Genomic DNA, 46,976 nt, shown 5'->3' on the forward strand with positions numbered 1-46,976 from the left:
GTCACGCACCCCTTCCCTCGGCTCAGCCGAGGGAAGGGGTCCTTCACGCGGCGTCGTCGTGGCTTGTGGGGTCGTGGGGCCAGAGGTGCGTTGCCGGGGCAGTGAGGGGAACTTTGAGGGACCCCAGGTCCCTCAGGGAGTCCTTCACGGACCTGCTCCACTCGCCACAGGTACTCGACGCACGTCGGGTTTAACGACTTAGATCACGACCGGAGCCCCCTTTCTTGACCGATCAGTCCAGATGTGGTTACCTTCTTCTCGTGTCCAGGGTGAAGGAATTCGACGTCGACGCGGCCTGTGAGGCCGCCATCGAACTGTTCTGGCGGCAGGGGTACGAGGCCACTTCGGTCAGTGACCTCGTCGCCGAGCTCGGCATCGGCAAAGCCAGTCTCTACGCGACCTTCGGTACCAAGCACGAGCTGTACCTGACGGCGCTGAACCGCTACATCGCCCGGGGCGACGAGCGGTTCGTGGAGGATTTCGCCGGGCCGGGCCCCGCGCTGGCGGGCGTGCGGCGGCTCATCGGGCGCTACTTGGCCGAAATCCTCGACGAATCGGGGCGGAAGGGCTGTTTCGTGGTCAACGCGGCGATGGAACTGATGCCACGCGATCCCGAGGTCGCCCGGGTGGTCGAGCGGAGCTGGGACAGGCTTGAGCTCGCCTTGCGGATGGCGTTGAGCAGGGCGAAAGCGCAGGGCGAACTCGTCCCCGGCGCCGACCCGGAGACACTCGCCGGCTTCCTGCTCACCGTCCTGCAGGGAATGCGGGTGCTGAGCAAGAGCCCGGATCCCGCGGCACGGGCGCGGGCGGCGGCGGGGGAGGCCCTCGCCGTTCTCGAAACCTCTCGCAGGCACTAATACTAGAACGATCGGATCAGAAAGTGGGAACTGTGGGGAAGCGATTCAGCGGCAAGGTCGTCCTGGTCACCGGGGGAGGTTCCGGGATCGGGCGCGCCACAGCGGTGGCCTTCGCGCGTGAAGGCGCGCAGGTCGTCGTTTCGGGCCGGGATGACGAGAAGCTGCGTCAGACGGTGAAGGAGATCGAGGCCGACGGCGGTACTGCCGACGCGGTGGTCGCCGACGTCGGTATCGGCGCCGACGTCGAACGTCTCGTCTCCGAAACCGTGCGGCGTCACGGCAAACTCGACATCGCGTTCAACAACGCCGGCGTCCTCGGCAGCCCGGCGCCGACGGCGGACCTCGATGAAGACGGCTTCAACGCCGTCGTGCGGACCAACCTCACCGGCACTTGGCTGTCCATGAAGCACGAGATCACGCAGATGCGGCGTGACGGCGGGGGAGTCATCGTCAACATGGCCTCCAACATCGGCTCGCACAAGCGCCTGCCGGGATTGGCCGCCTACGCCGCTTCGAAGGCCGCGGTGGACGTGCTGACCCGCACCGCCGCCCGCGACCACATCGCCGAAGGCATCCGCATCAACGCCGTCAGCCCGGGATCCACCGACACCGGGATGTCGTTCCGGCCCGGCGAGACCGAGGCCGACCGCGCCGAACGGCTTGGCGCGGTCATCCCGCTCGGCCGGATCGGCAAGGTCGAGGAGATCGCCGCGGCCGTGCTGTGGCTGGCTTCCGACGAGTCCGCGTACGTCGTCGGGCACGACATCGTCCTCGATGGCGGCGCGAGCGCCTGAGCTTCAGCCGCGCGAAGGCAGTAATTCCTGCATCTTCGTTTTGATCCCCTGTGTCACGAGGCGCCACGCGTGGGGATCTCCCTTGAGCACGGCTTCGGTCATCGACTTCAACTGCTCGAAGGTGGCGTGCGGCGGGATCGGCGGGACTTCGGGGTCGCATCGGACGTCGAGCACGGTCGGTACGCCGGCCGACAGCGCGACGTCCCAGGCCTCACCGAGCCGGGCGGGATCGTCGACGGCGATCCCGCCGAGGCCGATCGCGATGGCGAAGTCGGAATAGGAAACTTCCGGCAGGCTCTGCGAGGGTTCGAACTTCGGCGAACCGCCCATCCCGCGCAGTTCCCAGGTGACCTGGTTCAGATCACCGTTGTGGAATACGCAGATGACGCACCGCTGGTCGGCCCACGACTCGCGGTACCGGGCGATGGTCAGCAGTTCGGCCAGCCCGTTCATCTGCATCGCACCGTCGCCGACCAGCGCGATCACCGGCCTGCCGGGGTGGGCGAACTTCGCGCCGATCGCGTAGGGCACGGCGGGTCCCATCGTCGCGAGCGTCCCGGACAGCGAACCCCGCATCCGGCCGCGCATCCGGAGGTTCCTGGCGTACCAGTTGGCCGCCGAACCGGAGTCGGCGGTGACGATGGCGTCTTCGGGAATCCGTTCCGAAAGCTCGTGCACGATCCGCATCGGGTTGACCGGATTCGCTTCCAGCATCGCCTGCCGGGTGACGGTCTCCTGCCAGGCACCGGTGTTCTTCTCGATCTGCTCGCGCCAGCCCCGTTCGGTTTTCCGTTCCAGCAAGGGAATCAGCTGCTGCAGTGTGCTTTTCGCGTCGCCGAGCAGGTTGACCTCGGTCGGGTACCGCAGCCCGATGAACCGCGCGTCGATGTCGATCTGGACGGCGCGGGCCTGCCCGAACTCCGGCAGGAACTGCGCGTACGGCATATTCGAGCCGACGATGAGGAGGGTGTCGCAGTCACGCATCATCTCGTAGGTCGGCCGGGTACCGAGCAGCCCGATCGAGCCGGTGACATACGGCAGGTCGTCGGGTAGGACGTCCTTGCCCAGCAAGGCCTTCGCCACCCCGGCGCCGGTGAGTTCGGCGACCTCGCGCAGTTCGGTGACGGCGTTGCGGGCACCCTGCCCGATCAGCACCGCCACCTTTTCCCCGGCGTTGAGCACTTCCGCGGCGCGGGCGATCTCGTCCGACGGCGGGATCACGCTGGCGCGGGGGTGATCCGGCGGCGACGACGGTACATGCTTGAACTCGTGCCGCGGCGGCTCGTAGGCCTCCTCCTGCAGATCCGCCGGGATGATCAGCGCCGTGGGCGCACGCTGCGCGATGGCGGTGCGCAGAGCGCGGTCGAGCGCGTTCGGCAGTTGTTCGGGGACGTTCACCTCGACGAGGTACTCGCTCGCGACGTCCTTGAACAGTGCCTGCAGATCCACTTCCTGCTGGTAGCTGCCGCCCATCGCGCTGCGCGCGGTCTGCCCGACGATGGCTACCACCGGCACATGGTCGAGTTTCGCGTCGTACAGGCCGTTGAGCAGGTGGATCGCTCCCGGGCCGGACGTCGCCATGCAGACGCCGGGCCGTCCGCTGAACTTCGCGTAGCCGACGGCGGCGAACGCCGCCATCTCCTCGTGCCGCGTCTGGATGAAGCGAGGCCGGTCGTCCGCCTTCCCGAACGCGGCGACCAGACCATTGATCCCGTCACCGGGGTAGGCGAAGACCTGCTCGACCTTCCACTCACGCAGCCTGGTCAGTACATGATCAGCAACGGTTTCGCTCATGGGCGGCGGATACCGCCGCACTTGCGCGGTTAAACGTCACCGTCTCGCCCGCGGCAGTTCCGGCGAGTCGGTGTCCAGCGGGACCGACGCGGAGCGCACGAGTCCCAATTGGACGGTCTGACGCTTGGTCACCGTGTTCAGCGCCCAGTCGGTTGCGGTGCGCAACCGGTTGCCCGGCATGGCGAGCAGGTGGTACGCGCGGGTGACCGCCTTGGCGGCGAGCCCGGAAAGCGGGATGTGCAGGGGATTCGCCGCGGCCTGACGCGCGCCGAGATCGACGACGAAGCCGAGATCGTGGTGCCGGTAGGTGCCGGGCGAGCCGTGGCCAAGGGACGCGGCGACGTTCCGCCCGGCGAGCTTCCCCTGCCGCTCGGCGTGTTGCGCCGTCATCGCGGTGTATTCGCCCGGCCGGGTGAGATCGGGTACGGCGGCCGCGTCGCCGCACGCGTACACGTCCTGCCTGCCGGGGACGTTCAGCTGTTCGGTGACGATGAGCCTGCCCTTCGCGGTCTCCAGGCCCAGCTTTTCGATCAACGGGTCGGGGCGGACCCCGACGCACCAGACGAGGGTGCGCGTCGGCACGGATTCCCCCGAGGTCAGCGTGACGCCCTTCTCGTCGGCGTTGTCGACTGACGTCTTCATACGCACCTCGACGCCGCGCGAACGCAGGACTTCGTCGGCCGTCGAGCCGAGCCGCCGGTCGAGTTCCGGCAGGACACGTTCGGCCAAGTCCAGCAGGAGCCACCGGATCTTCTGGCCATCGAGTTCGGGGTGCCGGGCGGCGAGCGCGGCGGTGAACGACGGCCCCTGCGCGGCGACTTCGGTGCCGGTGTACCCGGCGCCGACGACGACGAACGTGCAGCGCGCGTCACGTTCGGCCGCGTCCCGCGCGGACGCGGCGAGCTCGATCTGCCGCGTGACGTGATCCCGCAGGTAGAGGGCCTCGGGCAGACCGCGGAAGCCGTGGGCGTATTCGGATACGCCGGGGATCGGCAGGAGCTTGTTGACACTGCCCGCGGCGAGTACGACACGGTCGTAGCCGATCCGGTGTTCGCGGTCTTCGGGGTCGGTGTAGCTCACACCGCGGCCCTCGAAGTCGACCGACGTCGCGGTGCCCAGTACCAGCCGGACGCCACGCAGGGTGCCGGGGATGGACACCGAGATCCGCCGCGGTTCGAGGATTCCGGCGGCGACCTCGGGCAGCAGCGGGAGATAGAGGAAATAGTCGGTCGGATTGAGCACGACGATCTCCGTGTCGTCTCCGGCCGTCTTGAGCAGGGTCTTCGCGGCGTTGTAGCCCGCGAAGCCGCCCCCGATGATCACTACACGCATCGTCAGTCCTCCGTGGGCCAATCGCCGGTCGCCTTGCGATAGCCGGCCGCGCCCGCCCGTTCGGTGGCCGCCTTCACCGCGCCGAAGATGGCGCCCTGCGCGGCGGCGGCGACGATCACCTGCGTCCAGGTGAAGTCCCGGTCCGTGGCGTTGGGCGCTTCTTCGTCGCCGCTCACGCGTTTCCAGATTTGTTTGAACGCGATTCCGGCGAGCACCCCGCCCGCGGCGCTCACGACCATGTTGAGCGGTTTGTAGAGAACCTTGTTCACGACGAGGACCTCTTTCGCATGATGAGCCGGATCGCGACGAGCAAGGCGAGGACACCGGCGAAGATCGGCAAGGGGTTGGCCCGGACGACGTCGGTGCCCTGACGGAACTTCTCCGCCGCGGGCTCGGAAACCTTCTCCGAGATCTTGGCGCTGGCCTGATCGACCTTGGCGTCGAGGTTTTCGTGGACGCGGGTCTTCACATCGAGCTTCTGACCCAGCGCGTCGAGGGTCTCGGTGAGCTCCTCGCGGGTCACCTCGCGATCAGCGCGTGCTTCTTCGGCGTTCTTGGGGAAATCACTCATGAGCGCACGCCCCGCTTGACGGTGTCGACGTCCTTACGGACGCCTTCGATGGCTTCTTCCGGCACCGGTGGTGTGGCGCTCGCGACCTCCTTCTTGCCGACGAGGGCCGAAATGCCCGCGATCAGCAGCAAGGCCGCGCCGGTGACCACGGCGGCCAGCCAGGCGGGCATGACCAGGGCGAGGGCCAGCACGACGGCGGCGATCAGCGTCGCCAGACCGAACAGGGCGAAGAGACCGGCCGCGCCGAAGAGTCCGGCGCCGATCCCCATGCGCTTCCCCTTGCCCCGCAGTTCGACGGCGGCGAGCCGCATTTCGTCGCGGACGAGGCGTTTGACCTCGTCACTCAGGTCGGAGACCAATTCGCCGACCGAACGGTCCGCGGGCGGCTTGCGGTGGGCTTCTTCGATCATGGAGCACCTCCTCAGGCTGTGGTGACCGCCGGGTACCCGGGAGTAGCAGCGCTCAATCACGGGGAGTTTCGGGTCCGGTGAGGCCGGGTAGCCGAGGAGCGCCGGCTCGAAAAGCACTCAACCAACGCAGGAGGATGCATGAGCACGATCACCGAAATGGTTGACGTCGACGTACCGGTGAAGACCGCGTACAACCAGTGGACGCAGTTCGAGTCCTTCCCGAAGTTCATGGAAGGCGTCGAAGAGATCCGCCAGATCGACGCGACCCACACCCACTGGGTGACCAAGTTCGGTGGGGTGAGCCGGGAATTCGACGCGACCATCACCGAACAGCATCCCGAGGAGCGCGTCGCGTGGACGTCGGACTCCGGTCCGGACCACGCGGGCGTGATCACCTTCCATCGCCTCGGCGACAACAAGACCCGTGTCACGGCGCAGATGGACATCGACCCGGAAGGGCTCGCCGAGAACGTCGCCGACAAACTCGGCATCCTCGACCGCCGGGTCAAGGGCGACATGAAGCGGTTCAAGGAGTTCATCGAGAGCCGCGGTCATGAGACCGGCGCCTGGCGCGGCGACGTGGACCGCCCCGGCAGCTGACCCGAGCCCGCGTGCGTTCCCCTGGAAAACCGCGTTTTCCAGGGGAACGGCACGGGTACCTCAGTGGTGAGGTCCTCAACGGAAGGGAGCGTCCCGGCATGACTACCAACGCATATGTAGCGTTCCTCGTCATCGGGGTGGCGCTGGTCATGCTCGACGGCCTGATCATCTACCAGAGTGGCAAACGTTATCTCCAGGGTTCCCAAGGTGATCCGGCCGCCGGAGCGTCCATGACCTGGCTCGTCACGGTGCTGTTCCACCTTGCGACACTGGGCGTGCTGGCGCTTCTGTCGACCGTCGACATCGGGGGCAGCGACCTGCCCGGTGTGGTGGGCCGATTGGGTGTTCTGCTGCTGGTGCTGGCCATCGCGCACGCGATCACGCTCAGCGTGCTCGCCCGCATCCGCGGCGAGCAGGAAGCCGAAGCGGTGATCAACCGGCCAAGGCAACGCGTCGAGCCCGAACAACAGGGCACCACGGTGACCCCGGTTCCCGGCCAGGAAGGCCGCTACCCGGCCACGAGCCCGTCGATCGAGCACCAGGCGCCGTACACCACTCCGTAGTAACCCGCCCTGGATGCCATTGAACGGCCCGTTACTTTGCAAGTAACGGGCCGTTCGTGGCATCCAGGGACGCTACTCCGAGAGCTTCCCTCGTAACTGGTCCAGCGTCTGCGAAAGCAGCCGCGAGACGTGCATCTGCGAGATGCCGACGCGTTCCGCGATCTGCGTCTGGGTGTAGCCGCCGAAGAAGCGCATCACGAGGATCGCGCGCTCCCGCTTCGGCAGCTCCCGCAGCAGCGGCTGCAGTGCCTCGTGGTTCTCCACCAGCGCCATCTCGTGGTCCTCTTCGCCGATCGTGTCGGCGAGGGAAAGTGCCTCGGTGGCGTCGTCGTGCACCGGCTTGTCGACGGACAACGTCTGGTACGCCTGGCCTGCCAGCAGCCCTTCACGTACCTCGTCGACCTCGAGCCCGAGGTAGCCGGCGAGTTCGGTGGGGGTCGGCGCGCGGCCGAGGCGCTGGGCGAGGGCGGCCGTGCCCTGGCTCAGCGAGACGTGGAGTTCCTTGAGCCGCCTCGGTACCCGGATCGACCAGCCGGTGTCGCGGAAATGCCGCCGGACCTCACCCATGATCGTGGGCACGGCGAAGGAGAGGAAGTCGTGGCCTCGGCCGGGGTCGAAGCGGTCGACGGCGTTGATCAGCCCGATCCGCGCCACCTGCACCAGATCCTCGCGGGGCTCGCCCCGGCCCGAAAACCGGGTGGCGATGTGCTCGGCGAGCGGCAGCAGCTCGGTGACCAGACGGGCGCGCAGGTCTTGGCGGCGAGGGGAGTCGCCGGGAAGGGCGAACAACTCGTCGAACAGGGGCTGACAATGGGCATAGTCGTCCGCCTGCCGGGTGGTCGATTTGCGCTCGGCGTTCACCCGTCGCTCGTTCCCGGGGCGAGGACGAGGTCGATCGTCGTCGTACTCCCCGTTTCTCCGCGAACCGGCTCGCAGCGAGCCGTCACCGATCGGGTCAGAGTCGTCAGGACGTGCCATCCGAAGGTCGTCTCGCTCGGCAAGAACGGCTTGGCCGTCCGAGTCGAGATCGAAACGGCTATCCCCTCCGGGACTTCGTGAAAGACGCAACAAAGGATCGCTCCCAGGTCAGCGGGCTGGACAAGTTGGGAACAGGCTTCGTCGACGGCCATCTTCGCGTCTGAAATGGCGTCCAAGCCGAAGTCCGCGCGCGCCACCACGCCGTGGGCGAGCGTGCGGACGAGAGGGATCTGCTCCGCTTCGGCGGGCAAGCGGAGTACCACCCGGTCGATGAACCCGTCCTGTCCGGGCCGGGCTTCCGGGGTAAGGCTGCCCCGTGCGTGTGAATCCATTGCGAGACCTATCCGTCCATGGCGGTGGGGCAACCGCGGTGGGGACCCGCCGCGGGACACGCGATCAACGGCCAAGGGCGCGCTGAAGATCCTTTTTGGACATCTTCGACCTGCCCTCGATCTTGCGTTTCTTCGCTTCGTTGTAGAGCTGGTCCTTGGTGGGACCGTTCGGGCCCTGCCGGTTGCCGGACCGTTTGCCGCCTCGCCGCTGCGGGGACATGTCTTGGATGGAGGTCTTGCTCGCCTCCCGCGACTCGCCTGCCTGCGCGCGGTTCTTGTTCACCGTGCGTGCGGCGATCTCCTCCGCCCGGTCCGTGCTCGCACCGCGGTCCTCGGCGGACTCCTTGATGTGCTCGTACTGTCGTTCTCGTTTGTCGCTCCAACTCTGCTGCGGCATGACTGTTCCTTTCTCCCCCGCTGAGGTACCCCATTCGATTCACCGGATAAACGTCTGGTTGAGCCCTGAAACGGGCGGGTACGCGAAGGTCAGACGAAGGGAGGCGCCCCATGCGCGTCGGTTACACACTCATGACCGAACAAGCCGGGCCGAAGGACCTGGTCCGCTACGCGGCGGAGGCGGAGCAGGCCGGATTCGACTTCGAGGTGATGAGCGACCACTACTCGCCTTGGCTGGACGAACAAGGCCATTCGCCGTACGCCTGGAGCGTGCTGGGAGCGGTCACCCAGAGCACCGACCGGGTCGAACTGATGACCTTCGTGACCTGCCCCACCATGCGGTACCACCCGGCGGTGGTGGCGCAGAAGGCGGCGACGGTCCAGGCACTGTCGGACGGCCGGTTCACCCTCGGGCTCGGCGCGGGGGAGAACCTCAACGAGCACGTCGTCGGCCGAGGCTGGCCGCCGGTGAACGTGCGGCACGAGATGCTCGCCGAGGCCGTCCAGATCATCGGCGGGCTGTTCGACGGCGGATACTTCAACTACGCCGGTGACCACTTCCGGGTGGACTCGGCGAAGCTGTGGGACCTGCCGGAGCAGCGGGTCCCGATCGCCGTCGCGGTGTCGGGGTCACAGTCGGTGACGCGGTTCGCGCCGATCGCCGACGCGATGATCGCCGTCGAGCCGAACGAAGCGCTGGGCCGTGAGTGGGACGCCACCAAACCGGGCGGGCCGAGCCGGAAGATCGCTCAGCTGCCGGTTTCGTGGGGTGAAGACCGTGACGCCGCGATCCGGCGGGCACACGAGCAGTTCCGCTGGTTCGCCGGCGGCTGGAAGGTCAACGCCGAACTGCCCGGTCCCGCCGGGTTCGCCGGGGCCACCCAGTTCGTCAAACCCGAGGACGTCGCCGAGGCCATCCCGTGCGGGCCGGACGTCGACCAGATCGTGAAGCAGGTGGGCGAATTCGAAGCGGCCGGGTTCACCGACCTCGCGTTGGTCCAGATCGGCGGGGATCAGCAGGAAGGCTTCTTCCGCTTCGCCAAGGACACGCTGCTCCCGGCGTTGCGTGGCTGATACACACGAACGTAGTAATTCGACGATGTCTCTGACCACCTGATCGCGGACACCTGTGTTCAAGCCGGCGATCGTGGGGTATCAGGGGGTTGTCGGCCTCGAGATAGGGTGAACTGATGGCAAGAGACTTGTCCGGCCTGCATCCGGTGACTGACCTGTGGGTGGAGGGCAACGAGTCACCGGAGCAGGTGGAACGGCGCCAGAAGGCCACGCTCGCCGTCGCCGCACTGGCGAAGAACGCCGAGGACTGCGCGCTGCTGCTGGACATGCTGGGCCTGCACGACAGCGGACGCAGCTCCGAAGTCGCCTGATTCAGCGAGTTCCGCGTGCGACCACGAGATCCGCGACGAAGGCCTGATAGGCCTCGTCGCGGTCCGGCGCGCGCAGTACCGCCGAGGGATGAACCGTTGCCACGGCGACCGCATCGAACTCGGGTAACTCGATCGCGTCACCTCGGCTGCGCGTAATGCGGAAGTCGTCACCGAGCAAGGCCTTCGCCGCTGTCGCGCCGAGGACGACCAGCAGGTGAGGATGGACGGACGTGAGTTCGGCGCGTAGCCACGGCTTGCAGGCGACGACCTCGGTCTTCGACGGCGTTTTGTGGATACGCCGCTTGCCGCGTTCGTCGCGGCTGAACTTGAAATGCTTGACCGCGTTGGTGACGTAGATCTTCCGGCGGTCGAAGCCCGCTTCCTCGAGCGCCCGGTCGAGAAGTCGCCCGGCAGGCCCGACGAACGGCGCACCCGCCTGGTCCTCCTGGTCGCCCGGCTGTTCCCCGACCACCATGACCTCCGCCTTCCGCGGACCTTCGCCGAACACAGTCCGCGTCGCGTCGCGATAGAGGTCGCAACCCCGGCATTCGGAGGCCGCCGACCGGAGCCGGTCCAGATCGGTGGTCTCTGGCGGCTCCGCGCCGCGTGCCTTGTTCGCCATGACGTCCGGTTTCCCGGCGTCCGACCCGGCCAAACCGGCGCCCCGCCGGGCTAAGTGGTTGGTTTCGGACGTCCGTCGAGACCCCGAAGGACTTCCGAAACCGACCACTAAGACATGCTTTTCTTCCCGTCAGGCAACCTGGGCGCGCTCACCTCCGGTTGTAGGAGGTATGAGAGAAAAACAGGGGAGGCCTGGATGAGGCGGTCCGACGAAGCGGCGTACCGGGAGTACGTCACGTCCCGGATGGAGGTGCTGCGGCGGACGGGCTATCTGCTCTGCCACGACTGGCATCTCGCGGACGATCTGGTGTCGATCACGATCGCCAAGCTCTACCGGCATTGGAAGCGGGCGAGCGCCGTCGAGCACCTGGACGCGTATGTGCGCCGGATCCTCGTGCGCACCTGGCTCGACGAGCGCGGCAGGCCGTGGCGGCGGGAAGAACCGGCGGATGACCTGCCGGAACCGGCGATCGAGCTGAACTCGCGGGTACTGGACCGGGCTCAGCTGTTCGAGCTGCTCGAAGCCCTGCCGCCGCGCCGTCGAGCCGCCGTCGTGCTGCGCATCTACTGCGACCTCTCGGTCGAGGAGACGGCCGCGATCCTCGGCTGTTCGGCGGGAACGGTGAAGAGCCAGACCGCGCGCGGCCTCGACACGTTGCGTGCCCAGCTGGCCGAAACCACCCTGAGCTGAAGGAGACCGAGATGACCAAGGAACGGATCGACGAGATCATCGGCGTGACCCCACCGTCCACTGTGGACGTCGAGGCGGTTGTGGCCCGGGAACGGAAGACCGCCTGGCTCCGGCCGAATCCCTGGACGGTGACCGCCGCGGGGGTGGCCGCCGTCGCCGTCGGGGCGGCTTTCATGTTCGCACCGGGCTCATCCGGGACAGTGAGCCCGGCGGCTCCCCCGTCCTCGGCGCCCGAACTGCCGGAACCCTGCAAGATCCCGGTGTTGCAGGGACCGGCGCCGCCGGAGAAACCGGCCGTCGCGGCGGAGCGGCTCACCGGCGTGCTGACCGCGGCGGTGAAGGCACGGATGGTGGCGGGTACGACGTTGGCCCCCCACGGCGCGAGCTACCCGGTGGGAGACCCCGAGCACGGGCCGCTGGAGTTCGTTCACGAGGATTCGCTGCTCAAGAACAGCGGCAGCACGTGCAGCGGCGGGCGGAACATCTTCGCCGCGGGAGCGACCACCGTCCTGGCCGGGAAGACAGGCAACGTCCAGGTCTCACTGGGGCGGCTCGGTGGCCGGACGCTGTTGCCCGCCGAATGCGAGGACCAGACGATAGCGGGCGCGGAAGAGACCTGCACCCGGTCCGTCGGGCCCAAGGGGGAGGTCATCGTCGCGAGCATCATCACCTTCACCGGTGGCGGGCCGGTGATCAACCAGGTCGCGGTCACCCGTGCCGACAAGATCGGGGTGGTACTCCAAGCCGAGAACACCGCCGACGCCAAACGTTCCCGGAAACCGGACAGCCCGGCGCCGCCGCTCACCCTGGAGCAGCTGACCGAGATCGCACTCGATCCCGGGATGACGCTCTACCCGTGAGTGGTCACGAGTTCCGCGACGGCGCCACGATGCCGTACTCGTGGATCTTCCGGTAGATCGTCGCCCGGGAGAAGCCGAGCCGCTGGGCCGGGAGGTCGTGAGTGATTTGGGTCGTTAGAACGACCCAAATCACTCACGATCCGCGGCTATTTCGTTGCCGGAAGGAATTCACCCGGCCGTTGTGCTGTCGTTGTCGCGTCCGGTGGAGTCTGCCAGGATGCTCGTGACCCGACTCGAAGGAGCGTCCAGTGGCTTCCCGTCTCAATCCTTACATCAGCTTCGCCGGCGACGCTCGGCAGGCTTTGGAGTTCTACAAGACGGTGTTCGGCGGAGAGCTCACGCTGAACACGTTCGGCGAATCCGGTATGGCCGGTTCGCCGGTCGAGGACCAGATCATGCATGGGCAGCTCGAATCCCCGGGCGGCTACACCCTCATGGCGTCGGACACCCCGCCGGGAATGGAGCACAATCCGGGCACCAACATCTCCGTCAGCCTCAGCGGTGACGACGGTGAGGAATTGCGCGGATACTGGGAGAAACTGTCCACCGACGGCACCGTTTCGGTCCCGTTCGAAAAGCAGATGTGGGGCGACGAATTCGGTGCCTGCACCGACAAGTTCGGCATCTCGTGGATGGTGAACGTCACCCAGGCCTGACCAGAGGATTCCGGCCCTGCCGGTACCGTGCCGAAGCTCCCGACTTCAAAGGACTTGCGGCCTCGATCGCACGAAACCCGTTATGCCACCGGTGAAATCGCCGTTCTCCCTCGCGGGGGTTCAGCGGTTTCACCGGAAGGCGAGGGTATGAACAGGACGAGCGCGGCACTGCTGATTTCGGCAGGTGCCGCTGTTTCCATTGTGGCATTGGGTGGTTGCGGTACGCCGACAGTCGGGACGCCGATCACGGTGGTGCGAGAGGTCGCGCCTCCGTCGCCTCCGTCGCCTCCGTCGCCTCCGCCGTTGACGACCGCCGTCGTGGCGCCGCCGACCACCTCGGTCGTCGTCGTGGAGCCGCCGGTCACCGTCACCCGGGCACCCGTGGCACCGAGCCTCACCTCGTGCCAGCGGCTGTTCGCCGAGGGATACTCCTTCACCTACGCGTTCAACGCGTGGGTCAACGCGGGGCGGCCGCTGAGCTGGGACGCCGATCGCGACGGATATCCCTGCGAGCAGTCGTACGGGAACCGCAACTAACTCCCTGAGGGGTAAGCCGAACGTGGCGCCTCCGGGCGAGATGGTGCCCAGGGTGGCGCAGCACCGCACTCGCGTGCTTGAAGGCGGATCTCGCGTGCTTGGAGCCGGATCTCGCGTGCTTGAAGGCGAAACTCGCGTGCTTGGAGCCGGGACTTGCGTGCTTGGAGCCGGATCTCGCGTGCTTGGAGGCGGAACTTGCGTGCTTGGAGGCGGAACTCGCGTGCTTGGAGCCGGATCTCGCGTGCGCAGACCCGCACGTCGAGTTCGGCGTCCAGGCACGCGAGGTCCGGCCCTGAGCACGCGAGTCCCGTGTTTGAGCACGTGAGTTCCGGCTCCAAGCACGCAAGGAAGGGGGCCTTCACGTACTTGCCCGCCGAGGCCACGGCCGTAGCACCCGGCACCTCTCTTCGCATCTCGTTGATTGTTCTGCCCGAATCAAGGGTTCCGGTCAACCAATCCCCGGGATGTAGTAGCCCGCGACGAAGCGACGGGCTGGTGGGGAGAGGGAATGAGCTCAGCGGAGGGTGTTGTCCTGGTCATCGGCTGCGGGATGCGGCCGTACCGGGAGTACCTGTTGGCGTCGGCCGGGCACCGGCATCCCTTGTGGCTGTTCAACGGGACCGAACCGACCTGGCAGGACCGCTACATCTCCGGCGCCACGGTGCTGGACCCGCACGACCGCGACGCCGTACTGGCCGCGGCCCGTGCGCTCGCGGCGACGACGCCGGTGCTCGGCGTGGTGTCGTGGGACGAGGCGTTGATCGTGACGGCGGCGCATGTCGCGGACGAACTCGGCGTCCCCGGCGCGGGGATCTCGGCGATCGAGGGCTGCCGCGACAAGTGGCTCAGCCGCCGGACGCTCACCGCGGCCGGGGTCGCGCAGCCGGACTTCGGGTTCGTGCACGACGAGGACCAGGCGGTCCGGGTGGCCGACCGGATCGGGTACCCGGTCGTCGTCAAGCCGCGAGGGGGAGGCGCGAGTATCGGCGTCAGCCTCGCGGAGGACGCCGGGGCGGTGCGGGACGCGTTCCGGACCGCGGAGGACGCCAGTCACGGCGGCTCTCCCGCTTACCGGGGCGGGGCGCTGGTCGAGGAGTACCTGACCGGTCCCGAGATCAGTGTGGACGGCGCGGTCGTGGACGGCGAGTACATGCCGATGTTCGTGGCGCACAAGACGGTCGGCATGCATCCGTACTTCGAGGAACTCGGTCATCTGGTGAGTTCGAAGGACGAACTGCTCGCCGACCCGGTGCTCCGTTCGACGCTGGCCCGCGCGCACAGCGCGATCGACTTCCGCTACGGCATCACCCACACCGAACTCAAGCTCACCGAACGCGGGCCGGTGATCGTGGAGATCAACGGCAGGCTCGGCGGGGACCTGATCCCGTTGCTGGCCCGGTACGCGACCGGGATCGACCCGGGCGCCGCCGCAGTCGACATCGCGCTCGGCATGCGCCCGCACCTCCCGCACGAGGCCGAGCCCCGATGGGTCGGGGTGCGGTTCGGCTACCCGAAACAGGATTGCGTCGTCGAGTCCGTGTCCGTGCCGCGTTCCTCGCCGGGCAGCGGGATCCTCGCGGCCGACGCGCTCGTCGATCCCGGGGCCCGGATGCGGCTGCCACCGGCGGAGTTCATTTCGCGGCACGCGTACGTGATCTGCGCGGGCAGCGACCCCGACGACTGTGACGTCATGCTGGACAAGGCCATGGCCCAGGTCCGGCTGACCGCGCATCCCCTGCTGCCTTCGGTGGCCTCCGGTGGCTGAAAGCGCATCGGAAGCACAGGACACTTTCCCAGCACTCACAACGATGGCGGAGCAAACTATGGCGAACCGTGATGTCGAGCTTCTCGCAATCGGAGCAGGACCGTCCAACCTGGCACTCGCAGTGGCGCTGGAGGAGCTCGCACCCGGCCTCGCCCGCGAATCGGTCCTCATCGAACGCGACGAGGAGGTCTCCTGGCAGCGGGGCATGCTCCTGCCGGAGGCGTTGTCCCAGGTCTCCTTCCTCAAGGATCTGGTGACCCTGCGCAATCCGCGCAGCCGGTTCTCGTTCCTCAACTACCTGCACGACACCAACCGGCTCAACGAGTTCGTGAACATGGGTAGTTTCGTACCGTACCGGGTGGAGCTCGCCGACTATCTCAAGTGGACGGCCGAAGCGCTTTCGCTGGTGGATCTGCAACGTGGCAGGGAATGCCTCGACATCACTCCCGTGTGGACGGACGGCACGCTCACCGGCTGGGAGACGAAGGTCGCCGACGGCGAGACCATCCGCAGCCGGTACCTGGTGGTGGGCGCCGGCCGTGACGCGCGGATCCCGGACCAGCTCCGGACGGTGAACCAGGACCGCGTCATCCACAGCACGCAGTACCTGCCGCGGATCGCGAGGCTCCGCAAGGATTTGCCGTACCGCGTCGCGGTGATCGGCGCCGGGCAGAGCGCGGCGGAACTGTTCTGCTCGGTGCAGAACGATCTGCCCGAATGCAAGCCCACCATGGTGATGCGCTCGATCGGCCTCAACTACTACGAGAGCAGCAAGTTCAACAACGAGTTGTTCTTCCCGTCCCAGGTGGACAAGTTCTTCGACGCGCTGCCGGACGCCCGTGAGCAGATGCTCAAGGAGATGCACCACACCAACTACTCCGGGCTGGCGCCGGGCACGATGGACTCGCTGTACCGCTCGGTGTACCTGGACCGCCTCTCCGGCCGCTCCCGGCTCAAGATGATCACGATGAGCGACATCACCGACGCCCGTGACGAGGGCGACGAGGTCGTGCTGGAACTGACCGACCGCCGCACCGGCGAGGTCCAGGAACTACGCACGGACCTCGTGCTGCTGGGCACCGGCTTCTCGCCGGAGATGCCGCGCATGGTCCAGGAGATCGCGAAGTCGATCGGCCTCTCGGAGATCAAGGTGACCCGCGACTACCGGCTGGAGATCGACCAGCCCGCCACCGCGGCCGTCTACCTGCAGGGCGTCAACGAGGCGACACACGGGATCGCCGACTCACTGCTGAGCGTCCTCGCCCCGCGTGCCAACGACATCCTGCAGGACATCCTCGCCCACCGCGGTGAGAACCCTTCGGTGCCCCCGCAGCCGACGTCGGACACCGCCCCCATCGTCGCCACCCGCTGAGCATCGGAAAGGAAAGAAGTCATGGAGATCCGTCCGCTGGAGCGGGAGAAGATGGTCTTCGAGAACGGTGCCTTCGGGCAGCGGCTCCTGCCGTGGGCGGCGCTGAACGCGCCGTTCGAGGGCGCCTGGGTCACGGTGCCCGCGCACGGCGCGACGGGTGCGCATTCCCACCACGAGTACGAAATCTTCATCGCCGTCAACGGTGAGGCCGTCGTCGAGTCCGGGGGAGAGCGCCGCGCGTTCAAGCCGGGTGACATCGAGTTTCACCAGCCCGGTACCGAGCACCGCATTCTCAACGACGGTGCGCAGGACTTCGAGATGTACGCGATCTGGTGGGACTCGGACATGACGGCGAAGTTCGCCGCCCGGCACGAAGCGCAGGCGTCCGATGACCAAGCGCAGGCGTGAGATGACTTCCGACACGAGGCCGATGGTGATCATCGGCGGCCCCCCGACGTCGAACGGGGACCTCCACATCGGACATATCGCCGGCCCGTACCTCGGCGCCGACGTCCACCGGCGTTACCTGCGCGCGGCCGGGCGCGAGGGCGTGTTCGCCTCCTGTACCGACGACAGCCAGACCTACCTGGTCACCAGCGCGGCCAGGGTCGGGACGACGCCGCCCGCGCTGGTGACGCGGTCGACCGACGCCATCCAGAGCACGTTCAAGGCGATGGGGGTCGAGGTCGACGGTTTCTCGCCGACCGACGACGGTTACAAGGCGCTCGTCTACGACTACGTCAAACGCTTGTACGACAAGGGAAAGCTTCGCCTGCGCAAGGTGCGGCTGCCCTACGACGAACGCAAGGGCGAGTTCCTGGTCGAGGGTTTCGTCGGCGGGGGCTGCCCGACGTGCCTCGCCGACAGCCGCGGTGGGTTCTGCGAGGGCTGCGGGCATCCGATCGACTTCGACGCGCTCATCGAGCCGTACTCGGTGCTCGACCCGGCCGCCGAGGTGACTTACCGCGAGACCGAGATCATGGTCTTCCCGGTCTCGGAGTACCGCGAGCAACTCCTCGCCTACTACGAGGAACGCGGCGCGGCGTGGCGGCCGCATGTGCTCGGCCTGATGCGGGAACTGCTGGCCGGGCCGTTGCCGGACTTCGCGATCACGTACCCGGTGAAATGGGGACTGCCCGCCCCGTTCCTCCAGACGCCGGGGCAGAAGCTCAACGCCTGGGTCGAAGGTATGCCCGCTTCGATGTACTGCACCGAGTACGCCTTGCGGCGCAACGGGAAGCCGAAGCTCGCCGACGACGACGCGTGGCTCGCGGAGAACGACGCCCGGGTCGTGGTGTTCATGGGTTTCGACCCGCTGTTCACCTGGGGCGTCGTCCATGTCGCCGAACTGATCGCGCACGAGGGCCGGTACGTCCTCCCGGACACGTTGCTGGTCAACGAGTTCTACGAACTGGAGAACGAGAAGTTCTCCACCAGCAAGGGACACGTGGTCTGGGCCCGCGAACTGGCGGCCGAGGTGCCGCGCGACATCGCGCGGTTCTACCTCAACCTCACGGCCCCCGAGTTCGCCAGGACGAACTTCAGCCGCGCCGCGCTGGAGAAAGTCGCGGGGGAGCGGCTCGTCGCACCATGGAACGAACTCGCCGAGACACTCGCCAAGCTGACCGCCGAAATCGGCGGTGAGAGCGGCAGCCTTCCGGTGTCGACGGAGGCCACGGAACGCGCCGCGGTGATGGTCTCGCGGTTCGCCCTCAACTACGAACTCGAGGATTTCAGTCTCAGCCGGGCGGCCGATCTGCTGGTGCAGCACGTCGGACGCCTGCGGGCCGCGACCGAACGCACGCTGAAGGGCAACCTCGACCAGGAGGTGCTCCGCGGCAGGCTGGGGGACCTCTTCCTCGAACTGCGTGCGCTGATCGGCTGTGCCTCGCCGATCCTCATCGACCTCGCCAGGCGCGCCGCGCTGGCGGGCGGGTTCGAACCCCGGATCACCCCGGACGCCTTCGACGTCACGCACACCACGGCGTTCGCCGTACCACCGCTGGAATTCCCCCCGACGAGCGAGGTCTGACACCCCATGTCACTCGACACCACCCTCTCCGCCGACGCGGTCCGGAGTTCCCGGCTCGCCGAGCGCCTGCTGGTCCCGGCCGGGTTCGTCACCACCGCGGGCAACGCCTTCCAGATCACCGCCGCGGCGATCCTGGTCTTCCACGCCGAACAAACCACACTGGCGGTCGGCTGGCTGTTCATCGCGGTGTCGATCCCGCAGGTCGCGCTCGCGCTGCTGTTCGGCAAGCTGGTCGACAAGGTCGACCGGCGGATGCTGTGCGTGGCCGCGGACCTGGTCAGCGCGATGACCGCGTTCGCCCTCCCGGTCTGGCTGTGGATCGGTGGCCCGGCGAACCTGGGGTCCTATATAGCGAACTTCATGCTCGCCTGCACCGCGGCGCTGTTCATGCCCGCGAGCAACGGGCTGATCAAGGAACGGATCCGGGACGAGCGGCTCGGGAAGTTCAATTCGCATTTCGAGATGGCGAGCAACGCCGGCATGCTGCTGGCCTCGTCGCTGGCCGGGTTCCTGGTGATCTGGTTTGGCGCGACGCCGCTGTTCATCTTCAACTCGCTGACCTTCGTCGTCTCGGCCGTCCTCGTCTACGCGATCGGCCGCAAACCCGTCAAGGCGCCGGTGGCCGAGGAGACGACGACCGACTCGCCGGCGCCGGTCGAGGCCCCGGTGCACCAGCCCATCAAGCGGCTCGCGTTGTTGTACGCCAACGGGAACATCGGCCTGATGGTCGCCAACGTCATCCTGACGACGCTGATCCTGCAGACGTTCGACCAGGGTGCCTGGATGATCGGCGTGGTCGACGCGCTGGCCGGGGTCGGGTTCATCGTCGGCGCCGCCATGTACGGCAAGGTCAGCAAACGGTTCAAGGGCATCCACCTTGCCGTGCTCGGCACCCTCGGGAACTTGATCTGCCTGGCGATCCAGCCCCTGCATTACATCGCGCTGATGGTGGCCATCCCGTTCGCCGGGTTCTGCTTCGCCCAAGGCCGGATCGCCGCGCGGACCCTGCTGATGCGGGCGAGCCCGGAGGACCGGGTGGGCCGGATCTTCGGTGGTACGCAGGCTGTCGGCCTCGGTCTCGGCGTCGGCGCGACGGTCGTGCTGTCGACGCTGGCGGACGCGACCACCGTGCCCTACGCGTTCTGGGGCCTGGCGATCCTGCAGGGCGCGATCGTGATCGGCACCTACTTCAGTCTGGCGAAACCGTTGTCGGCGCAGGAAAAGAAGCAGCCGGCCGAGGTTCTCGAGGCGACCGCCGCCTGAGTGCGGCCGAACTACGGAGGAAACGAAAGCCATGACGGACAAACCGATCAAGGGCGGCGTCGCGACCTGGGCCTGCCTGCCCGGTTTCCCGCCCGCGGTGATCTTCCCGTTCACCCCTGGTGAGCGCTTCGGCGTGCGAAACCTCTACGAGTTCCAGATGCTGATGTACCGGCCCCTTTACTGGCTCGGCCGGGACGGCGAACCCGCGATCGACTACGACCTCAGCGTCGGCGAAGAGCCGGTGTGGGACGAGACCGGCCGCACCTGCACGGTCCGGATCAAACCGTGGAAGTGGTCCAACGGCGAGACGGTCGCCGCGGACAATGTCATCTTCTGGATGAACATGCTGAAGGTGAAGGGGCCGAAGTTCGGTGCCTACAGCGAGGGCTACTTCCCGGACAACCTGGTGTCGTTCGAGAAGGTCGCCGACGACAAGGTGAGCTTCACCTTCGACAAGGTCTACTCGAAGAACTGGGTGCTGCTGAACCAGCTCACCATGATCACCCCGATGCCGAGGGCGTGGGACCGCACGGCGGACGGCCAGGCCGACGCGACGCACGACATCGATCAGGCCGAGGCGGTCTACGAGTTCCTGATGGCGGAGAACGGCGACCCCGTCGCCGAGGACAACAGCCACCGCACGCGCTGGGCGGACAGTCCTGTGTGGAGTGTCGTCAACGGGCCGTGGCGGCTGAAGAGTTACACGGAGGAAGGCGTCATCACCTTCGTCCCGAACGAGTACTACAGCGGCCCGAACCCGCCGCACCTCGACGAGTTGCGCCAGGTGTCGACGACGTCGGACGAGCAGCAGTACGAACTGCTGCGGTCGGGCGAGGTCCAGGTCGGGTTCCTGCCGCCGGGGATGGGTGTCCAGCCGGACGGCGACCCGACCAAGGGCGGGCCGAACCCGCTGGGCGACGGATTCCAGCTGGAGCCACAGATCTTGTTCAACATCAACTTCATGGCGGTGAACTTCAGCAATCCGACGGTCGCCGGGAAGCTGATCAAGCAGCCGTACGTCCGTCAGGCGTTGCAGAGCTGTTTCGACCAGGAGTACGGCGCCCGCGAGGTCTACCAGGGTTACGGCTGGAGCCAGACCGGGTCGATCCCGGTGCTGCCCAAGAGCGATCTCGTCTCGCCGAAGATCACCGAACGCGGCGGTTTCTGGCCGTTCGACCTGGAGAAGGCGCGGACGCTGCTGGCAGAGAACGGCTGGGACGTCAGCGCGTCTCCGGCGGTCTGTGTGCGGCCCGGCACCGGGCCCGGTGAAGCGGGCGAAGGCATCCCGGTGGGGACCGAACTGAGCTTTTCCCTGCGCTACTGGGAAGGGCGTCCGTCGCTGGCGCGGCTCATGGCGCAGTTCCGGGACGACGCGGACAAGGCGGGCATCGAGATCCGGCTCGAAGAGGTGATGGGCTCGGTCCTGGTCGCGGAAGACGGGCCGGGTGAGAAGCGGATGTGGGAGCTGTCCTGCTGGGGCGGCGGCTGGGTCTACAACTATCCGACCGGCGAGAACCTGTTCCAGAGCGGCGCCGCCTGCAACTTCAGCAACTACCGCGACGCCAGGGCGGACGAGCTGATCGCGAAGACGGTCACCACCGACTCCCTCGAAGCGTTGTACGAGTACCAGGAGTACATCGCCGATCAGGCCCCGGTGATCTTCATGCCGACGTACCCGCGACGGTTGTTCGAGGTCGCCGGGAACCTGCGCGGATTCGCGCCGCTGAACCCGTACGGGCTGATCAATCCCGAGAACTGGTACTACGTCGAAAGCGACGAGTCATGACCCGCCCGGTGGTACTGGTCGGGTTCGTGGCCGCCGCGCTGGGATCGTCCATCAAGGACTTCCAGCCGGACGGCTCGGTGATCTTCGTCGAGGAGCCCGACGTCGTCCGCAAGCGGAACGCGCGGGAGACGGTGGCGGGTTCGGCGCTGGTGCGTGAGCTGATCGAATGGGAGTTTCATCTTCCCGGCACGGCCGACGAGTTCTACCACGTCCATCGCGACCTCGATCCGGCCGCGGTGGTGCCGCTGACCGAGTACGCGACACCCTTCGCGGCCCGGCTCGCCGAACGTTACGGCCTGCCGGGCGCCGGCTTCGGCGCGGCGCAGATCCTGCGGGACAAGGCGGTATTGCGCCAGGTCAGCAGGGCGGCGGGGATCGCGAACCCGGAGTCGGCGCGGGTCGAGGGCCCCGACGACGTCCGCGCGTTCCTGGCGGAGCATCCGGGGAAGATCGTGCTGAAGCCCGCGAACCGGCAGGCGTCGGTGGGCACGCAGGTGATCACCGATGTGGACGACGTCGAGCAGGCGTGGGAGAACTGCGTCGAGCAGGACGAGGGCATTTTCGTCCCGGACCGCGCGATGGACCTGCGCATGCTCGCCGAGCGGTTCGTCGACGGCGACGAGTACAGCGTCGAAATGCTGCTGCGGGACGGGGAACCACTGTTCGCCAACGTCACCGGCAAGCGGCTGTTCCCCGGGCCCCGTCCGGTGGAACTCGCGCATGTCGTCCCGGCCGACATCTCCGGCGAGCTGACCGCGCTGCTGATCGAGGAGACACGGCGGCTCACCGGCGCGGCCGGGTTCCGCACCGGGATCGTCCACTGTGAGTGGATCGTCTCGGACGGCGTCCCGTACCTGGTCGAATGCGCCGGCCGGTTCGCGGGTGACGGCATCATCGAGCTGATCCAGCGTGCCTACCCGGTGGAGCTGAACCGTGCCTACTTCTCGGTGATGAAGGACGAACCGGTCACGGATGTGTTGCCGCGCAAGGCCGAAGGCGGTGCCGCGGTGCGGTTCGTGTCCATCGAGCCGGGCCTCATCGAGGACGTGCGTGGTGTCGAAAAGGCGTCGCAGGCCGAAGGCGTGTTCATGTGCGACGTCGGCGTTTCGGCCGGTGACCGGTTCGAGGGCCTGACGAGTTCGTGGGACCGCGTCGGCGATCTGATGGTGACCGCGGACGGTCCGGCGAAGGCGTTGCGCCTGGCCGAAGAGGCCGTCGCGCTGATCGAGATCGACGTGCGGCCGGACGGTGAGGAGAGGGAGAAAGCCGCGCCATGAGCATCGAAGCCGTCCAGCCCGCCCTCCCGGACGCCGGTCTCGACGTGATCGTCACCGGGCTCTCGTCCGACGCGCACACCTGGAACCTGGTGTACCTGGAGCTGTTGCTGGAGGAACTGGGCTGCCGGGTGACCAACCTCGGCGCCTGCGTCCCGGACGTGACGATCGTGCGCGAATGTGCCGTCCGCCGCCCTGACCTGGTGGTGATCAGCAGCGTCAACGGGCACGGCTGCCAGGACGGGGTCCGGCTGATGTCGGGCTTCCGGGCACAGCCGGACCTGGTCACGACCCCGGTCGTCATCGGCGGGAAGCTCGACGTCGTCGGCGGGAGCAACGCCGCGCGGCTGCTGGAGGCCGGTTTCGACGCGGTGTTCGAGGACTCCGGCGGGCTGAGTCCGTTCCGGACGTTCATCCACACCCTCGCGGTGCGGACCGGTGTCCCGCTGGGTGCCGGATGAGCGTGCTCGCCCCGGGACGGGGACTTTCGTTCGGCGAGGTGGTCGCACGTCACCATGCCAGGGGAGAACTGGTCGTCCAGCCCCGGATGGGGTTCGCCGATCCGGAGCGGATGGGCCGTGGCCTGCTGGCCACCCGCGAGGCGCGGGCCGCGACCGTCGGCACGATCACGATCGACAGCTACACCCGGGTCGGCGACCACGACGCGGCACGCGAGGCGCTGGTCGCGGGTGCGGACCTCAACGGATATCCGCTCGTCGACCACGATCCCGCGACGACGACGGCGTTGCTCGACGCTGTGCGGGCCGGGGACTTCCCGGTGCAGATCCGGCACGGTTCGCCGGATCCCCGGCGGATCGTGCGGAAGCTGCTGGACTTCGGCCTGCACGCGACCGAAGGGGGGCCGGTCTCCTACTGCCTGCCCTACAGCCGGATGCCGCTTTCGGCCGCCGTCGACAACTGGCGTCGCTGCTGCGAAACACTGGCGCTGGCCAGGGGGCCGCACCTGGAACCGCACCTGGAGACCTTCGGCGGATGCATGATGGGCCAGCTTTGCCCGCCCGCGCTGCTGGTCGCGCTGAGCGTGCTGGAGGGGATGTTCTTCTGGCGGCACGGCGTCCGCTGTATCTCCTTCAGCTACGCGCAGCAGACGCATGCCGGCCAGGACGAGGAAGCAGTCGCCGCACTGCACGCTCTCATCAGGGAATACGTGCCGCACGCGCGGACGCATGTCGTGATCTACAACTACATGGGCGTCTACCCGAGGACTCCTGGTGGCGCGCTGGCGCTGCTGGCGGAATCCGCGCGGCTGGCCGCCCGCACCGGAGCGAGCAGGCTGATCGTCAAGACCACCGCCGAAGCACACCGCGTGCCGACCGTGACGGAGAACGTGACCGCCCTCGAACACGCGGCCGACGCCGCACTGGGTGTGTCCCCGATCGGTCATCTCGGGGACACCGGTCTCTACGCGCAGGCGAAGGCGTTGGTGGACAACGTTCTTTCGCTCGACAACGACCTCGGCCGGGCGTTGATCACCGCTTTCGCCCGAGGTCAGCTGGACGTCCCGTTCTGCCTGCATCCGGACAACGCCGGCCGCGCGCGCGGACGGCTGGACCCCAGCGGGCGCCTGGAATGGCAGCGGATCGGCGCGATGCCGCTCGGCGACCTCGTCGACCTGCCCGAGGACCGGCGGATGACGTCGTCCGGGCTGCTGGAGGCACTCCGGTACGTCGAGCGTTCGTTCGACGAACGGTTCGGGATGCCCGGAATCGAGACTGTGCAACTAACTCAGGGGAGTAGAACATGACAGGAACACCGGGCGCGGCGCTGCCGCCGGGAACCCGCGAGCACCTGACGTCACCGGTGACGCAGGCGGCGTTGCGCATCCAGAACAGCATCACCGCGGGCACCCGCGAGTACCTCGGCATGAACGGGTTCGTCGAACTGCAGCCGCCGCTGATCGGGCCGGTCACCGACCCGGGATGCCGCGGTGCCAAACAAGTCGACGTCGACTACTACGGGCACAAGTACAAGATGATGACCAGCGTCATCCTGTACAAGCAGGCGTCGCTGCTGGCTTTCGACAAGATCTTCTACGTCGCGCCGAACGTGCGGCTGGAGCCACTGGAGACCTCGACCACCGGGCGGCATCTGGTCGAGTTCACCCAGATCGACGTCGAGGTGGCGCGGGCGAGCCGCGAGGACGTCCTCGATCTGGCGCAAGGCCTGCTCCGGCACGTGGTGACCTACACCCTGCGAGAGTCCAAAATGGACCTTGCCGCGCTGGGGCGGGACCAGGACGCGTTCACGCCGCTGCTGGAGGAGGACTTCGAGCGGATGACGCACCGCGAGGCGGTGTCCCGGCTGCAAGGGCTGCTGCACGGGCAGAGCGCCGACGCGGAGATCGACTGGCAGGGCGAGCGGATCATCTCCGAGCAGACGAATCGGCCGTTCTTCATCGTCGACTACCCCAAGGGTTCGCGCGGGTTCACCGACGGTGAATCGAGCACCGAACCGGGTGTTCTGCGGAACTTCGACCTCGTCGCCTCGGACGGCTACGGCGAACTGTGCAGTGGCGGTGAGCGCACGCACGAGTACCGGCGGCTCATCGAGCGGATGCGGGAGACGGGGGAGAACCCGGCGAAGTACGCGTGGTACCTCGACCTCGCGCGTGAGGGACTGCCGCCGAGCGCCGGCTTCGGGATGGGGCTGGAGCGGGTGACGCGGTACCTCGCCGGGCTCGACGCTGTCTGGCAGGCCAACGCCTACCCGAAGCTGCCCGGGATCGCGACACCGTGATCACCGCACGGCAGCTCCCGGAAGACGCGATCCGTGCTCGGGCACGGGAAGGCAGCGCGGCGATCTTCCCCGACGTCGGAGGCTACGGCCGCTCGTTGTTCGGCGCGGACGTCGGCTCGGGCACCGGCTCAGGCACCGACGAGCTCGACCGCGCGCGGATCGTGCCGCCGGTGTTCGTCCCTCGGCGTCTGGAGAAGATGTTCGACCTCGCGCGCGAACCGGTCTACGGCGATGTCGGGCTCTCGTCGGTGCTCGGTGGGTTCACCGCGCCGTCGCCGGTGTTCCTGTGCGCGTTCGGATCCACGCAAGTGGCGGGCAGCGGGCTCGGGATCGCCGCGAGCGAGCAGGCGGGCAGGCTCGGGATGCCGATGGTGATCGGCGAGAACGTCGTGCCCATGCACGGGTACGGCCGGATGGGTGAAAGCGCCGAGGACGGCCTGCTCGGCCGGATCCGCGCGTACGCTGATGCCGCGCCGGACGGACTGGGCGGCGTCGTCGTGCAGCAGAGCACCGAAGACGCCGACGCCGAGGTGTGGAACCTCGTCTACAGCGACCCGTCCGCGACGAAACTGCTGGAGACCGGGCGGCTGGCGTTCGAGCTCAAGGTCGGCCAAGGCGCCAAACCGGGTCTCGGCGGGATGACCGTACTCTCGCGGACGGCCGCCGGCGAGGTCGCCGAACAGTACACAGTGGACGAAGCTTTCGGCATGGACACCGCCATGGTGCTGCGCTCGAGCAGTCCCGGCACGTTCACCGGGGAGATCCTCCGCCAGCAGATCCACCTGATGCGCAACAACTACCCGCGGGCCCGCGCCTGGGTGAAACTGCACCCGGGCCGCGACGTCGGCGAGGCCGCCGAGGTCGCCTGGGCGGCGGGAGCGGACGCCGTCACCGTGGACGGTGCCGAAGGCGGCACCGGCTGGGCGCCGTCGGTGTTCCTCGACCAAGTCGGCCTGCCGCTGGTGGAATGCCTGCGCCGGGTCGGGAAACACGACGCGTCGCTGCTGGTGTCCGGCCGGATCTGGGAAGGCAGCCGGGCGCTGAAATGCCTCGCCATGGGTGCTTCCGCCGTCGGACTCGGCCGGGCGGCACTGCTGGCCGTCGACGAAGACGCTTCGGAAGGGCTGGTGCGGCTGGTGCGGTGCCTCGAACTCGAACTGCGGCTGCTCACCAGCGCACTCGGCAAGTACGACCTCACGGACCTCACCGCGGACGACCTGTGGTTTCCCGGACTTGCGGGACTTCCCGGACGATTGGAGCAGGACGGATGATCAATTACGACGGGAAACGGTTCCGCAAGGTCAGCGCCGACCCGAACGCGCCGGTGACCCTGTACCGGCAAAAGGACGACCTGGTGTGGGCCGAACTGACCGGCGGCGGCGTCCGGCTCGGCTCGCTGACCGGGAAGTGCGGCGCGGACGGGACCATCGACATGGCCTACACGATGGTGCTGGCCGGCGGTCAGGTGATCGCGGGGCACAGCACGAACACCCCGGAGTTCCTGCCCGACGGGCGGATCCGGCTGAACGAGGTGTGGGAGCGGTACGGCTCCCACGGTTCGCGGGGAACCTCGGCGATCGAAGAGGTCGGGGAGGCCGGGGAGTAGCCCGGCTGCCGTTCTGGCTCGAAGTACATGAAGGCCCCCTTCCTTGCGCTAGGCGCAGGTAAGGGGTCCTTCACGTACTTGGGCCTGCGCTGGCCTCGGTCCCGGGGTGTGTCATGAGGGGTCCCCATGAGACGAATTTCGTCCCATGGGGACCCCTCATGACGTCCGGCGGCCCCGAACCACTGCCACCGCAGGTCCGGCGGCCCCGGACCTGCGGCAGCAGTGGTCCCGGTGGCGCGTGAAGGACCCCTTCCCTCGGCTCAGCCGAGGTAAGGGGTCCTTCACGGCGCTTCCCAAGTACAGGAAGGACCCCTTCCTGTACCTAGGCGCAAGGAAGGGGGCCTTCATGTACTTGAGGGGACAGCAAGAAGGTGCCGGGTCCCTTTGTCTCCCAACGCGCCCTTTCGATCACTTAAACGCAATTCACGCGACCGAAAAGGGTAACCGGAGGGGCTGAATGGCTCACGCCGAAAGGAGTAGTTCAGCGCGGGTTCTTTTCCAGGTATTCCGTCCAGACCTTCTTCGGCACGCACATTCGCCACGAGTCGACGATCAGCTCTTGTAACTCTTCGTAATCGATCGCGGACAGCCGGACGCGAACCCACTGATAGCGCATATCGGACGGAATCGGCATCATGAACTTGTCCGGCTCGCCTGCCACGAGAGCTTCCCGCTCCTCTTTGGGATAGCCGAATCCCAGCACGGTTTCGTCAGGAGAGAGCGAAAGGAAGACGATTCGCCCCACCCGGAACTTCGCCCGGTCTCGTACCAGCGCCTCATAGGCGCGGGGCAGCTCCGAAGCGATCCTTCTGACGTCATCCCCGGTTACCATTTTTCCACCATTCTCCGTGTTCCGTTCCCCAGTCACCTCTGGCGCCCATGGTGAAGGCGACGTAAAGGTATTCGTCGAGGAGCTTCGCCAGTGACACCGGCCTGCCCAGCAGGATCGGGAGCGCTTCCCCGGCGGTCCCGGCGGCGCTCGCTTCGGCGATCACCGCGGTGGCCCACGTCCGGCCGAGGCGCAGGTGCCTGCCGAAGGCGGCGCCGTCGCGGTCGCCGTGGAGGGTGGCCGCGATCGCGGCGTCCCACGGCATGATCGCGTTGGGCCGCAACGCATACAGCGCCTTGGCCGCGGCGGTCGGGCCCAGCGTACGCCTCGACCGTCCGGCTGAGACCTCGACACCGGCGAGGTCCGAGTACGCCTTCGCGGTGGAGTCGATGTCCGCGTCCGTCAGGTGGACCAGGTCGACGTCCGGCAGGGCGGCTCCCCATGCTGCCCACCAGGTCCGGACCCCGTCGTCGAAGGGAGCGGGCTCGCCTTCGTGCGGATACCGGATACGGCACCCCCACGAGTTCAGCCAGCGAAGAAGAATTGTGCGATGTGCGGCCTGTGACAGGTCGATCGCGGACTGCGTTTCCTCGATCAGCCGAAGCCATGAGGTGTCGGCATTCGCGAAGCCGTTGAACACTTCGGCGGCTCGCCGGAGTTCGGCGAGTGGCGGCAGGGGGTCAGACATGGACGAACCCTATCCGGTGCCACCAAGCAGGTGAATTTCCGCGTCCAACTATTGGACTTTGTACATTGAGTCACCTATTTGTATCTGCTGCATGGTTCATTGGTCCTTTAGGGTTGTGGCCAGGAAGGCTACAGGGATGTCGGTCACGCAGCGCGATCGCGTTGCCCCATCCAGGGGAGGAGAAGGCATGGGCAGACCCGAGCGACCGTTGGACGGCTCCACTGGTCCGATCGCAGCATTCGCTCATGATCTGCGGGTGTTACGGAACCGGGCGGGAAACCCGAGCTATCGGGAACTCGCCAGGACGGCGCTGTTCGCGCCTTCCGTGTTGTCCAGTGCGGCCAGCGGCCACCGGCTGCCCACCCTCGCTGTGACACTGGCGTTCGTCTCCGCGTGCGGCGGAGATCGTGCGGCGTGGGAACGGCGTTGGCGGAGCATCGCCGGGCAAATGGGCGTCGAAGCACGCGAAGAGCGTGCGCCCGCGCCGCCACCGGCCGAGGTTTCGCCGGACGGCGCGCACGCGTTGGCGTCCGGCGTCATCCACCTCGCCCGTCCGGCCCAGCTGCCCATGGGATCGAGGACCTTCGTCGGCCGGGAGCGGGATTTGACGGAGGCCGCGGGGATGATCGGGGCGACCGGGCCGGTCAAAGTACCACTGCTCGTCAGTGGCCCGATCGGTGTCGGCAAAGCCGCCTTCGCCTTGCGTCTGGCCGAAGACGTCGCTGCGGATTTCCCGGACGGGCAGCTCTACGCCGACCTGAGCACCAGCGGCACCGGCGGCCGCTCGGCCAACGGGATCGTGCGTGGCTTCCTGCGCGCGCTCGGGGTGCCGGCACATCTCGTGCCCGACGACCCGATGCAGCGGATCGGGCTGTACCGATCCCTGCTGGCGGAACGCAGGTTGTTCGTGTTGCTGGTCGGTGTCGGCGACGAAGGTCAGGTGCGGCCGTTGCTGGGCCAGGCACCGCACAGCCAGGTCGTGATGACCAGCCGCGCCCGGCTGCTCGGACTGGAGGACACGAACCGTGTCGAGCTGGATACGTTCACGCGCAACGAATCCCTCGCTTTGATCGGCCGGATCGCCGGGGCGAACCGGGTCCGCGTGGAGCATGACGCGACCGACGCGATCGCCGGCCTGTGCGGTGATCTCCCGTTGGCGATCAACATCGTGGGCCGCAAGATCGCCGCGCGCCCGGAATGGGCGATCGCCTATACGGCAGGCCAGCTCGCCGATCGCGAACGGCTCATGGACAGCCTCGCCGTCGGCGACGTCAACGTGCGTGACCGGTTCATCTCGGCGTACGAACATCTTTCGCCTGCCGGTCGCGAGGCCATCCATCACTTCGGGCAGAGCGGGGCGGGCTGGACGACGTCGATCGGTATCGCCGCGGCGATGGGCATCATGATCGAAACCGCCGACGAACTCCTCGAATCCGTGGTGGACGCCGGGTTGCTCCAGCGCGCCAACGTGGCGGGCCGCTACGCGGTTTCCCGGTTGGTCAGCGCGTTCGCCGCCGAGCGGCAACGCGATCCGAACCCGCTCGCCGCAGCCGTCCCGATGGCGGGCCGCAGGGCACGGAAGACCGCGTTCGAGTCGCTTCGCCGCGAGGCCGTGCGCACCCTGCCGGGTGGCTCGTCCGAAGGTTGATTGTTCGAGCCGCGCGGAGCTTCCGGTCAACGGGCCGCGCGGCTTGAATGAGTCGACGAATGCAGGCGAGCGAAATTCGGTGACACAATGCTGATTCTGTCCATGAAAGAGGGTCACGATGGCGGGATCGTGGCGATCGAAGACGGCAAGCTGCTGTTCGCGCTGGAGTCGGAAAAGGACAACTACCCCCGCTACGATCGGATCACCGGCGAGCTGATGGCGCGTGCGGCAGGCATGCTCGACAGGCAACCCGACGTGGTCGCGCTCGGCGGCTGGGTCAAGGGTGAGTTCTCGGTGGAACCCCCTTCCCGCACCGGATACTTCGGGGTCGGCGAGGGCGCGATCTCCGACGAGGCGGGGAAGTTCTTCGGCAAGGACGTGCGTTACTTCTCCTCGACCCACGAGCGCTCGCATATCTACACCTCCCTCGGGATGGCCCCCGCGGCACCCGGCCAGGCGTACTACTCCCTGGTGTGGGAGGGGAACATCGGGGACTTCTACCGGATCGACGAGCGTGGTGAGGCCACCCACCTGCGGCACGTGCTGGCCGACCCTGGCGCGAAGTACGCCTACCTGTTCGCGCTGGCGGACCCGAAATTCCCTTTGGGCAAGGGAAAGTTCCGGTTCAACGACGCGGGCAAGCAGATGGCGCTCACCGGTTTCGCCGAACCCGGGCCGCTCACGCCCGACGAGCAGAAGACCATCGACTTCATCCTCGACCGCGACGGTATCATCCTCGGTCTGTCCAAAGAGGAAATGTCCTGGTCGCACCTGTACAACGCGGGTGTCTGGTCGCAGGAGTACCGCAACGCGGCGGCCAAGCACTCCCAGGCGATCTTCGACCGGTTCCACGACTACGCCGCGAAGAACATGACCGAAGGCCTGCCGCTGCTGATCTCCGGTGGGTGCGGGCTCAACTGCGACTGGAACCGGCTGTGGCGCGAGAGCGGCCTGTTCTCCTCGGTGTTCGTGCCGCCTTGCCCCAACGACAGCGGTTCCGCGCTGGGCACGGCGATCGACGCGCAGTGGTTCTACACCGGGCAGGCGACCATTGATTGGGACGTCTACGCGGGGGAGAACTTCGTCGAGGACGTCGTTCCGGATCCGGCCAAGTACGAGGTGCGGCCGCTCGTGGCGAGCGAAGTCGCGAAGTACATCAAGGACGGCAACATCATCGGCTGGGCAAGGGGCCGGTACGAGATGGGCCCGCGGGCGCTGGGCAACCGGTCCATCCTCGCCGCGCCGTTCACCGTGGACACCACCGTGCGGCTCAACAAGATCAAGCGCCGGGAGGAGTACCGCCCGATCGCGCCGATCGCGCTGGAGTCCGACGCTCCCAAGTGGTTTGTCGGTTCGGTGCAGGACCCGTACATGCTGTACTTCAACCACGTCACCTCCGACGAGTTGAAGGCCATCACGCACGTCGACGGCACCGCGCGCACGCAAACGGTGACGCGGGAACGCAACGCCGGCATCACGGACCTGCTCGAAGCGTTCCGGGAGCAGACCGGGTTCAGCGTGCTGTGCAACACCTCGCTGAACAACAACGGGCGTGGTTTCCTCAACCGCACCAGTGATCTCATCGAGTACGGGGAGACGTACGGCCTCGACGGCTACGTCATCAACGACACGTTCGTGACCCCGCGCGACTCCTGATTCCTTGCCCATCGGGGGCAAGACCCGGATGCCACGCGCCCAGTCGTGGCATCCGGGCACCCCGTGGTGCCCGAACACAGTTTCGTCCGGAGGGGAAGGCCATGCGGATCGTGCTCGCGGGTGGCGGCGTCATCGCACTGCTGACCGCCGTCGAATGCGTGTCGGCCGGGCACGAGGTGGTCGTCGCCGATCAGGCGGACATCCCGTTCTCCGGCGCGACCTCGTTCGATCGGCACCGGGTGCTGCGCGCATTGCATCTCGACGACCCGGCCAAAACGGCGGCAGCGATCAGCGCGCATCACGCGTGGACCGAACTCGAACACCTGCTGTCCACGTCGTTCTACGAACAGGTCGGCGCGCTCACCGCGCTGACGCCGGAAAAGGCCCGGTCCGCGCAGGAGATGCTGACAGCGGCGGGATCCAAAACCGAGGTGTTCGACGCGGACGAACTCGCCGCCGAGTTCCCGCACGCCGGGTTCGCCCCCGGCACCGGCGCGGTTTTCGAGTCGCACGCCGGGGTCCTGCTGGCCGACCGCGTCCTGGCGGCCTGTGCCGGCTGGTTGCGGTGGCACGCGCACGCGGAACTCCATCCGCACCGCAAGGTCGTCGGGGTCGACGCGGACCGTGCCGAGGTACGGCTGGCCGACGGCGAGATCCTGCGCGGTGACGCCGTCCTGCTGGCGGCCGGTCCGTGGTCACGGGACCTGCTGGCCCCCGAGTTGTCGGAGGAACTCGTGCTGCACCGGCAGACGATGCTGTACTGCGACGTCCCGCCGCCCGACGCCGCCGCGTGGGCGGCCACACCGGCGATCACCTCGCTCGGCACCATCGGTGGCGCGTGGCTGGTGCCGCCGGTCGCCGGGACGCCGTTGAAGCTCAGCGCCGCGAGTGCCTGCCGGGTGGTCGACGAGGTCGGCGACGGCAAGGCGCCGTCCCGGTGGCGTGAGCACCTGATCGACACGTTCGCCGAGCTCATCCCGGGTTTCCGCCGGGACTGGCTGGTCGACACCCGTGACGGGCATTACCTGGCCCGGCGCTCCACCCTCGGCCCGATGCTCGCCATCCTCGGTGACCGGGTCCTGTCCTACGCGGCGTGCGGCGGCTCGTCCTTCAAGTTCGCCCCGCTGATCGCCCGGTCGCTGGCCGCCCGCCTGACCGGCGCGGATCCGGCCCCGACCGGACTCGAACCGCTCGACCGGCCGCTCGTGCGCGCGTCCGGCGTCCACCCAACCCGCCCTGCCCTACGAGGTGTGTCGTGAAACTGCTCGCGCTGGAAGCCAGCCAGAACTCCTACTACTACCTGCCCCGCTACCAGCAGATCGAGGACTTCGGCGGGGTGCTGTACGTGCTCAACGGGATCGGCACGGAAGATCTCTGGCCGTCCGAGCGCTACCGGATCGCCGGCAGCAACCATATCGACGACCTCATCCGCCACGCGAAGGACTGGCACGCCGAGGAATCCTTCGACGGCGTGCTCACCTTCTCCGAGTCCGGCGTGGTACTGGTCGCCGCCGTCGCCGACGCGCTCGGCCTGCCGGGGATCGGCGTCGACGCGGCGCGGACGAGCCGGAACAAGCTCATCATGCGGCAGGCACACGAAAAGGGCGGTGCCGCGCATCCGGACTACCGGTTCGTCGAGGATCTCGACGCGGCGTTGCGGGCGGCCGAGGACTTCGGGTATCCGGTGATCCTCAAGCCGACTCTCGGCGCCGCCAGCAACTTCGTCTTCCGGGTCGACGACGCGGGCAAGATGCGTGAGCGCTACGAGCAGGCACGCGAAGGTATCGACCGGATGACCTGGTACAACATGGAAGCCGAAGGAGTGGACCTCGGCCCGCACGGCCTGCTCGTCGAGTCCTTCTTGGACGGTCACGAGCACCTCATCGAAGCGCTCGCCTGGGACGGTGAGGTCTACCTGGGGTCCATTGTGGACAGGGTGACGTCGGAGGGCGAGACGTTCGACGACGACGTGCACCACGCCCCGACGTCGCTCACCCCGGAGCAGGTGGCCGAGGTGCAGGCCGTGGTGGCCACCGGGGTACAGGCGCAGGGAATCACCCGCGGCGCATTGCACGCCGAAGTCCGGTTCCACCAGGGCAAACCGTTCTTGCTGGAGATCGCCATCCGGCCCGGCGGCGGGGGACTCGACCATATGGCGCGGCTTTCGGCGGGCTACGACCCGATCAAGGGGCTCATGGACGTCTCACGCGGCGTGCGTCCCGATGTCGATCACTTCACCCCGACCGGCGTGCACACCGCGGCGATGTGCTTGATCTGCCCCGGCGGCGTGATCGGGTCGATCGAGGTCCCGCCCGCGGTGAACGAGTCGGAAGCTCTGTACTACCTCAAGATCTTCGCGAAGCCGGGTGACCTGATCAAGCGTCCGCCGCTCGGCAACAACATCTTCGGCGGGATCGGCGCGCTCGGCTCCTCGTTCGACGAAGCCATGCGCAACGCGAACGACCTGGCCGGGAAGATCGAGGTCAAGCTCAGCGAAACCCAGAAGTAGCGGCGAATCCCGTTCGACGAACTGGACCCTCACCAGGGCCCGATGATGAAAGACGCCCAAAACCGCGTGGAGGACAGCGTGTCTCGTATAGCCACTCAACGGCACTATCTGATGGTCAGACCGACGTACTTCGACGTCGAGTACTCGATCAATCCCTGGATGGATCCGAAGAAGCCCACTTACACCGAATTGGCCGTCGCACAGTGGGAGTGGCTGCACGATCTGTACGTCGACCTCGGGCACCGCGTCGACCTGCTCGACCCGGTCCCCGGCCTGCCGGACATGGTGTTCGCGGCCAACGGCGCCACCGTGGTCGACGGTCAGGTGCTGGTCGCGCGATTCCAGCACACGCAGCGCTGCGGTGAGTCAGAGGCGTATCTGGAGTGGTTTCGTGCCAACGGATTCCGTTACGTCCGGCAGGCGCAATGGGTCAACGAGGGGGAGGGCGACTACCTCGTCGCCGGGCGGAAGATCCTCGCCGGGACCGGGTTCCGCACGAACCCCGAGGCACACAACGAATCCCGCGAGTTCTTCGGGCGCCCGGTGATCGGGCTGACGCTGATCGACCCGCGGTACTACCACCTCGACACCGCGCTCGCCGTCCTCGACGACGACACGGTCATGTACTACCCGGAGGCGTTCTCGGAGGACAGCCGCCTGGTGCTCAAGGAGATGTACCCCGACGCGATCCTGGCTTCGGAACGCGACGCCGCCGTGTTCGGGCTCAACGCCGTTTCGGACGGCAAGCACGTCGTGCTGCCGCAGGCGGCCACCGGACTGACCGCGCGGTTGCGCGAGCACGGTTTCGAACCGATCGGTGCCGACCTGTCCGAATTGCTCAAAGCGGGCGGCAGTGTCAAATGCTGCACGCTGGAACTGCGTGCCGGATAAGGAGAACAGATGGAATCCGCGCAGCAGGAGGCAGGCAGGACGATCACCGTCCGCCGGGTGCTGACGGGCGCCGCGCTGATCGCGGTCCCGCTCGTGGTGGTGGTCGTGGTGCTCGGGCTCGGCTCGGCCTACGACCAGGGCCACCCGGCGGGAGCCACGTCCACGCCGGGCGGTGCCGATCCGTACCCGCGCCTGCTCGTCGCCCTGCCGGTGATCCTGGGCGCGTGCTATCTCGCGGGGCAGGCCGCGCGGAGGCTCGGCCAGCCCGCCGTCATCGGTGAGATCATCGCCGGGGTGCTGCTGGGGCCGTCCCTGTTCGGGCTGATCTGGCCTGCCGGGTTCGCCTGGCTGTTCCCCGGCGACGTGGTCTCCATCATCAACATCCTCGCCCAGCTGGGGTTGATCTTCTTCATGTACCTGGTCGGTTCGGAGATCGACCTCGACTCGGTACGGCGGCGCGGGTTCACCGCGGTGACGGTGAGCCAGGTGAGCATCGCGCTGCCGATGGTCTCGGGCATCGTGCTGGCGCTGGGGCTGTACCCGATCTTCGGCGGCGACGCCGGATTCCTGAGCTTCGGGTTGTTCATCGCGGTGTCGATGAGCGTGACCGCGTTCCCCGTGCTGGCAAGGATTTTGACCGATCGCGGGATCGCGAAGACCACCTTGGGCGCGCTGGCGCTGACGTGCGCGGCCGTCGACGACGTCGCCGCCTGGTGCCTGCTGGCGATCGTGATCGCGATCAGCCAGGGCGGTACCGGCAACGAGGTCTTCCTGATCGTCGCGCTGACCGTGGTCTTCGTGCTGCTGATGACCTACGTGGTCCGTCCGGTGCTCGCGAAATGGCTGCCGCGTGTCCCCGAGACGGCGGTGCTGGCGATCCTGCTCGCGGGGATCATGCTGTCGGCGCTGGCCACCGAGGAGATCGGTATCCATCCGATCTTCGGCGCCTTCCTGTTCGGTGTGGTCGCTCCGCGCAAGGATCCGGTGGTGAGCCGCGCGGCCGGCAAACTGGGCAGTGTCACGGTGACCCTGCTGCTCCCGCTTTTCTTCGCCTACACGGGTTTGCGTACCCAGTTCGGCCTGCTCGGCGAGGCGAGCCTGTGGGCGTGGTGCGCGCTGATCACGACGGTGGCGGTGTTCGGGAAATGGGTCGGCAGCACCACGGCCGCCCGGCTGACCGGTGTCGGCTGGCGTGACTCGCTTTCGCTGGGGGCGCTGATGAACTGCCGAGGACTGACCGAGCTGGTGGTGCTCAACGTCGGCCTCCAGTTGAAGGTGATCAGCCCGACGGTGTTCGCGATGCTCGTGATCATGACGCTCGTTTCGACGATCGCCACCGCACCCGCGCTCGCCTTGATCTCCAGGTTCGGGAAGAAGTCCGAAAAGGACTTGGACAAGACCGCCGGTACAGCGGCGGCGGAAAGTAGATAGGACACCATGACCAAGCAGGAAACCCTAGTCAGCACCTTCGCCGAGGTCGTGCTCGCCGACGAGGTCCGGGACACCATCGGGAACGAGCTGCGGACCTTCCCGAACCCCGTCGACGACATCGACCGCTCGCTGGCGACGCTCCGGGTGGCGTTCTCGCGGTTGCCCATCGACCAGCTGCAGACGATCCTGGACTTCGGCAGGCACGTCGACACCCCCGGTGTCGCGCTCGTGCGTAACCTGCCGGTGGACCCGGACCTGCCGGAGACCCCGATCGACGGCGGCCCCAGCAAGGACAAGAAGACGTTCGTCGCGGAGACCGTCCTTTTGGGACTGAGTCAGCTGCTCGGCGAGCCCGTCGGGTTCACCACCGAGAAGAACGGCCGTCTCGTGCACGACGTCGTCCCGGTTTCGGCGGGCGCGCGGAGCCAGACCAACCAGAGTTCCCACGTGTTCCTGAACTTCCACAACGACATCGTGCACGACGAGGTCGGCAGGTACGATGTGTCCAATCCGGACTTCCTGGTGCTGAACTGTGTCCGCCAGGACGGGAACAAGGAAGCCGTCACCTACTACGCCGACGCCCGCGACATCTCGGCCGCGCTGCGCCCCGAGGTGCTCGACACCCTGCGTCGTCCGCTGTTCCGGCTCAACGCACCCGGCAGTTACGTGCGGGATGTCGCCAAGGGCGCGGACGTGCTGTCCGACCTCGTACCGGTCATTTCCGGCCCGGCGGATTCGCCGGAGGTGGCCGTCTCGGCCAACGGCGTGGTGGGGGAGACCGTCGAGGCCGAGCAGGCGCTGGAGGAACTGCAGCGGATCTGCCGCGAGGTCGCGCACCAGGTCAAACTGGAGCCGGGGACGGCGCTGCTGATCAACAACCGGAAGGGCCTGCACGCGCGGTCGCAGTTCTTCGCGCGGCACAACGGGCGGGACCGGTGGCTGCAGCGGACCTACATCCGGCGGAGCCTGTGGACGATCCGGTACCGGGGGACGGCCGAGGACCGGCGGGTGCACTGACACCCCTGGCCTGTCCGTCGTCATTGTAAGTCAAAGGTGGCGTTTCGGCTGGGCTCGGCCTTGTCTATGAAGGATTTGGGACACTCACCGTCCCAGATCCTTCATAGACGCGGACAGCTGCCTCCGGACGCCGAAGCCAGGGTTCAGTCGGGCCGGACGACGACGAGGTCCACGACGTCTTCGGGGCTTCCCCGCTGCGCGAACCGGGCTCGCTGCCGGTCTGCCCCGTTGCCGCTTTCGATGAGCTGGGCAAACCCTTCGCGCACGAAGTCCAGGTCACCGGTCGTCTCCAGCGCCGACGCGGCGAAGTCGATGACATCGCCGACGACTTCGGCCGCGGGTGCGAGGTCGCCGGTACGCGGATGGGGACATCGGCCGGACAGGCCGTCCCGCGAAGCACGCCACATATGGGCGCGCAGGACTTCGTTGGACAGGCCGCTCGCCGGCGTGCCGTTGTCGAGGATCGTGGTGAGGAGGCCACGGATGAGCATACCGAGCAGCACCGCTTCCTCCGGCGTCGCCGCCACGTCGGAGAACCGGAACTCCAAGGTCGGTTGCGCCTCGGAAAGCCTTACGTCCCAATAGATCATGTGGCGGTCGAGGATCGCACCCGCGCGCAGCCAGCCGTCGACGATGCTCTCGTAGTGGTCCAGCGACGTGAATTCCGGCGGTGGCCCGGCGGACGGCCAGCGGGTCCATTGCTGATAGCGCCAGCTGCTGTAGCCGGTGTCGAACCCGTCGGAGATGGCGGAGTTCGCGGTAAGGGTCAGCAAGGCGGGCAGCCACGGCCGGAACCGTGTGAGCAGCCGGACGCCGGTCTCGCGATCGGGGATCGCGACGTGCACATGGCAGCCGCAGGTATGCGAAGTCCTCGCGGTGGCACCGAAATGCTCGGCCATGCGCTGGTAGCGAGGATGTGGTGTGATGCGCGGCAGCTCGGATTCGGGCAGCAGCGGGCTCGCGCAGGCGAGGAGACGGCAGTCTCGCCGAGCCGCCGCTTCGGCGAGTTCTGCCCGCAACGCCCGCAACTGCCGCAGCGCCTCGTCGTGGGTCCGGCAGATATCGGTCGCGGTCTCGACCTGTGACCGGGTGAGTTCATGCTGGAGTTCGCCTTGGGGCTCTTCGGCGGAGTCGACGACGGTGTCCCCGATCTGGGACAGGTGTCCTTCGCAGTCCACGACGAAGAACTCTTCCTCGATACCGAAGGTGAGTTCGTCGGTCACGAAGCGGGAGTAACCCCGGATGGGTATCGATAAACCTGTTTCGCCGCGCCGACGGTGGGTACTCGCCGGTATGGACCTCGTCTCGGCGGAACCGCCGTACCTGCTGGCCGCACAGGCCTCTTCCGTGGTGCGTCACCTGTACCGCAGGGTGCGCGAGGGCGAGTTCGTCTCGACCACGGATCTCAGCCGGACGCTCGGCGCCCTGCGTCAGCTGGCCGACGACCTCGCGAACACCCTGCCGGGATTGCAGGAGCAGCTCGAGGAAAGCCTGATGGACGGTGGAATCCCGCGTGCGGGCCCGGCGGACGAGGCGTGGGACACCGTCGCGGAGGTGGGCACGGAACTGGGTCAGGCGCGCGTGGCGGGCCTGCTGATGGCGCAGGAACTGCGGTCGTCCCAGAAACTGCTCCAGGGGCTTACCGCTCCGCTGGACGGCTGACCCTCCCTCACGAACGCACCACCGCCACCGGGCAATGCGCGTGGTGGAGCGCGTCGTCGCTGACCGAACCCAGCAGCAGGCGCCGCAGATCGCCGTGATCACTCCGGCCGAGCACCAGCAGCGCCGCGTCGGTGGAATGCTCGGTCAGTGACTGTCCGGCGGGCCCGATGCCGTGCAGGATCCGCACGGGAACCTCCGGATGACGTTCCCGCCAGGGAGTCAGCTGCCTGCCGACGAGTTCGTCGGCGGCCTCCTGCGGGATCGACGGTGCCGGATCCAGTACCGGGCCGCCGAGCAGCGGTTCGGTGGACGGGCCCCACGCGGGCATCCGCGCGACATGGACCGCGTGCACGGCGAGACCGTGCCGCGCCGCGTAGCCGAACGCGAATCCGGCCGCCTGCGCGCTCTGCTCGGAACCGTCGGTCCCGAGGATCACCGGGCCGTCCTGGCGGGGTTCGTCCCCTCGAACGACGACGACCGGACGGCCGGCGGTGCGGGTGATTTCGGATTCGATCGAACCGGCGACGGCGCGGGCGAACACCCCGGTGTGGGATTCACCGAGCACGATCATCGCGGCGTCCGTTTCGTCGGCGACCGACGTCAGGACGGCGTCCGGGGTACCGCCGCGCACGACCGTCCGGAGGTCCAGCCCGGGGTTGTCGCGCCGCAGTGCCTCTACTGTCGAATCCAGTCGCTGTCGCGCGGATTCCTCGTCGTCCGTGCAGTACGCGAGCACTAGGCCGCGGCACTGGTGCTTCGCCTCGGCGACCGCCCAGGCCACCGCCCTGCCCGCCTCCGGTGACCCGTCGAATCCGGCCACCACGGGACCGGTTCCCCGCTGTGCGAAGGACATCGGCCTTCACCTCCCGACCTGCGATGAGTACCCCTTCGAGCCGGCGTTCAAGCGGCCCGTCGTTTCACCCGGTGCGAAAACGGGGTACTTCCACCGTATGACCTCCTTGTCGGTACCCCGCGTACCTCACTCGAAGCGTGCCCTGTTCGTGCCCGCCGAGTTGCGGGCACTCGAAGCACCCAAGGGCCGTCTTCGCCTGCGGGTCAACAGGCCCGCCAAGGGAACCGCCGTCGTCGAAGCGAACGGTGAGGTCGACCTCGGCACCGCGCCCCGGTTGTGGGAAATGCTGAATGAACGGCTCCGCGGTCATGGCGCCAGGCTGGTCGTCGACCTGTCACAGGTCGAGTTCTTCGGTACGACGGGGCTGTGTGTCCTGCGGCGGGCGAGGCTGCTCGCCGACGAGACCGGGACACTGTTCCTCGTCTTCCCCGGCGAATCGCGTTCCGTGCGCCGGATGCTCGATCTCTACGGAGGCGACGCCTTCCCGGCTCGGTGAACGTTCACGGCGGAGCGGGCCGAAAGGGCGGCGTTCAGCAGGGCGATATGTTCGAGCCGGGTGGGATCCAGCCCGGTGAGGTCGGCGATCCGGCGCAACCGGTAGTCGACGGTGTTCGGGTGGACGTGGAGCGCGGTCGCGGTCTGCCGCCGCCCTCCCCGGCGCAAGAAGGTCTCCAGCGTCTGCACGAGTTCTTCGTTGCCGTCCAACGATTCCAGCCGGGTGGCCAGCCGGTCGAGCGCCGGACCGGGACGGGACAGCTGATATTCGAGCAGGACGTCGTCGAGCCGGTAGAGCCCAGGCGGCTTGCCGGAGCCGGTGGCGACCGCGAGCACGTCTTGCGCCAGCTTCGCCGCGGCGGGAAGCCGGGCCGGTTCGGCGGCCGCGGCGCCGGCGATGACTTCCGCCCCCGCCGTGCGGGCGACGTCGGCGAGCACCCGCTCCAGCCGGGACCAGTCCTGTATGGACAGTTCACCGGCCGCGCTTTCGCAGGGCAGCAAGGCGATCCCGCCCTCGGGAGTGAGCGAGGTCAGGACCGTGCCCCGGATCTGGCGCTCCAGCTCGACCCGCAGCCGCCGGAGCTTCCGCCGTCCGGCGATCAGCGGGTCGACGCCGGTGGCCTCTTCGTCGGGATGCGTGCCGACCGACGCCGCGAGGACGACGTAACACGGCGCCAGGCGAAGGCCTGCCTGCCCGGCGGCGACATCGGCGGGTTCGCCGTCGAGCAGCGCGGAAAGCATCGTATGCCGTGCCGAACGCTCGTCGTCGAACATCGTCCGGCGCTCGTCGAGGTAACCCGCGCCGACCGCGGGGGTGACCATTTCGAGGTAGCGCAGGGTCAGCGCGTTGACGGCAAGGACGTCGGTGACCTCCTCCGGCCGCACGTCCGGCGTCAGCGACGCCCAGACCACCTGGATGCCGATGTGGTACGCGGTGAGCACGATGTCGATCGGGATGCCCTCTTCGGCGCGGCGGGCGGCCGATTCGCGGAGGAAGCCGAGTTCCTCGCGGGTCGGTGTCCGCCCGGTGCGGAGGGTGTCGATGAACGACCGCATGTTCTGTTCGATCACCTGCGTGATGTCGCCGCTGAGCTCCTCGGCCGGTAGATGGCCGTACTCGGGGATCCTGGCGACGATCTCCCCGAGCACCGCCTTCGCGAGCGACGGCAGGACTTCGGTCAACCGTTCCGTCAGCGGGCGCCCGCCGATGAGAAACCCTGGATCCTTGTCATCCATCACAACGATCCGGGGTCGGCCCGGTGATCGGTCCCATGGCGCCTCCAGCTGTCAGTGATTCATCATGACAGCTCACTGGAGTCAGTTAGCGAGCGAGTCCCGCGCCGACGCGATGGTCGGATGCACGTTGAAGACGGCGTCGAGGCCGAGAAGGGACATCGGGCGCAGCAGAGCCCGTTCTTGGGTGACCAGGATGAACGGGATGCGGGCCTCCTCGGCCTTCGCGCGGATCTGGACGAAGGCGGTGAAGCCCGACGAATCGCAGAAGCTGACCTCGGACAGATCCGCGATCAGAGCCGGGGGCCGGAAGCGGAGCTCGTCGTCCAGGCTTCGCCGGACACCATCGGCGACTCCGAGATCGATTTCACCGGAAACGGTGACCACCGTGTCCGTGTCGGACGCGGTGACCGTGACATCGAGCGAGGACACGAATCTCCGGCCCGAACGGGGCAGGTCGGAGGTGGGTGCGCGATAGTCGGTCAAGATGACTCCTTGCCGGTGACTGAGGGACCGGCCAGGGCCCAGTCCAGGCAGGCCGGAGCCCGAGGACGGGACCCGGCGGCTGGTGTCTGAACCGCGACGGAGTCAACCGTAGCAGCCCGGCGGCCGGACCTGCCCGCTGAGCGACGGCGGGCCGGGTCACTTCCCGCCCACGTCCCCGTTGAACAGCGGAGTCCCCTTGGCGGTGGAGACCCGCACCCAGGTCGTGCCGCTGATCCCGACCGGGGCCGAGCCCTCCGGCGGCCACACCGCGAACGTCCCGTTGACGATCGGGACGTCGGTGGGAGTGCCGAGACCGAAGTCCGCGATCATCTTGGTCGCCGACGGTGGGACGATCCCGGCGAACGGCATCCGGCCACCGATCTCCGGGACGAGCAGCCGCCGGGCGGGGATGGACTTACCCGCGAACGTGTCGACGCTGATCTCGGCGGTCGCGCCGTCGGTGGAGCAGGCGAGGGCGTGCTCGGCGTTGCGGGCCAGCACCACGCGGTACGGACCGTTGTCGAGTACGGCTCCGGCCTGGTAGGAGGCGGCGTCGTCCGGTGGACGGCTCGCCAGCGCGAAGCACTCCTTCAGCGCGAGGCCGGCGGGAGTGGAGCGGTCGCCGGGCCGGTCGACGACGCTGAACAGCGGCGGCGCGGGGGCAGGCAGCGCCGCTCGCGGCCAGCTGCGTTCGAGCTGGCCGGCGTCCCAGCGGCCCGCCCACAGCGCACCCTGTGACGGCGGGGTCTGGGTGAAACTCAGGAACAGGTGGCCGGCCTGGGGTACCTGCTCCGTCGTGATGCCAAGCCCGTCCTCGCGGGAGAGCTCGATCCGCGCCCACACCGGGTCCGCGATCCCGGCGGCCAGCCCGCTCGCGGTGTGGAGCAGCAACGCCGTGCGGCTCCCCTCGGCGTAGGTGAGCGTGGTATCCGGGTTCGTGAGTGTCACCGTGGTCGCCGTCGTCTCGCAGGCGGCGGGTTTGCCCGCCGCGAGGAACGTGACGCCCACGTGCTCACCCTGTGCGGCCATCGTCGACGACGTCCACGAGCGGCGCGGCGGGAGCTGCCCGGCCTGGCCCGCGGTCTCCGCCGCCGCCCAGCATCGGTCGAGGACACTCGCCGCCGGGTCCGGCGAGGGACCGGCGACCTGCGCCGGATCGGCCCGCCACAACTGCGCGCCCGCCGTCGCCGCACCCGCCAGCAGTACGACCGCCGCCGCGGCGGCCCCCCACCTGCCTCGTTTCGGCCGGGCGAGCCCGGTCAGGACGTCCTCGCGGAGCCGGTACCGCACGTCTTCGGGCAGCTCGCGCCGCGCCGGAAGGAACTCTTCGATGGTCATTTCGCCTCCAGCAGGGTGCGTAGCTGAGCCCGCGCCCGAGAAAGATGTGCACGTACGGTGACTTCGGCGACCTTGAGCAACGAGGCCGCGTCCGCGATCGACAGGTCGCCGAGCAGGCACAGTTCCACCACCTGCCGTTGAGCGGGTGGTAACCCGCGCACCGCGTCTATCACCTGGCGTAACCGTTCCTCGCCGTCCAGCTGCGCGGCCACGCTGTCCGCGTGATCGTGGACGTCCGGCGGCTCGGGGATACGCCGCAGCAGCCGTAGCCGGCGGCTCGCGCTGCGGCGTTCGGTGCGCGCGAGGTTGCCCGCGACGGTGTACAGCCAGGGCAGCGCGCTACCCCGCACCAACGTCAGGTCGCCCTTCTTACGCCAGGCGATCAGGAAGGTGTTCGACGTCAGATCCTCGGCCGACGACCACGAGCCCGTCAGCCGGTAGGCGTGGTTCCACACCGCTTGGACATGCCGCTCGAACAGCTCCGCGAAGGACGTCTCATCCCCGCTCGCCGCCCGGTCCCACAGCTCCCGGTCGTCCAGGTCGGAGACTGCCTCCACCGGTGCCTCCGCTCCGGTCCTTTGCATGGTCACACCCATCAGTGACCGGCACTCGTGCCAGTGTTGCGGACCGTCTTCTCACTCACGACCACGCGTGCGGGCTTCGCCGACCATGACGGGGTCGAGATCGGGATGGATCTCGTCGGCGCGGTCCCACATCTCGGCGGCCAGCGCCGCGGAGCCTTCGGCCGCCGCGATATTGCCGAGCCCGGTGTACGCGCGTGCGGTCTCGTAGGGACTTCCGCAGCTTTCGGCGCGCTCCGCGGCGGCACGGTAGGCCGACGTCGCCAGGTCGCGACGCCCCGCGTGGAACCAGGCCCAGCCCGCGCAGTTGAGGGCCATCGCGGCGTCGAGGTCCAGTCCGAGTTCGTCGAAGACGGACAGTGTCTCGGCGGCGAGGGCGGCGGCCTCGGAAGCCTGCCCCAGCGCCGTCAGTGCCAGCGCGATTCCCCGGCCGGTGATCGCGGCGTTGCGCCGGTTGCCGTCTCGGACGTAGAACGCTTGCGCCTGCCGAAGATCCCGGAGTGCTTCGGTATGCCTGCCGCGGTAGTGCTCGGCCCAGCCACTGTGCGCCAGTGCCGTGCTTTCCCCGTGGCCGTCGCCGATCCGGCGGAAGAGCGCGAGGGCTTCGCCGTAACACGCCGACGCCTCGTCGAGGTCGCCGCGGTCGACGTACGCGACCCCCAGGTTGGCCGTCGTGGTGGCCAGTGCCCAGGTGTCGCCGATGGCTTCGGCGGAGGCCCGTGCCCAACGATGCGTGTCCAGCCAGGGATCCCAGAGCTTGGCCACGAAGAAGAAGTCGCGCAGGAAGAAAGCGAGCTGCCAGCACCGCTCGTGCTCGCCGCGTTCGCCCGCCGCCCGGCAGAGGGCGACCAGCCCCGGCCATTCGGCACGGAACCAGGACATCGCCATCTCGCTGTCGTCCAGCCGGGCGGGTTCCGGGATGCCAGGGTCGAAGGAGATTTCCGGGACGAACCGGTACGGAGTGAGCCGGTTGTCGGCGTGAGCGGCGCTTCGGACAGCGAACGCGGCCAGCCGTCGAAAAGCGTTCATTCTGTCCTCCGCATCATTTTGTACGAATTCGGTGGCAAAGGCATGAAGAAGGTCATGGAATCCGTATCTATCCGGTTCTGGTTGCGTGAGCAGGTGGGCTTCGTGCAGGCGTTCCAGCAACCGGTCGGCCTCCCGCGGGGAAAGTGCGCTCAAGGCACTCGCGGTGTGGATGTCGAAATCGGTTCCGGGATGGACGGTGAGCAACCCGAACAGTCGCGATTCGGCGCCGCTCAGCTGTCGCACGGACAATTGGAAGGCGGCGGCGAGGGTGCGTTCGCCGTCGTCCAGTTCGCCGAGGCGGGCGGTTTCGTCGTCGAGCCGCCGGTCGAGTTCCGCGACGTCCCATGCCGGATGCGCACGCAGCCTCGCCGCGGCGATCCGGATCGCGAGGGGGAGCCGGGCACACCGCTCGACCACCCGGGTGACGGTGTCACTCGCGGGAACACCGGTGACAGTGGTGAAAAGCTCCACGGCCGCGGCGAGCGGGAGCATGTCCAAAGAGACTGTCGTGGCGTCGTCGAGCGCGCTCAGTCTCGATCTGCTGGTGATCAGCACCCGGCATTTCGGCTCGGCAGGCAGGAGCGGGCGCACCTGCGCCGCGCTGACCGCGTTGTCCAGCACCAGAAGGAGACGGCGGCCACGCAGCCGGGACCGGTACAACGCCGCGCGATCGTCGGGATCCGCGGGGATGCGATCCGCCGGGACGCCGAGCACCCGCAACAACCTGTCGTGTACGGCCGCGGTTCCGGCGATGGGTTCGCCGGGGCTGTATCCCCGCAGGTCGACGAACAGGCAGCCGTCGGCGAACCCGGACTCCAGCCGGTGCGCGCACCGGACCGCGAGTTCCGTCTTGCCGACGCCACCCATGCCGGACACGACGCAGACACCGCCGTCGGTCTCCAGTGCCGCACGGACCGCTCGCAGTTCCGTCGCCCGGCCCGCGAAAGCGGTCGTCGCCGTCGGCAACCCGGACGGCCGGACGTCGGGCCGGGTCCGGCGCCGGACCGGTTCGCCGGGCAGCAGTGCGGTGAGCATTCCTTCGGCGTCGAGTTCGGCTTCGCATAAGGTCGCGAGTGCGGGATTCGGGGTGGCGAGGCCGGTTTCGACCTTGCTGAGATAGCCCTTGCTGTAATGGGTGCGTGCGGCGAGTTCGGTCAGCGAAAGCCCGGCCGCCTTGCGGCGGCGTCTCAGCTCGGCTCCGAAGGTGGCTCTCTCGTTCATCAGCACCCATCCTCGTCGGAGGATCAGTATGACCGGGTGGACGTTTCCCCTGCTCCGTCCACCCGGGGCGGGGGGGGGGGGGGGGGGGCCCCCCCCCCCGGGCCGGGGGGGCCCCCGGGCCGGCAGGCGGGGGCGCAAAAAAAAAAAAAAAAGAACACAGACAAAAAAAAAAGAACC

Annotated in this window: 50 protein-coding genes; 31 read left to right on the plus strand and 19 right to left on the minus strand. The window is 67.9% G+C overall.

Annotated elements, in window-relative coordinates:
- Positions 1-260 precede the first annotated feature (260 nt).
- Together AB0M65_RS18755 and AB0M65_RS18760 are read left to right on the plus strand one after the other, a co-directional pair.
- On the plus strand, positions 261-857 hold the full coding sequence (locus AB0M65_RS18755) for a TetR/AcrR family transcriptional regulator (RefSeq protein WP_364028818.1): 597 nt from the start codon (positions 261-263) through the stop codon (positions 855-857).
- A gap of 32 nt (positions 858-889) precedes the next feature.
- Complete coding sequence (locus AB0M65_RS18760; protein ID WP_364028820.1) at positions 890-1,651, plus strand: glucose 1-dehydrogenase; 762 nt, start codon at positions 890-892, stop codon at positions 1,649-1,651.
- A gap of 3 nt (positions 1,652-1,654) precedes the next feature.
- On the opposite strand, the gene AB0M65_RS18765 is transcribed toward AB0M65_RS18760, so the two are convergent.
- Genes AB0M65_RS18765 through AB0M65_RS18785 form a run of 5 tightly spaced genes read right to left on the minus strand, consistent with a single transcriptional unit; the run spans position 1,655 to position 5,758 of the window.
- Positions 1,655-3,445, minus strand: a complete 1,791-nt coding sequence (locus AB0M65_RS18765) for a thiamine pyrophosphate-requiring protein (protein WP_364028822.1) — start codon at positions 3,443-3,445, stop codon at positions 1,655-1,657.
- Between the two features lie 36 nt (positions 3,446-3,481).
- Positions 3,482-4,777, minus strand: a complete 1,296-nt coding sequence (locus AB0M65_RS18770) for an NAD(P)/FAD-dependent oxidoreductase (RefSeq protein WP_364028824.1) — start codon at positions 4,775-4,777, stop codon at positions 3,482-3,484.
- A gap of 2 nt (positions 4,778-4,779) precedes the next feature.
- Entirely contained in the window at positions 4,780-5,046 is a 267-nt protein-coding gene (locus AB0M65_RS18775) for a DUF4235 domain-containing protein (protein WP_364028826.1), read from the minus strand.
- Entirely contained in the window at positions 5,043-5,348 is a 306-nt protein-coding gene (locus AB0M65_RS18780; protein ID WP_364028828.1) for a DUF3618 domain-containing protein, read from the minus strand. The genes AB0M65_RS18775 and AB0M65_RS18780 overlap by 4 nt, the downstream gene beginning before the upstream one ends.
- Positions 5,345-5,758 (minus strand): phage holin family protein, encoded by a 414-nt coding sequence (locus tag AB0M65_RS18785; protein WP_364028830.1) that lies wholly within the window; start codon positions 5,756-5,758, stop codon positions 5,345-5,347. The genes AB0M65_RS18780 and AB0M65_RS18785 overlap by 4 nt, the downstream gene beginning before the upstream one ends.
- Positions 5,759-5,896: 138 nt before the next feature.
- On the opposite strand from AB0M65_RS18785, the gene AB0M65_RS18790 reads away from it, so the two are divergent.
- Complete coding sequence (locus AB0M65_RS18790; RefSeq protein WP_364028832.1) at positions 5,897-6,358, plus strand: SRPBCC family protein; 462 nt, start codon at positions 5,897-5,899, stop codon at positions 6,356-6,358.
- A gap of 98 nt (positions 6,359-6,456) precedes the next feature.
- Entirely contained in the window at positions 6,457-6,921 is a 465-nt protein-coding gene (locus tag AB0M65_RS18795; protein ID WP_364028834.1) for a hypothetical protein, read from the plus strand.
- A gap of 72 nt (positions 6,922-6,993) precedes the next feature.
- Here AB0M65_RS18795 and AB0M65_RS18800 read toward each other — a convergent pair whose 3' ends face one another.
- The 3 genes from AB0M65_RS18800 to AB0M65_RS18810 all read right to left on the minus strand — a co-directional run bounded on the left by AB0M65_RS18800 (position 6,994) and on the right by AB0M65_RS18810 (position 8,628).
- A complete protein-coding gene (locus AB0M65_RS18800) occupies positions 6,994-7,782 on the minus strand; it encodes a SigB/SigF/SigG family RNA polymerase sigma factor (protein ID WP_364028836.1) in 789 nt (262 codons plus the stop codon).
- Positions 7,779-8,231 carry an anti-sigma factor gene (locus AB0M65_RS18805; RefSeq protein WP_364028838.1) on the minus strand — a complete coding sequence of 151 codons (453 nt, stop codon included), beginning with the start codon at positions 8,229-8,231 and terminating at the stop codon, positions 7,779-7,781. The genes AB0M65_RS18800 and AB0M65_RS18805 overlap by 4 nt, the downstream gene beginning before the upstream one ends.
- Before the next feature lie 64 nt (positions 8,232-8,295).
- Positions 8,296-8,628: a plasmid stabilization protein gene (locus tag AB0M65_RS18810; RefSeq protein ID WP_364028840.1), complete on the minus strand. Its 333-nt coding sequence runs from the start codon at positions 8,626-8,628 to the stop codon at positions 8,296-8,298.
- Positions 8,629-8,738: 110 nt separating this feature from the next.
- On the opposite strand from AB0M65_RS18810, the gene AB0M65_RS18815 reads away from it, so the two are divergent.
- Together AB0M65_RS18815 and AB0M65_RS18820 are read left to right on the plus strand one after the other, a co-directional pair.
- Positions 8,739-9,701 (plus strand): TIGR03557 family F420-dependent LLM class oxidoreductase, encoded by a 963-nt coding sequence (locus tag AB0M65_RS18815; protein WP_364028842.1) that lies wholly within the window; start codon positions 8,739-8,741, stop codon positions 9,699-9,701.
- A 116-nt stretch (positions 9,702-9,817) separates the two neighbouring features.
- The gene (locus tag AB0M65_RS18820) at positions 9,818-10,012 is read left to right on the plus strand and encodes a hypothetical protein (RefSeq protein ID WP_364028844.1); all 195 of its coding nucleotides are present in this window, start codon (positions 9,818-9,820) and stop codon (positions 10,010-10,012) included.
- 1 nt (position 10,013) lies between these two features.
- Here AB0M65_RS18820 and AB0M65_RS18825 read toward each other — a convergent pair whose 3' ends face one another.
- The gene (locus AB0M65_RS18825) at positions 10,014-10,634 is read right to left on the minus strand and encodes a UdgX family uracil-DNA binding protein (protein ID WP_364028914.1); all 621 of its coding nucleotides are present in this window, start codon (positions 10,632-10,634) and stop codon (positions 10,014-10,016) included.
- Positions 10,635-10,829: 195 nt separating this feature from the next.
- Here AB0M65_RS18825 and AB0M65_RS18830 point away from each other — a divergent pair, with 195 nt between their 5' ends.
- Positions 10,830-11,324, plus strand: a complete 495-nt coding sequence (locus tag AB0M65_RS18830) for a SigE family RNA polymerase sigma factor (RefSeq protein WP_364028846.1) — start codon at positions 10,830-10,832, stop codon at positions 11,322-11,324.
- 11 nt (positions 11,325-11,335) lie between these two features.
- On the plus strand, positions 11,336-12,184 hold the full coding sequence (locus AB0M65_RS18835) for a hypothetical protein (RefSeq protein WP_364028848.1): 849 nt from the start codon (positions 11,336-11,338) through the stop codon (positions 12,182-12,184).
- A 4-nt stretch (positions 12,185-12,188) separates the two neighbouring features.
- On the opposite strand, the gene AB0M65_RS18840 is transcribed toward AB0M65_RS18835, so the two are convergent.
- Positions 12,189-12,317 carry a hypothetical protein gene (locus AB0M65_RS18840; protein ID WP_364028850.1) on the minus strand — a complete coding sequence of 43 codons (129 nt, stop codon included), beginning with the start codon at positions 12,315-12,317 and terminating at the stop codon, positions 12,189-12,191.
- A 115-nt stretch (positions 12,318-12,432) separates the two neighbouring features.
- On the opposite strand from AB0M65_RS18840, the gene AB0M65_RS18845 reads away from it, so the two are divergent.
- The 14 genes from AB0M65_RS18845 (at position 12,433) to AB0M65_RS18910 (ending at position 27,232) form a co-directional block, all read left to right on the plus strand.
- On the plus strand, positions 12,433-12,840 hold the full coding sequence (locus tag AB0M65_RS18845) for a VOC family protein (RefSeq protein WP_364028852.1): 408 nt from the start codon (positions 12,433-12,435) through the stop codon (positions 12,838-12,840).
- A gap of 147 nt (positions 12,841-12,987) precedes the next feature.
- Complete coding sequence (locus AB0M65_RS18850) at positions 12,988-13,377, plus strand: hypothetical protein (RefSeq protein ID WP_364028854.1); 390 nt, start codon at positions 12,988-12,990, stop codon at positions 13,375-13,377.
- A 508-nt stretch (positions 13,378-13,885) separates the two neighbouring features.
- On the plus strand, positions 13,886-15,142 hold the full coding sequence (locus AB0M65_RS18855) for an ATP-grasp domain-containing protein (protein ID WP_364028856.1): 1,257 nt from the start codon (positions 13,886-13,888) through the stop codon (positions 15,140-15,142).
- Between the two features lie 58 nt (positions 15,143-15,200).
- Positions 15,201-16,514, plus strand: coding sequence for a SidA/IucD/PvdA family monooxygenase (locus AB0M65_RS18860; RefSeq protein ID WP_364028858.1), 1,314 nt, complete (start codon positions 15,201-15,203; stop codon positions 16,512-16,514).
- Between the two features lie 21 nt (positions 16,515-16,535).
- Complete coding sequence (locus AB0M65_RS18865; protein ID WP_364028860.1) at positions 16,536-16,922, plus strand: cupin domain-containing protein; 387 nt, start codon at positions 16,536-16,538, stop codon at positions 16,920-16,922.
- A gap of 1 nt (position 16,923) precedes the next feature.
- Positions 16,924-18,546 carry a class I tRNA ligase family protein gene (locus AB0M65_RS18870; RefSeq protein WP_364028862.1) on the plus strand — a complete coding sequence of 541 codons (1,623 nt, stop codon included), beginning with the start codon at positions 16,924-16,926 and terminating at the stop codon, positions 18,544-18,546.
- Between the two features lie 6 nt (positions 18,547-18,552).
- A complete protein-coding gene (locus tag AB0M65_RS18875) occupies positions 18,553-19,809 on the plus strand; it encodes an MFS transporter (RefSeq protein ID WP_364028864.1) in 1,257 nt (418 codons plus the stop codon).
- A 31-nt stretch (positions 19,810-19,840) separates the two neighbouring features.
- The gene (locus AB0M65_RS18880; protein WP_364028866.1) at positions 19,841-21,595 is read left to right on the plus strand and encodes an ABC transporter substrate-binding protein; all 1,755 of its coding nucleotides are present in this window, start codon (positions 19,841-19,843) and stop codon (positions 21,593-21,595) included.
- Positions 21,592-22,872: an ATP-grasp domain-containing protein gene (locus tag AB0M65_RS18885; RefSeq protein WP_364028868.1), complete on the plus strand. Its 1,281-nt coding sequence runs from the start codon at positions 21,592-21,594 to the stop codon at positions 22,870-22,872. The genes AB0M65_RS18880 and AB0M65_RS18885 overlap by 4 nt, the downstream gene beginning before the upstream one ends.
- Entirely contained in the window at positions 22,869-23,330 is a 462-nt protein-coding gene (locus AB0M65_RS18890) for a cobalamin-dependent protein (protein WP_364028870.1), read from the plus strand. The genes AB0M65_RS18885 and AB0M65_RS18890 overlap by 4 nt, the downstream gene beginning before the upstream one ends.
- Entirely contained in the window at positions 23,327-24,634 is a 1,308-nt protein-coding gene (locus AB0M65_RS18895; protein WP_364028872.1) for a methylaspartate mutase, read from the plus strand. Before AB0M65_RS18890 ends, AB0M65_RS18895 begins: the two co-directional genes overlap by 4 nt.
- On the plus strand, positions 24,631-25,626 hold the full coding sequence (locus tag AB0M65_RS18900; protein ID WP_364028874.1) for an asparagine synthetase A: 996 nt from the start codon (positions 24,631-24,633) through the stop codon (positions 25,624-25,626). Before AB0M65_RS18895 ends, AB0M65_RS18900 begins: the two co-directional genes overlap by 4 nt.
- Positions 25,623-26,897: a glutamate synthase-related protein gene (locus AB0M65_RS18905; protein ID WP_364028876.1), complete on the plus strand. Its 1,275-nt coding sequence runs from the start codon at positions 25,623-25,625 to the stop codon at positions 26,895-26,897. The genes AB0M65_RS18900 and AB0M65_RS18905 overlap by 4 nt, the downstream gene beginning before the upstream one ends.
- Positions 26,894-27,232, plus strand: a complete 339-nt coding sequence (locus tag AB0M65_RS18910) for a hypothetical protein (RefSeq protein ID WP_364028878.1) — start codon at positions 26,894-26,896, stop codon at positions 27,230-27,232. The genes AB0M65_RS18905 and AB0M65_RS18910 overlap by 4 nt, the downstream gene beginning before the upstream one ends.
- 481 nt (positions 27,233-27,713) lie before the next feature.
- On the opposite strand, the gene AB0M65_RS18915 is transcribed toward AB0M65_RS18910, so the two are convergent.
- Together AB0M65_RS18915 and AB0M65_RS18920 are read right to left on the minus strand one after the other, a co-directional pair.
- Positions 27,714-28,064, minus strand: a complete 351-nt coding sequence (locus AB0M65_RS18915) for an MmcQ/YjbR family DNA-binding protein (protein WP_364028880.1) — start codon at positions 28,062-28,064, stop codon at positions 27,714-27,716.
- The gene (locus AB0M65_RS18920; protein ID WP_364028882.1) at positions 28,048-28,749 is read right to left on the minus strand and encodes a hypothetical protein; all 702 of its coding nucleotides are present in this window, start codon (positions 28,747-28,749) and stop codon (positions 28,048-28,050) included. The genes AB0M65_RS18915 and AB0M65_RS18920 overlap by 17 nt, the downstream gene beginning before the upstream one ends.
- Before the next feature lie 187 nt (positions 28,750-28,936).
- Here AB0M65_RS18920 and AB0M65_RS18925 point away from each other — a divergent pair, with 187 nt between their 5' ends.
- The 7 genes from AB0M65_RS18925 to AB0M65_RS18955 all read left to right on the plus strand — a co-directional run bounded on the left by AB0M65_RS18925 (position 28,937) and on the right by AB0M65_RS18955 (position 37,901).
- A complete protein-coding gene (locus AB0M65_RS18925) occupies positions 28,937-30,397 on the plus strand; it encodes an NB-ARC domain-containing protein (protein ID WP_364028884.1) in 1,461 nt (486 codons plus the stop codon).
- Positions 30,398-30,484: 87 nt separating this feature from the next.
- On the plus strand, positions 30,485-32,053 hold the full coding sequence (locus tag AB0M65_RS18930) for a carbamoyltransferase C-terminal domain-containing protein (RefSeq protein ID WP_364028886.1): 1,569 nt from the start codon (positions 30,485-30,487) through the stop codon (positions 32,051-32,053).
- A gap of 101 nt (positions 32,054-32,154) precedes the next feature.
- Complete coding sequence (locus tag AB0M65_RS18935) at positions 32,155-33,312, plus strand: FAD-binding oxidoreductase (RefSeq protein WP_364028888.1); 1,158 nt, start codon at positions 32,155-32,157, stop codon at positions 33,310-33,312.
- Positions 33,309-34,562 carry an ATP-grasp domain-containing protein gene (locus tag AB0M65_RS18940; RefSeq protein ID WP_364028890.1) on the plus strand — a complete coding sequence of 418 codons (1,254 nt, stop codon included), beginning with the start codon at positions 33,309-33,311 and terminating at the stop codon, positions 34,560-34,562. Before AB0M65_RS18935 ends, AB0M65_RS18940 begins: the two co-directional genes overlap by 4 nt.
- Positions 34,563-34,607: 45 nt before the next feature.
- Positions 34,608-35,453 carry a dimethylargininase gene (gene ddaH, locus AB0M65_RS18945; RefSeq protein ID WP_364028916.1) on the plus strand — a complete coding sequence of 282 codons (846 nt, stop codon included), beginning with the start codon at positions 34,608-34,610 and terminating at the stop codon, positions 35,451-35,453.
- Between the two features lie 9 nt (positions 35,454-35,462).
- A complete protein-coding gene (locus AB0M65_RS18950) occupies positions 35,463-36,884 on the plus strand; it encodes a cation:proton antiporter (protein ID WP_364028892.1) in 1,422 nt (473 codons plus the stop codon).
- Between the two features lie 6 nt (positions 36,885-36,890).
- Entirely contained in the window at positions 36,891-37,901 is a 1,011-nt protein-coding gene (locus AB0M65_RS18955; protein WP_364028894.1) for a TauD/TfdA family dioxygenase, read from the plus strand.
- Positions 37,902-38,044: 143 nt separating this feature from the next.
- On the opposite strand, the gene AB0M65_RS18960 is transcribed toward AB0M65_RS18955, so the two are convergent.
- Positions 38,045-39,124: a glutamate--cysteine ligase gene (locus AB0M65_RS18960; protein WP_364028896.1), complete on the minus strand. Its 1,080-nt coding sequence runs from the start codon at positions 39,122-39,124 to the stop codon at positions 38,045-38,047.
- 19 nt (positions 39,125-39,143) lie between these two features.
- Between AB0M65_RS18960 and AB0M65_RS18965 the strand changes: the two genes are divergently transcribed.
- On the plus strand, positions 39,144-39,563 hold the full coding sequence (locus tag AB0M65_RS18965; protein WP_364028898.1) for a hypothetical protein: 420 nt from the start codon (positions 39,144-39,146) through the stop codon (positions 39,561-39,563).
- Positions 39,564-39,570: 7 nt separating this feature from the next.
- On the opposite strand, the gene AB0M65_RS18970 is transcribed toward AB0M65_RS18965, so the two are convergent.
- Positions 39,571-40,416, minus strand: coding sequence for a universal stress protein (locus AB0M65_RS18970; protein WP_364028900.1), 846 nt, complete (start codon positions 40,414-40,416; stop codon positions 39,571-39,573).
- Between the two features lie 97 nt (positions 40,417-40,513).
- Between AB0M65_RS18970 and AB0M65_RS18975 the strand changes: the two genes are divergently transcribed.
- Positions 40,514-40,912, plus strand: a complete 399-nt coding sequence (locus AB0M65_RS18975) for an STAS domain-containing protein (RefSeq protein WP_364028902.1) — start codon at positions 40,514-40,516, stop codon at positions 40,910-40,912.
- Here the strand turns inward: AB0M65_RS18975 and AB0M65_RS18980 are convergent.
- The 5 genes from AB0M65_RS18980 to AB0M65_RS19000 all read right to left on the minus strand — a co-directional run bounded on the left by AB0M65_RS18980 (position 40,882) and on the right by AB0M65_RS19000 (position 46,799).
- Complete coding sequence (locus tag AB0M65_RS18980; RefSeq protein WP_364028904.1) at positions 40,882-42,147, minus strand: helix-turn-helix domain-containing protein; 1,266 nt, start codon at positions 42,145-42,147, stop codon at positions 40,882-40,884. The two genes, AB0M65_RS18975 and AB0M65_RS18980, sit on opposite strands and share 31 nt — an antisense overlap.
- 81 nt (positions 42,148-42,228) lie before the next feature.
- Positions 42,229-42,630: an STAS domain-containing protein gene (locus AB0M65_RS18985; protein ID WP_364028906.1), complete on the minus strand. Its 402-nt coding sequence runs from the start codon at positions 42,628-42,630 to the stop codon at positions 42,229-42,231.
- 156 nt (positions 42,631-42,786) lie between these two features.
- On the minus strand, positions 42,787-43,968 hold the full coding sequence (locus tag AB0M65_RS18990) for a hypothetical protein (protein WP_364028908.1): 1,182 nt from the start codon (positions 43,966-43,968) through the stop codon (positions 42,787-42,789).
- The gene (locus AB0M65_RS18995) at positions 43,965-44,552 is read right to left on the minus strand and encodes an RNA polymerase sigma factor (protein WP_364028910.1); all 588 of its coding nucleotides are present in this window, start codon (positions 44,550-44,552) and stop codon (positions 43,965-43,967) included. Before AB0M65_RS18995 ends, AB0M65_RS18990 begins: the two co-directional genes overlap by 4 nt.
- Before the next feature lie 51 nt (positions 44,553-44,603).
- Positions 44,604-46,799: a tetratricopeptide repeat protein gene (locus AB0M65_RS19000; protein WP_364028912.1), complete on the minus strand. Its 2,196-nt coding sequence runs from the start codon at positions 46,797-46,799 to the stop codon at positions 44,604-44,606.
- Positions 46,800-46,976: the final 177 nt, after the last annotated feature.

Origin of the sequence: Amycolatopsis sp. NPDC051071, from assembly GCF_040682875.1 — a bacterium.
Classification (GTDB): Bacteria; Actinomycetota; Actinomycetes; order Mycobacteriales; family Pseudonocardiaceae; genus Amycolatopsis.

Coding starts and splice junctions, on each gene's coding strand:
- AB0M65_RS18765 (WP_364028822.1), bottom strand. CDS start 3,445: ATGAGCGAAACCGTTGCTGATCATGTACTGACCAGGCTGCGTGAGTGG.
- AB0M65_RS18770 (WP_364028824.1), bottom strand. CDS start 4,777: ATGCGTGTAGTGATCATCGGGGGCGGCTTCGCGGGCTACAACGCCGCG.
- AB0M65_RS18780 (WP_364028828.1), bottom strand. CDS start 5,348: ATGAGTGATTTCCCCAAGAACGCCGAAGAAGCACGCGCTGATCGCGAG.
- AB0M65_RS18785 (WP_364028830.1), bottom strand. CDS start 5,758: ATGATCGAAGAAGCCCACCGCAAGCCGCCCGCGGACCGTTCGGTCGGC.
- AB0M65_RS18790 (WP_364028832.1), top strand. CDS start 5,897: ATGAGCACGATCACCGAAATGGTTGACGTCGACGTACCGGTGAAGACC.
- AB0M65_RS18795 (WP_364028834.1), top strand. CDS start 6,457: ATGACTACCAACGCATATGTAGCGTTCCTCGTCATCGGGGTGGCGCTG.
- AB0M65_RS18805 (WP_364028838.1), bottom strand. CDS start 8,231: ATGGATTCACACGCACGGGGCAGCCTTACCCCGGAAGCCCGGCCCGGA.
- AB0M65_RS18810 (WP_364028840.1), bottom strand. CDS start 8,628: ATGCCGCAGCAGAGTTGGAGCGACAAACGAGAACGACAGTACGAGCAC.
- AB0M65_RS18815 (WP_364028842.1), top strand. CDS start 8,739: ATGCGCGTCGGTTACACACTCATGACCGAACAAGCCGGGCCGAAGGAC.
- AB0M65_RS18820 (WP_364028844.1), top strand. CDS start 9,818: ATGGCAAGAGACTTGTCCGGCCTGCATCCGGTGACTGACCTGTGGGTG.
- AB0M65_RS18825 (WP_364028914.1), bottom strand. CDS start 10,634: ATGGCGAACAAGGCACGCGGCGCGGAGCCGCCAGAGACCACCGATCTG.
- AB0M65_RS18830 (WP_364028846.1), top strand. CDS start 10,830: ATGAGGCGGTCCGACGAAGCGGCGTACCGGGAGTACGTCACGTCCCGG.
- AB0M65_RS18835 (WP_364028848.1), top strand. CDS start 11,336: ATGACCAAGGAACGGATCGACGAGATCATCGGCGTGACCCCACCGTCC.
- AB0M65_RS18850 (WP_364028854.1), top strand. CDS start 12,988: ATGAACAGGACGAGCGCGGCACTGCTGATTTCGGCAGGTGCCGCTGTT.
- AB0M65_RS18855 (WP_364028856.1), top strand. CDS start 13,886: ATGAGCTCAGCGGAGGGTGTTGTCCTGGTCATCGGCTGCGGGATGCGG.
- AB0M65_RS18860 (WP_364028858.1), top strand. CDS start 15,201: ATGGCGAACCGTGATGTCGAGCTTCTCGCAATCGGAGCAGGACCGTCC.
- AB0M65_RS18865 (WP_364028860.1), top strand. CDS start 16,536: ATGGAGATCCGTCCGCTGGAGCGGGAGAAGATGGTCTTCGAGAACGGT.
- AB0M65_RS18870 (WP_364028862.1), top strand. CDS start 16,924: ATGACTTCCGACACGAGGCCGATGGTGATCATCGGCGGCCCCCCGACG.
- AB0M65_RS18875 (WP_364028864.1), top strand. CDS start 18,553: ATGTCACTCGACACCACCCTCTCCGCCGACGCGGTCCGGAGTTCCCGG.
- AB0M65_RS18880 (WP_364028866.1), top strand. CDS start 19,841: ATGACGGACAAACCGATCAAGGGCGGCGTCGCGACCTGGGCCTGCCTG.
- AB0M65_RS18885 (WP_364028868.1), top strand. CDS start 21,592: ATGACCCGCCCGGTGGTACTGGTCGGGTTCGTGGCCGCCGCGCTGGGA.
- AB0M65_RS18890 (WP_364028870.1), top strand. CDS start 22,869: ATGAGCATCGAAGCCGTCCAGCCCGCCCTCCCGGACGCCGGTCTCGAC.
- AB0M65_RS18895 (WP_364028872.1), top strand. CDS start 23,327: ATGAGCGTGCTCGCCCCGGGACGGGGACTTTCGTTCGGCGAGGTGGTC.
- AB0M65_RS18900 (WP_364028874.1), top strand. CDS start 24,631: ATGACAGGAACACCGGGCGCGGCGCTGCCGCCGGGAACCCGCGAGCAC.
- AB0M65_RS18910 (WP_364028878.1), top strand. CDS start 26,894: ATGATCAATTACGACGGGAAACGGTTCCGCAAGGTCAGCGCCGACCCG.
- AB0M65_RS18915 (WP_364028880.1), bottom strand. CDS start 28,064: ATGGTAACCGGGGATGACGTCAGAAGGATCGCTTCGGAGCTGCCCCGC.
- AB0M65_RS18920 (WP_364028882.1), bottom strand. CDS start 28,749: ATGTCTGACCCCCTGCCGCCACTCGCCGAACTCCGGCGAGCCGCCGAA.
- AB0M65_RS18925 (WP_364028884.1), top strand. CDS start 28,937: ATGGGCAGACCCGAGCGACCGTTGGACGGCTCCACTGGTCCGATCGCA.
- AB0M65_RS18930 (WP_364028886.1), top strand. CDS start 30,485: ATGCTGATTCTGTCCATGAAAGAGGGTCACGATGGCGGGATCGTGGCG.
- AB0M65_RS18935 (WP_364028888.1), top strand. CDS start 32,155: ATGCGGATCGTGCTCGCGGGTGGCGGCGTCATCGCACTGCTGACCGCC.
- ddaH (WP_364028916.1), top strand. CDS start 34,608: ATGAAAGACGCCCAAAACCGCGTGGAGGACAGCGTGTCTCGTATAGCC.
- AB0M65_RS18950 (WP_364028892.1), top strand. CDS start 35,463: ATGGAATCCGCGCAGCAGGAGGCAGGCAGGACGATCACCGTCCGCCGG.
- AB0M65_RS18955 (WP_364028894.1), top strand. CDS start 36,891: ATGACCAAGCAGGAAACCCTAGTCAGCACCTTCGCCGAGGTCGTGCTC.
- AB0M65_RS18965 (WP_364028898.1), top strand. CDS start 39,144: ATGGGTATCGATAAACCTGTTTCGCCGCGCCGACGGTGGGTACTCGCC.
- AB0M65_RS18970 (WP_364028900.1), bottom strand. CDS start 40,416: ATGTCCTTCGCACAGCGGGGAACCGGTCCCGTGGTGGCCGGATTCGAC.
- AB0M65_RS18975 (WP_364028902.1), top strand. CDS start 40,514: ATGACCTCCTTGTCGGTACCCCGCGTACCTCACTCGAAGCGTGCCCTG.
- AB0M65_RS18980 (WP_364028904.1), bottom strand. CDS start 42,147: ATGGATGACAAGGATCCAGGGTTTCTCATCGGCGGGCGCCCGCTGACG.
- AB0M65_RS18990 (WP_364028908.1), bottom strand. CDS start 43,968: ATGACCATCGAAGAGTTCCTTCCGGCGCGGCGCGAGCTGCCCGAAGAC.
- AB0M65_RS18995 (WP_364028910.1), bottom strand. CDS start 44,552: ATGCAAAGGACCGGAGCGGAGGCACCGGTGGAGGCAGTCTCCGACCTG.
- AB0M65_RS19000 (WP_364028912.1), bottom strand. CDS start 46,799: ATGAACGAGAGAGCCACCTTCGGAGCCGAGCTGAGACGCCGCCGCAAG.